This is a genomic window from Brucella pseudogrignonensis (genome assembly GCF_002252525.1).
Classification (GTDB): Bacteria; Pseudomonadota; Alphaproteobacteria; order Rhizobiales; family Rhizobiaceae; genus Brucella; species Brucella pseudogrignonensis.
In genome coordinates, this window is sequence record NZ_NNRM01000011.1 from 1 (window position 1) to 57671 (window position 57671).

Sequence of the window (57671 nt, forward strand, 5' to 3'; positions counted from 1 at the left end):
TCTATCGGAAAAGGCAGATGGACTTGGTTTGATCGAAGCTGCAGCAATTGCCGTCAAAGATGGCAAAATCGCTTATGTCGGCGCAGAAATTGATCTTCCTGCTGAATATGCCTCGCTTGAGAAGATTGACTGCGAAAACCGCCTGATCACGCCCGGTCTGATCGACTGTCACACGCATCTGGTCCATGCAGGCAATCGCGCGCATGAATTTGAGCTGCGCCTGAATGGCGCCACTTACGAAGAAGTTGCGCGGGCGGGCGGCGGAATTGTTTCCTCTGTTAAAAACCTGCGTGCAGCCAGCGAAGATGATCTGGTCCGTGAAACCCTGCCACGCCTTGATGCGCTGATTGCTGAAGGCGTGACGACGGTTGAAGTCAAATCGGGTTATGGTCTCGATACAGACAGCGAAGCAAAGTCATTGCGTGCGGCTCGCCGTCTTGGGCATGAACGCGACGTTGCTATTCGCACCACATTTCTGGGCGCTCATGCTTTGCCGCCGGAAATGAAGGGCGATAAAACGGCTTTCATCGACAAGATCGTCAACGAAATGCTGCCTGCTATTGCGAGCGAAAATCTCGCCGATGCAGTGGACGGGTTCTGCGAAGGCATCGCCTTCCTGCCGGATGAAATCGCACGCGTTTTCGATGCCGCAAAGGCGCACCGCCTTCAGGTCAAACTCCACGCAGACCAGCTTTCCAATCTGCATGGCGCAGCACTTGCTGCTTCATATGATGCGCTTTCTGCCGATCATCTCGAATATACCGATGCCGAAGGTGCGGCTGCCATGGCAAAGGCCGGAACCGTCGCGGTTCTGCTTCCCGGCGCTTATTATTTCATCCGCGAAACGCAAAAGCCGCCGGTCGATCTTTTCCGTGCGGCGGGCACCAAAATGGCGCTTGCAACCGACAACAATCCCGGCACTTCGCCGATGACCTCGCTTCTGCTCACCATGAATATGGGTGCAACTCTGTTCCGCATGACAGTCGATGAATGCATTGCAGGTATCACTCGCGAAGCAGCCCGTGCCCTTGGCGTGCTCGACAAAACCGGCACGCTGGAGGTCGGCAAGGACGCGGATCTCGCCATCTGGAGTGTCGAGCGTCCGGCAGAGCTTGTTTACCGCATTGGCTTCAACCCGCTCTGGAAGCGGGTTTTCAAAGGCCGCTATCAGTAATTTTCAATGGAGTTTTCCATGTCCCTCGTTCTTCATCCCGGCAACGTTTCACTTGGCGTGCTTGAACAAATCTATCGCGGCAATCTCGCCGCCCGCATTGATCCGTCCTTTCATAAGGGCGTTGAAAAGGCAGCGGCACGCATCGCCGAAATCGCCGCGGGCGATGCACCGGTTTATGGCATCAATACTGGCTTTGGTAAGCTTGCCTCTATCCGCATCGCGCCCGAAGATGTGGCAACACTTCAGCGCAATCTGATCCTGTCGCATTGCTGTGGCGTGGGTGAACCGCTGAGCGAAGACATCGTGCGCCTCATCATGGCGCTCAAGCTTATTTCGCTTGGCCGTGGTGCATCAGGCGTGCGGCTCGAACTCATCACCCTCATCGAAGCCATGCTTGAAAAAGGCGTGATCCCGATGATCCCGGCCAAGGGTTCAGTCGGCGCATCCGGCGATCTTGCACCGCTCGCTCATATGGCAGCGGCCATGATCGGCGAAGGTGAAGCCTTCTATCAGGGCGAACGCCTGCCATCTGCTGATGCGCTTAAGAAGGCTGGCCTCAAGCCCGTCGTTCTGGCTGCGAAGGAAGGTCTCGCCCTCATCAACGGCACACAGACCTCGACTGCACTGGCATTGGCCGGCCTGTTCCGCGCGCATCGTGCATTGCAGGCAGCCCTCATCACCGGCGCACTGTCGACCGATGCGGCGATGGGTTCAACTGCCCCATTCCATCCGGATATTCACACCCTGCGCGGCCATCAGGGCCAGATCGATACGGCCGCAGCACTGCGCAATCTGCTGTCTGGTTCGGTTATTCGCGAGAGTCACCTTGAAGGCGACCAGCGCGTGCAGGACCCTTATTGCATCCGCTGTCAGCCACAGGTCGATGGTGCCTGTCTCGACATTCTGCGTCAGGCAGCGCGCACACTTGAAATCGAAGCCAATGCCGTCACCGACAACCCGCTTGTCCTTTCCGATGACAGCGTGGTTTCAGGTGGCAACTTCCACGCCGAACCAGTTGCCTTTGCCGCAGACCAGATCGCGCTTGCCGTCTGCGAAATCGGTGCAATTGCACAGCGCCGCATCGCGCTTCTGGTCGATCCTGCGCTTTCCTTCGGCCTGCCAGCCTTCCTTGCTAAGAAACCGGGCCTCAATTCGGGTCTGATGATTGCGGAAGTCACTTCGGCAGCACTGATGAGCGAAAATAAGCAGATGGCGCATCCGGCATCGGTTGATTCAACACCAACCTCCGCCAATCAGGAAGATCATGTTTCCATGGCCTGCCACGGTGCCCGCCGCCTGTTGCAGATGACCGAAAACCTCAACGCTATCATTGGCATTGAAGCATTGACCGGCGCGCTCGGCGCTGAGCTGCGCGGCCCGCTTGAAACCAGCCCTGAACTGAAAAGCGCCATAGCCGTTCTGCGCGCCAAAGTGCCAACGCTGGAAGTTGATCGCTACATGGCAAACGACCTCGCAGCTGCAAGCACCATCATTGCCGATGGCTCGTTCACCGGCAGCATCAGCGCAAACATCCTGCCTGCACTGGAGGTCTGATATGAGCGCTTTTGAAGTGCATCAGGGTACGTCACCCGTCATTCTCGGCCTGCCCCACACCGGAACAGATGTGCCGCAAGACATCTGGGCACGGCTCAATGAAAATGGCCGCATTCTTGCCGATACCGACTGGCATATCCACAAGCTCTATGACGGGCTTCTAGACAATGTCACGACCGTCCGCGCCACCTTTCATCGCTATTGCATCGATGCCAATCGCGATCCGGCAGGCGTCAGCCTCTATCCGGGCCAGAATACGACGACGCTGATCCCGGAAACCGATTTCGACGGCCTTGCCATCTGGAAAGACGGCGAAGCACCGAAAGAAACCAATATTGCCGATCGTATTGCCCGCTTTCACAAGCCCTATCACGATGCTTTGGCCTCCGAGATTGAACGCGTGAAAGCAATCCACGGCGTTGCGATCCTGTATGATTGCCACTCGATCCGCTCGCATATCCCGTTCCTGTTTGAAGGCAAACTGCCGGATTTCAATATCGGTACAGACCTCGGTAAGACCTGCGCACCGGAAATTGAAGCCGCAGCCGTGGAAGTGACCCAGAACGCCACCGGCTACACATCCATTCTCAATGGCCGTTTCAAGGGCGGTTGGACGACGCGCCACTATGGCAAGCCCGAAACCGGCGTCCACGCCATCCAAATGGAACTAGCGCAATCCACGCATCTGGCGACCGAGGCCGTGCCTTTCGCATACGACGAAGCCAAAGCCGAGCCACTCCGCGCCCATCTCAAAAACCTATTGCAGCGTCTCGAACAGATCGCTGCCAAGATCTAAGTCCGAAAAGGGGAAATCATGTCCAACCCACGTCATAACGAACGCGACGTTCGCGCTCCACGCGGCACCGAGCTCAACGCCAAGAGCTGGCTCACCGAAGCCCCCCTGCGCATGTTGATGAACAACCTCGACCCGGATGTTGCCGAACGCCCGCATGAGCTGGTTGTCTATGGCGGCATTGGTCGCGCAGCCCGCACATGGGACGATTTCGACCGCATCGTTGCAACGCTCAAGACGCTCAACGACGACGAAACCCTGCTGGTGCAGTCGGGCAAGCCGGTCGGTGTGTTCCGCACCCACAAGGATGCGCCACGTGTTCTGATCGCCAATTCCAATCTCGTGCCGCATTGGGCAACCTGGGATCATTTCAACGAACTGGATAAGAAGGGTCTCGCCATGTATGGCCAGATGACCGCCGGTTCGTGGATTTACATCGGCGCACAGGGCATTGTTCAGGGCACCTATGAAACCTTTGTTGAAGCCGGTCGCCAGCATTACGACGGCAACCTCAAGGGCAAATGGATTCTGACCGGTGGTCTGGGCGGCATGGGCGGCGCACAGCCTCTCGCAGCCGTTATGGCCGGTGCAAGCTGCCTCGCAGTCGAGTGTGACGAAACCCGCGCCGATTTCCGCCTGCGAACCCGCTATGTCGATGAAAAGACCCACAGCCTTGATGAAGCTCTGGCCAAGATCGACGAATGGACCAAGGCAGGTGAAGCCAAATCCATTGCACTCATCGGCAATGCCGCTGAAATATTCCCGGAACTCGTCAAGCGTGGCGTGCGCCCTGACATCGTCACAGACCAGACTTCGGCACATGATCCGGTGCATGGCTATCTGCCAATCGGCTGGAGCGTTGCTGAATGGCGCGCTAAGCAGGAGAGCGATCCGAAGGGCGTTGCAAAAGCCGCCCGCGCTTCGATGAAGGTACAGGTTCAGGCCATGCTCGACTTCTGGAATGCTGGCATTCCAACGGTCGATTACGGCAACAACATCCGCCAGATGGCGCTTGAAGAAGGTCTGGAAGACGCATTTGCCTTCCCGGGCTTCGTGCCTGCCTATATCCGTCCGCTGTTCTGCCGCGGCGTTGGACCTTTCCGTTGGGCTGCTCTCTCCGGCGATCCGGAAGATATCGCAAAGACAGATGCCAAGGTGAAGGAACTGCTGCCAGACAACAAACATCTGCACAACTGGCTCGACATGGCGAAGGAACGCATCGCGTTTCAGGGTCTGCCAGCACGCATCTGCTGGGTCGGCCTCGGTGATCGTCACCGCCTCGGCCTCGCCTTCAACGAAATGGTCCGCAATGGCGAACTGAAAGCTCCTATCGTCATTGGCCGCGATCACCTCGATAGCGGCTCGGTTGCTTCGCCAAACCGGGAAACCGAATCCATGAAGGACGGCTCGGACGCCGTGTCCGATTGGCCGCTGCTCAATGCGCTACTCAACACAGCATCGGGCGCAACATGGGTATCGCTCCATCACGGCGGCGGCGTCGGCATGGGCTTTAGCCAGCATTCGGGCATGGTCATCTGCTGTGACGGTTCGGAAGATGCCGACCAGCGCATCGGTCGTGTGTTGTGGAATGATCCGGCAACCGGCGTCATGCGCCATGCCGATGCGGGCTATGAAGAAGCGCTCGACTGGGCAAAGCAGCAAGGCCTTCGCCTCCCGGCAATCCTTGGCAATTAAGAACTTGATGAAAGGCGGCTCCTTTGGAGGCCGCCTTTTTCATAGCTACATAAAACATGCAAATACTGGGGAATAACGATGACAGACGTAACGCTTGGCCGAAATGAGCCCTCTCGTGGATCGGCGGCACTGAAACTGGTCATATACAGCTTTATAGGCATCTTTTTCTTTTTCGTGCCCGTCACTATCGGCGGCAAATCGACCATCCTGCTCGATCATGCAGCAACCGCGATAGCCACGCAGCTCCGTCCTGCCGCTCTCGTTTTTGTCTGCCTGCTGATCGCTTACGGTGCCTTTGCCCCCTTCGTAACAGGTACGTGGAAAAAGAACCTGACCGAAAGAATTTTCTCGGTCTTGCGTCTGTTCGGCCTTATCGCAACCGCCATGTATCTCGCCGATGTCGGTCCGGCGCCACTTTTCACACCAGACATGCTTCCGTTCCTTTTCGACAAGCTCGTTCTATCAGTTGGTCTAATCGTTCCGATTGGCGCTTTGGCGCTCGCATTCTTGATCGGTTATGGCCTGCTCGAATTCACCGGAGTTATTGTGCAGCCCGTTATGCGTCCGATCTGGCGCACACCCGGTTGGTCGGCTATCGACGCTGTGGCTTCTTTTGTCGGTAGCTATTCACTGGCCCTTCTCATCACCGACCGTGTCTATAAGGAAGGCAAGTACACAGCCCGCGAAGCAGCAATCGTTGCTACCGGGTTCTCAACTGTTTCCGCCACTTTCATGATTATCGTCGCAAAAACTCTGGGTTTGATGGATTCATGGAATCTTTATTTCTGGACCACTTTTTTCGTCACATTCATTGTATCGGCAATAACTGCGCGCCTTTGGCCGCTGAGCCGCATGGATCATCCGGGAGACCGTGATACACCACTGCCCGAGGGCAAAGGCCGTATCGAAACAGCAATTGACGCAGGTATCACGCAGGCTCAAAGTGCCCCGCGAATTCTGCCCCTGCTCTGGGCCACTTTCCTTGATGGCTTGCGTATGGCAGCCATGATTCTACCGAGCATTATGGCCGTGGGTCTTCTTGGTCTTCTTGCCTCCAAATATACGCCGATTTTCGATGTTCTTGGTCTTGCACTCTATCCATTCACTTGGATCGCTCAGTTCTCAGATCCTATGCTTGCAGCCAAATCGATGGCCGCCGGTCTTGCTGAGATGTTCCTGCCTGCTATTCTTCTGAAGGACGCAGACGTGGCCCTCAAATTTTTAGCCGCTGTTGTGTCAGTCAGTCAGGTTCTGTTCCTTTCGGCCTCGATCCCTTGCGTACTGGCAACGTCAATTCCGCTCAAATTCCGTGATCTGATTATCGTCTGGTATATTCGCACAGCGCTCAGCATCCTGCTGACAGCGCCAGTCGCATTCTGGGCAGCGTCCAACGGATGGCTCGGCTGATGATTACGGTTCTCAAAGCCAAAGAACACCGCCGCATGCCATGGAAAAACGGTGGCGGTGTTACGGTTGAAATTGCGATCCATCCTGAAAATGCGTCAGTCGATAATTTCGACTGGCGCATTTCCACAGCAACCGTTGCCAATGACGGCCCCTTCTCGGTTTTCACTGGCATTGATCGCACATTGTCGGTGCTGGAAGGCAACGGCATTGTTCTCGATGTTGAAGGTGTGGAAACCACCCTCACCCGCGAGACAGCACCCTTTGCTTTTGCCGCCGATGCCAGCTCTGGTGCCCGCCTCATCGACGGAACAATCACTGATCTCAACGTCATGACGCGACGCGGGCGCTTCACGCATCACGTCGAACGCATCGCCATTGATGATTCGAGAATTGTTGCATCCAATTGTGGCGCCATGCTTATTTTCTGTGCAGAAGGCAATTTCGATCTAAAAACAGACAGCAGAATCGCGCATCTGAGCCTGCATGATTGCTTGGTCATGTCGGGAGAGGCTCAGTTTTCTCTAGAACTTATTGGTAAGGGGATCGTCTATCGGATTGCGATTATCGAAGTATAATCAACAATCTACGGGAAATTTGAACAGTTTGGCGGCCAAAGGATTCTTTATATGCCTCTCTGGACAGAAATTTCCCCCCTGCTAATTTGTCTGCCAGAATATGTATATGCTTAAAACAAAAAAGGGGTTCACATATGAGAAAATCTTGGTTGGCAGGCGCAGCCCTCGCAGCGCTCACCTTCGCTTCGAGCGCACAGGCAGAAACAAAAGTCGCAATCGGCTTTTCCGGCTGGACCGGCTTTGGTCCGCTGACGCTTGCGAAAGAAGCAGGTATCTTCAAAAAGAACGGCCTCGACGTCACGCTCAATAAAATTCCGCAGGCAAGCCGCCACCTGGCGCTCGCATCGGGCGATATCCAGTGCGCGGCAACCACCGTTGAAACATGGATTATCTGGAACGCGGCTGGCGTGAAGTCCAAGCAGATTTTCCAGATGGACAAATCCTATGGCGCTGACGGCATCGCCGTGCGCGCCGATGTCAATTCCTTTGCCGACCTGAAGGGCAAGACCATTGCCGCTTCCGCTCCCGGCACGTCGCCATACTTCTTCCTTGCCTTCATGCTGGCCAAGAACGGCATGACCACCAAGGACGTGAAGATCGTTAACATGGAACCGGGACCAGCAGCACAGGCTTTCGTTGCAGGCCAGAACGACGCTGCCCTGACCTACGAACCATATCTGTCGACGGTACGTGCAGCACCCGACAAAGGCAAAATTCTCGCCACAACACTCGAATATCCGGCTGTCATGGACACCGTTGGCTGCACCCCGGATTTCCTTGAAAAGAACCCGGAAGCCGCAAAGGCACTTGCCAACAGCTATTTCGAAGCGCTTGAAATGATTGCAGCCGATCAGGCCAAGTCCTACGAAATCATGGGCAAGGATGTGAAGCAGTCAGGCGAAGAATTTGGTAAGTCCGCCGCCTATCTGCGCTGGCAGGACAAAGCCGCCAACCAGAAGTTCTTTGAAGGCGAGTTCAAGGAGTTTTCGGAAGAAGCCACCAAGCTCCTGCTTGACGCTGGCGTGATAAAGAACAAGCCGAACCTCGACGATATTGTCGACACAAGCTTCATCAAGTAATCACATCGAAAAAGCAGGCTCGGAGTTCGCTCCGGGTCTGTTTCATTTCAGCCTCATGTAGTGCCTGACTAAACGGATATATCTATGCAGCCTATGCAACCGATTGGAAACGGAGCCCGAATTCTTCTGGGAATTCTGTTCTTCGTGCTTTTCTTTGCTTTCTGGGGCGTTGCAACGCTCGGAGGCTTTGTTTCGCCCACCTTCCTCGCCGATCCGATCACGATGGTGAAGGATGGATATGATCTCATCGCCAATCAGGGTTTCCTTTCGGATATCGGCATGACTGTCTGGCGCGTGCTGGGCGGCTTCATCATGGCCAGCATCGTTGCCATTCCGCTTGGCATTGCGATGGGTGCATATAAACCCATTGAAGCGCTGCTCGAACCGTTCGTCTCCTTCGCACGCTATTTGCCTGCCTCGGCTTTCGTACCGCTTCTCATTCTGTGGTCGGGCATTGGCGAAACGCAGAAGCTGCTCGTCATCTTCATCGGCGCAGTCTTCCAGCTCATTCTGATGATCGCTGTCATTGTTTCCAACACGCGCCGCGATCTGGTTGAAGCAGCCTATACACTCGGCGCCAAGGATCGCGGCGTTATTCGCCGTGTGCTTGTGCCGTCAAGCGCTCCCGATATTGCCGAAACGCTGCGCCTCGTGCTGGGCTGGGCATGGACTTATGTGATCGTCGCTGAGCTGATCGGCGCATCGTCGGGCATCGGCTATATGATCATCAATTCGCAGGCGCTTATGGCGACCGGACAGATCATTTTCGGCATCATTGTAATCGGCGTTATCGGCCTGATTTCTGATCTGGCGTTCAAATACATCAACCGCTGGCTCTTTGCGTGGAGGTTTGCGTAATGGTTACGACAACCGAACAGGAACTCGTCGTTAAAGGCGTGAGCCGTACCTTTCCGGGTGTTCACGGCGGCAAACCAACACTCGCTCTGCAATCAACTGATCTCATCATTCCGAAGAATGATTTCGTCACCATTCTTGGTCCATCAGGTTGTGGCAAGTCCACGCTTCTGCGCATCATTGCTGGTCTCGACAAGCCGACCACTGGTACGGTGACACTCGAAGGTCAGCCGGTCAAAGGACCGGGTGCTGATCGCGGCATGGTGTTCCAGTCTTATACGCTGTTTCCATGGCTAACCGTTCGGCAGAATGTCGGTTTCGGTCTGCGCGAAAAAGGTATGCCGGAAAAGCAGGCTCGCGAAATCATCGATAGCTATATCGATAAAGTTGGTCTGCGCGGATTTGAAAACCACTGGCCGAAGCAGCTTTCGGGCGGTATGCAGCAGCGCACGGCAATCGCCCGTGCACTTGCCAATGACCCAAAGATCCTGCTCCTTGATGAGCCTTTCGGTGCGCTCGACAACCAGACGCGTGGACTGATGCAGGAACTCCTGCTCGGCATCTGGGAACGTGAGCAGAAAACCGTGATCTTCGTCACCCACGATATTGAAGAGTCGATCTTTATGGCGACCCGTGTGGTTACGATGACAGCCCGTCCCGGCAAGATCAAATCGATCACGCCGGTCAATATTGAGCATCCGCGTTCCTATCAGGTCAAAGCCAGCCCGGAATTTTCCGAACTGCGCCTGAAGCTGACCGAAGAAATCCGCAGCGAAGCAATTACAGCGGCAAAGCAGGCTGCCTGAAAATTATTGTTCCTTCCGATGAGATGGTATCTTAAGAAAAGGCTGCGATGTTCTTCGCAGCCTTTTCTTTTTAGCGTTTGCGCGCATCTGTTCCGAAAATCGCTTCACACTTTTCGGGATGCGCTATTTTCAGGACCGTTCCAACATGGCCGTTTCAGCAGAACTTGAAGACCGCATCGTTTATGTGAATGGCGATTATGTCGCCGCGCGCGATGCAAAAATCTCGATCTTTGATCGTGGTTTTCTCTTTGGTGACGGAATTTACGAAGTAACCGCAGTCCTTGACGGCAAGCTGGTCGATAGCGACCCGCATATGAAGCGTCTGCGTCGTTCGACAGGTGAAATCGGCATTCCTATGCCGATGAGCGAAGATGAGATTGTCGAGATCGAGCGCGAACTGATCCGCCGCAACAATCTCACCGAGGGTCTGGTCTATCTTCAAGTAACGCGCGGCGATGGTCGCGACCGTGATTTTGTCGCTAAAGGTTTGAAGCCATCAGTGGTTCTGTTCACCCAAGTTAAAGCCCTTGCGGTCCGGCCGGAAGTCGGAACAGGCATCCGCGTGCTTTCACTGGATGATCTGCGCTGGAAGCGTCGCGACATCAAAACCGTCTGCCTTCTGCCACAGGCTCTCGCCAAGGAAATCGCCCAGAATGCCGGTTGCAGCGAGGCCTGGATGTTAGAGGACGGCTACGTCACCGAAGGCGCATCTTCGACCGGCTATATCGTCACTCAGGATGATGTAATCGTCACCCGCCCGAACAGCAATGCGGTCCTGCCGGGTTGCACACGTTTGTCGCTGTTGCAGCTCATTGCTGAAACCGGCATGAAGCTTGAAGAGCGTCTTTTCACGATTGATGAAGCCTATGCTGCGAAAGAAGCTTTCATGACCAGCGCGGGTACTTTTGTAACGCCGATTTCGTTTATCGACGACAAGCCTATCGGTGGCGGCAAGCCCGGTCCGGTCGCTCTCAAGCTCCGCGAGATTTATCTCGACCACGCGCGCCGTACGGCGATCTAAAAACACAAATCGGGCCGGAACAATGTTCCGGCCCGAATGGCTTCTGCCTCCTTCTCCCAAAAGGCGAAGCACCAGCGCGATAACGCGCCGATTGTGAGCTTTTTTCCGCAAAAGCGGCCTCTGAAACACGTTAAATCGTGTCAAACCCGTGTCAGGAATATGGCCATTTCATGGCCAAAGCCCATTTAGCGGCGCTGGTTATAGACGTCGATGCAGACGGCACCCAGCAGCACGATGCCCTTAATGACCTGCTGATAATCGATACCAATACCCAAGATCGACATGCCATTATTCATCACGCCCATGATGAGCGCGCCAATCACCGCACCCGTAACACGCCCCACACCACCGTATGCCGATGCACCACCGATGAAGCAGGCGGCAATCACGTCAAGCTCAAAACCAAGGCCAGCCTTTGGTGTCGCCGTGTTGAGACGAGCCGCGAAAACCAGACCCGCAAGCGCTGCCAGCACGCCCATATTCACGAAGACGAGGAAGGTCAGCCGCTCGGTTTTAACACCCGAAAGCTTGGCCGCATGGCGATTGCCACCCACCGCATAAATCTGACGACCGATCACTGTTCGGTTGGTCAGGAATGCATAGGCAGCGATCAAAACAGCCATGATAATCAGGACGTTAGGCATACCGCGATGCGACGAAATCAGCAGCGCGAGATAAGCAATACCTGCAAAGAATAGAATATTCTTGGCCACGAACAGGCCGAACGGTTCTGTCTCCACCTCATGCGCGATATGGCGCGCGCGCGATCTTGTGTTCTGCCAGACGATGAAGCCCGCAATGACCACGCCGAGGATCAGCGATGTGAGATAGATACCGCCTGATGTTGTGCCAATAAACTCCGGAATGAAGCCGGACGAAAGCTTCTGGAAAACCTGCGGGAATGGCCCGACCGACTGCCCACCAAGAACGGCAAGCATCAGCCCCTTGAAAACCAGCATCCCCGCGAGCGTCACGATGAAAGATGGAATGTTGAAATAAGCGACCCAGAAGCCCTGCATCGCGCCGATAATCCCTCCTACCAGCAAGCACAGAATGGCTGCGATCGGAAATGGAATTCCCCACCGCACCATCATGACAGCTGCCAGTGCGCCGATGAAACCGCAGACCGATCCGACCGAAAGATCGATGTGCCCGGTCACGATAACCAGCAGCATTCCGAGCGCCATAATGACGATATAGCTGTTCTGCAGTACGAGATTGGTGAGGTTCAGCGGCTTCATCAGCACGCCGCCGGTCACGATCTGGAAAAAGATCATGATCGCGATGAGCGAGAGCAACATTCCCGATTCACGCAGATTGTTTTTGAGATAACGCCCCACACCGCTCGGCGCTTTCGGGCCGCTCTGAATTACGTTCTCGCTCATTATTGTTTTCCCTTGTTCCGCATGATGGCGCGCATGATGTTCTCCTGCGTCGCTCCTTCGCCAGCCACTTCGCCGACGAAAGCTCCCTCATGCATGACGACAATGCGGTCGCAGATACCGATCAGTTCAGGCATTTCGGATGAAATGACGACCACGCCCTTGCCGCTGTCAGCCAGTGAATTGATGATTGTGTAAATGTCGTATTTCGCGCCCACATCGATGCCGCGCGTCGGTTCATCGAGGATCAGCACATCCGGCCCGGTGAACAGCCATTTCGACAGCACCACCTTCTGCTGGTTGCCGCCTGAAAGCGTGCCCGTTTCCTGATAGACGTTGTGGCAGCGGATGCTCATCTGATCGCGATAGCTGTTCGCAACCTTCATTTCGCGAATACTGTCGATCACACCCTTGGGGCTGACACCGCGCAAATGTGCAAGCGATATGTTGCGCGATATATTCTCGCCAAGAACAAGGCCCAGCTTTTTGCGGTCCTCAGTCACATAGGCGAGCCCCGATTTGATGGCGCGGGCGACCGTAGAAATATCAACCGGAGTGCCGTTCATACGAGCTTCACCGGAAATATTCGTACCCCATGAACGCCCGAAGAGGCTCATGGCAAACTCGGTACGACCAGCGCCCATCAGGCCGGCAATACCGACGATCTCACCGGCTCGCACCTTAAACGAAACGTTCTTGACGGAGTGGCGCTCCGGATGAAGCGGATGATAAACGGACCAGTTGTCGACCTCGAAAATCACATCGCCAATGTTCGGATCGCGCTTTGGATAGCGGCTTTCCAGATCACGATCGACCATCTTGCGGATGATATCGTCTTCCTCGACCTCGCCAGCATTGCAATCAAGCGTTGCTACAGCGCGACCATCGCGCAGCACCGTGATCTTGTCGGCTACTTCACGAATTTCATTGAGCTTGTGCGAAATAAGGATCGAAGTGATGCCCTGCGCGCGAAACTCGCGCAGCAATGCCAACAAGGCCGCACTATCGGTTTCGTTGAGGCTTGCCGTTGGCTCATCAAGGATCAGAAGGCGCACACGTTTGGAAAGCGCTTTGGCAATTTCGACGAGCTGCTGTTTGCCGACGCCAATATCCGTCACCAGCGTATCCGGCGATTCCGTCAGGCCAACCTTCTTCAAAAGCGCCTTTGTGCGGCTATGCACCTCGCTGCGGTCAATAACACCATAGCTTGCAGGCGGATTGACGAGAAAAATATTCTCAGCAATCGTCATGAGCGGCACCAGCGCCAGCTCCTGATGGATGATGACAATGCCAAGCGCTTCGGAATCATTGATATCGCGGAAGTGTCGCTCTTCTCCGTCAAAAAAGATCGAACCTTCATAGCTGCCGGAGGGATAAACACCCGACAGCACTTTCATCAGCGTTGATTTGCCCGCGCCGTTTTCGCCGACAAATGCGTGAATCTCTCCCGGCATCACGGTAAAATTGACATCGCTCAACGCCTTCACGACACCGAAGGATTTGCTGATGCCGCGCATCTCAAGCAGGGGTTTACCGGCAATATCCGGCTGACCGCTGTTCTGCTCAAGCGGGACAGGATTGGCTACGTTCATCGCTCGCTCCCATTACTAGAGCGCCACGCGCCCTCTGGGGCGCACAAATCTCGCTCTAAATATCTGTATTTACAGCATAATTTTACCTTAACTTACTCAAGTTGAAGGAATTAAGCTGTAGCCTGCCATGCCATCATTCTGCGAACCCTCAGCCCTCAAAAAGACAACGCTGTCAATCTGTTAGCCTAACCCAGTTCGAAAACTGGGTGGCGGGGATGGTGGCAATGAGCAGGCATTCCGGACGCGTTTATCAGCACGCGTCCGGGCACAAATTTACTGGATCTGGTCTTCTTTGTAATAACCGCTATCGACCAGAACCTGCTTCCAGTTCGACTTGTCGACAATAACCGGCTTGAGCAGATAAGACGGCACAACCTTGACGCCATTGTCATAGGTCTTTGTGTCGTTCACTTCTGGTTCCTTGCCGCTCATCAGCGCGTCAACCATATCGACAGTCACCTTGGCGAGTTCGCGCGTATCCTTGAAGATGGTCGAGTTCTGCTCGCCAGCAAGGATCGACTTGACCGAAGGCACTTCCGCATCCTGACCGGATACGATCGGCATTGGCATATCACCGCTGCCATAGCCTACACCCTTGAGCGAGGACAGGATACCGATGGAAATACCATCATAAGGCGACAGCACTGCATTGAGCTTCTTGTCGGAATAGAAAGCCGAAAGGATCGAATCCATACGGGCCTGAGCGGTCGCACCATCCCAGCGCAGCGTTGCTACCTTGTCCATGCCGGTCTGGCCGCTGGCAACAACGAGCTTACCGCTGTCGATATATGGCTGGAGAACCGACATTGCGCCGTTGTAGAAGAAGTAGGCATTGTTATCGTCAGGCGAACCACCGAAAAGCTCGATATTGAACGGGCCTTCCTTATTCTTGAGATCAAGAGCAGTCTCAATGGACTGTGCCTGAAGTACGCCGACCTGGAAGTTATCGAAGGTCGCGTAATACGACACATTCGGCGTATCGCGGATCAAACGGTCATAAGCGATGACCTTGATGCCTGCTTCATTGGCCTTGGCCAGCACATCTGAAAGCGTTGTGCCGTCGATCGATGCCACAACAAGAACCTTGGCGCCCTTGGTGACCATGTTTTCGATCTGGGCCAGCTGGTTTGGAACATCGTCTTCAGCATACTGAAGATCGGTCTGATAACCGCGCTCTTTGAGCACCTTTACCATGTTGTCGCCGTCTGCAATCCAGCGCGCCGACGACTTGGTTGGCATTGCTACACCCACAAGACCTTTGTCCTCTGCGTGTGCAAAGCCGGTAAAGGCAAAGGCGGCCATAGCCACTGCCAGTGTTAATGATTTTATGCCTGCCATTGTCTCACTCCCAAATTGGGACAGGCTCTATAAGCCTGCCGTTCTCCCAAAATTTCCGCCCCCGCCGTTAGGCCCTGCGGAATTCCTCCAAAACAAGATGCTTTAAGCTTTCGTTTTTACGCATGTCTTTGTCCCAAAACCGGTTCCCACTTTTGGGAGACATGCTCTAGCCCACGATCTTGTCCCATGCCTCAACCGCACGCTGCGCGCGTTCACGCACGTCAGCGACCGTCAAACCAGCCTTGTAAAGACTGGAACCAAGTCCGAAACAGCTCACTCCCGCTGCCCGATAAGTCGCAAAATCATTTTCCGATACACCACCCACGGCGCCCACCGGAATATCCTTCGGCAAGACCGCGCAAATGGCCTTGATACCGTCAGCACCCAGCACGCTTGCCGGGAAAAATTTCAGCGCTGATGCGCCAGCATGAATGGCGCTAAAAGCCTCGGTCGGCGTAAACACGCCAGGCATCGTCACCATGCCATGTCTGCTCGCGCGGCGAATGACATCAGGCTCGACATTGGGGCTGACCAGAAGTCGACCACCAACATCATTGAGCCGATCCACATTCTCGACCGAAAGCACTGTGCCAGCACCAATCAGCACATTGTCTGGCGCGAGCTTGGCAGCCTTTTCAATGGATACAAACGGCTCCGGCGAATTGAGCGGAATTTCAATCGCCTCAAAACCCACCTCGATCAGAGCGGTGACAACGCCTTCCGTTTCTTCTGGTCGAATGCCGCGCAGGATAGCCACCAGCGGATAACGAAGCTTCGGCCATACGATACGTTCGCTCATTGCGCGCCTCCCGCAAATGCGTGTTTTGCCGCCATAAACAGCCCATCGCGCACCAGCTCATCGGCCTCGATGCGGTTCACTTTCACACCGGAAATCTCAAGTGCAGAAGCATAAAGCGCACCCATCATGCCGTCGGAAAGCAGCAGAACCTCGCTTGGTTTACCAAACAATGTGCGGCCACCGGCAACTTCCAGCCCGATCAACAGACCCGACAGACGTGCAAGCTGATCTGTCGGCTTATAGTCATGCACCAGCCAGCCAGCGCGCACCGTAAAGAGCGCATTGGCGATAAGCTCAGGTGTCTCAAGCGAGGCTTTGACACCCGCAGCAAAGGCTGCACTCTTTGGATCAACCGGCCCAGCTCCTTCAAGCGCACCGGCCAGAACCGACTTGTCTTTCAGGAGTGCGAACAATTCGCCGGTCATGAAAGAGCGGTAATCGTTAAGCTTGCCGTCTGCGATATGCACCCACTTCGCATGAGTGCCGGGCATCACCACCACGGCATCACGCGTGCCGCGATGCACCAGCCCAAGCAGCTTGGTTTCTTCGCCGCGCATTACGTCGGGCGCATCCTCGCTACGTCGCGCAACACCCGGCAGCATGATGACATGCCGCTTTGCAGGCACGCGCACCGCAGCAGCGACCACTCCTTCAAGCCCGGCAGGCAAATTCATATAGGGTGCTTCGATCCAGCCGGTCCGCGAACCGGCCATACCGCAGATCACCACCGGCAGATCATCCGGCGCATCCACGGAGGCAAGATGCCGTTCGAGCAGCGTCTCAAAACCCGTTTCTTTTGCTGAGATCAACCCGTCGTCGCCGCGGCTTTCCTTGAGCACATTGCCATCAAAATCCAGCGTCCAGAGGCGGAACCGGGTTGTCCCCCAATCCGCCACTGCCGCAAATGGTGTTTTTGCGCCGGACATTTAGTGGTTATCTCGCGGCAGGCCACGCGTATGCGCAATGTCCTGATATTTGACTGCGTTTTCGAGAACGGCACCTGTTTCCATCTGGCCAACAACCGCGCGCTGAATTTCCTGCCACGGCGTCTGGCTTTCCGGATATTTGTAACCACCAGCAGCTTCGAGAGCCTTGCGGCGTTCTGCCAGTTCTTCATCAGAAATCAGAATATCGGCAGTGCCGCGACCAAGATCGATACGCACACGATCACCCATTCTGAGCAGCGCCAGACCACCACCAGCAGCTGCTTCTGGTGATGCATTGAGGATTGATGGCGAACCAGATGTGCCCGACTGACGGCCGTCGCCAATGCATGGCAGCGAGCTTATGCCCTTCTTCAAGAGATAGTCTGGCGCGCGCATATTCACGACTTCTGCCGCGCCCGGATAGCCGATTGGCCCTGCCCCACGCATGAACAGCACGGTATGCTCATCGATTTCCAGCGACGGGTCGTCGATGCGGTGATGATAATCTTCCGGGCCGTCAAACACGACAGCCTTGCCTTCAAAGGCATTCGGATCTTTCTCGTCAGTGAGATAGCGATTGCGGAATTCTTCCGAAATAACGCTGAGCTTCATAATCGCCGACGAGAACAGATTACCGCGCAACACGCGGAACCCGGCATGGCTCTTCAATGGATCATCATAAGTCTTGATGACATTGCTGTCTTCAATCGTGGCGTTCTTGCAGTTTTCACCGATGGTCTTGCCGTTAACAGTCAGCGCATTCTCATGAATGAGGCCCTGCCCCATCAGCTGATTGACGACTGCTGGCACACCACCCGCATGGTAATAATCTTCACCGAGATACTCACCCGCTGGCTGAAGATTGACCAGCAGCGGAATTTCCTCACCATATTTCTGCCAGTCGTCAATCGTCAGATCGACGCCAACGTGACGCGCCAGCGCATTCAAATGGATCGGCGCATTGGTCGAACCACCAATTGCCGAATTCACGCGAATTGCATTGATGAATGCTTCCTTGGTCATGATGTCTGTTGGCTTCAGATCTTCATAGACCATCTCAACAATACGGCGGCCCGTCAGATAGGACACTTCCTGACGATCACGATAAGGCGCTGGAATTGCCGCCGAACCCGGCAGCTGCATACCAAGCGCTTCGGCAAGCGAATTCATCGTCGTTGCTGTGCCCATCGTGTTGCAATAGCCGGTCGATGGTGCCGACGAAGCAACCAGCTTGATAAAGCCCGCATAGTCGATCTCGCCTTTGGCGAGCAACTCGCGCGCCTTCCAGACGATGGTGCCCGAACCCGTGCGTTCGCCACGGAACCAGCCATTGAGCATCGGACCAACCGACAGCGCAATCGCAGGAATATTGACGGTTGCAGCAGCCATCAGGCAGGCAGGCGTGGTCTTGTCACAACCAATCGTCAGCACAACACCATCGAGCGGATAGCCATAAAGCACTTCGACAAGGCCGAGATATGCGAGGTTGCGATCAAGGCCCGCAGTCGGACGTTTGCCAGTTTCCTGGATCGGATGAACCGGAAATTCGATCACGATACCGCCCGCTTCACGCACACCTTCACGCACGCGATTGGCCAGCTCCAGATGATGACGGTTGCACGGTGAAAGGTCAGAGCCCGTCTGCGCAATGCCGATGATCGGTCGACCGGATTGCAGCTCTTCCTGACTGAGACCGTAATTCATGTAGCGCTCAAGATAGAGCGCGGTCATATCGACATTGTCCGGATTATCGAACCATGCGCGTGAACGGAACTTTGGCGTTTGAGGAGTAACGGGCTTATTCATATCACTGTCCTGCGTGGGTAAGAGACCGCCGGGCGGTCCCATTTCCTAATCTTCAAAAGCTTCAACCACATGCCGCTGTCCCAGAAGGAAGGCATCGGCAACATGGGTCAGAGGCGCCAGATCAACATCGCTCTGCCCTTCGCCAACCAGCTTCACAAAGTTCTGGTAAAGACGCTGATATTCACGATCAGGCTCGGCCATTTTCTCCGTGCCTGCGATGGTCAGGCGGCTACCGCCATGGCTCAACAGCAGCGTGCCTTTATCGGCCTCGACACGAATATCCCATGTCTGCGGACCCGTCTGGCGCCAGTCGAGTTCAAAGGAAACCGGAACACCGCTTTCCGTCTCAAACGCGAGATCAGCTGCAATCGGTGCCGCACGATTTTCAGGGAAATAAAGATCGGACTTTGTCAGGAAAAACCGTTCCGGCAAAATATGCGTGACAATCGACAGCGCATTGATGCCCGGATCGAATACACCAAGACCACCCGGCTCCCAGATCCATTGCTGGCCGGGATGCCAATGACGCACATCCTCTTTCCACGACACTGCAACAGATTTGATTACAGCGCCTTTCAGAAATTCGCGGGCAGGTTCAACGGCTGCGGCTTCGCGTGAATGCCAGGTCGCATAAAGCGTAACACCCTGCTTTTCAGCAAAACGCGTCAGCGCCTGCACTTCCGAAATCGTCGCACCCGGAGGCTTCTCCAGCATCACATGCTTGCGCGCGCTCAGTGCTGCATAGGCTTGCTGAAATCGGCCCTGCGGTGGCGTGCAAAGCGACACCGCGTCAATGGCGACATCACTCTCCAGCAGCTGGTCGATATCGTGAAAGGATGGCAAACCATCAAGACCAGCATTGCGGCTGGCAATGGCTTTGAGCTCAATGCCATCAATGGCTTCGATGGATGGCAGATGCTGATCGCGGGCAATCTTGCCAAGACCAACGATTGCCAGACTTATATTGGATGCGGTCGCCATTTCAGAGCGCCTTCACGGCAATGTCTGCGGCTTTCGCCTGTGCCAGCCTGTTGACCAGCGGATAACGGAAAGGCTTTGCCGAAATTTCGAACTGGTCGCCATTTTCGGTCTTCACACCTTCCGAGAAAGACAGTGTCGCCGTGCCGAAGAAATGCACATGAATGTCGCCCGGGCGACGGAACAGTTCATACTTGAAATGATGATGCTCCAGATTGGCAATCGTGTGCGACATGTTCGCTTCGCCCGAAAGGAACGGCTTTTCAAAGATCACCTGATCGCCACGGCGGATCCGCGAAACGCCTTCAACATGATCAGGCAGATCGCCCACATAAAGCTCTGGCCCCAGCGACGCCTGACGCAGCTTGGAATGCGCGAGCCAGAGATAATTCTGCTTTTCCGTCACATGATCGGAAAATTCATTGGCAAGGCAGAAGCCGAGGCGGAACGGCGTACCGTCCGGGCCGATCAGATAGATGCCTGCGAGTTCCGGTTCTTCACCACCATCTTCGGCAAAAGATGGCGAGACCAGCTCACCGCCCGTTCCAACCAGCGCCGAACCATCGCCCTTATAGAACCATTCCGGCTGCACGCCGGTTTGACCGGGCTTTGGCTTGCCACCTTCAACACCCATCAGGAACATACGCATGGAGTCGGTCGGCTTTTCAGCAGCCTGTGCTGCCTTGTGCATCTTGTCGCGACCATCCGCAGAACCAAGATGTGTGAGACCCGTACCTGCAACAATCAGATGTGCTGGATCTTCATGGGTAATCGGCAGGCCAACCTGACCACCTGCAAGTGCTGCATGAATATCGACAGCCTCGCCTTTGCCATTCTGCTCTACCTGTTCGGCGAGACTGATGCCTGCGGAAATTGCAGCCCATGCCAGTTCGTAAGTCGTAGTCACGCCATTGACGACATGTGCAGCGCCTTCATCATCACAAGCAGCCACACGCGTTTCTCCGCGCATGTCGCGGAACTGTACCAGACGTAACATTGAACCTCCCATTTTCCGCAAAACTCTTGCGGAACATTCTTCCCGACCGTTCAAAAACACAGATGTGCCAATCGACGGCTCCTTCTTATTAATATGACTATTTTGTCCAACACCCACTTGTCAAGCAAGCGAAACACGGTGCAGACCACCCTTCGAGATACACCACCCCCAAAAGCCTATTAACACCATGATTTAGCTATATAATTGCATCATATGCACGTTTGTCGCACCCCCAATTTCCAGCGAACACACGAAATGCGCTTGCCATAAAGTAATATTATATGCTTCATAAACGAGAAGGCTGGGAGAGCCTTTTATTGGGAGGAACTAATATGAAACGCAGTCTGAAGGCTCTGACGGCCGCCCTGATTACAGCATCGTCTCTTGCTCTTATTTCGAGCGCATCCGCTGCTTCACTCACAGTCGGCTTTTCGCAGATCGGCTCAGAATCGGGCTGGCGCGCTGCCGAAACAAGCGTAACCAAGCAGGAAGCTGAAAAGCGCGGCCACACGCTGAAATTTGCCGACGCACAGCAGAAACAGGAAAACCAGATCAAGGCCGTTCGCGGCTTCATTGCACAGGGCGTTGACGCGATCCTGATCGCGCCGGTTGTTGCAACCGGTTGGGATGCGGTTCTGAAGGAAGCCAAGGAAGCAGAAATTCCTGTCGTGCTTCTCGACCGCCAGATCGATGCACCGGAAGACCTTTATCTCACCGCTGTCACTTCCGATCAGGTCCATGAAGGCAAGGTCGCGGGCGACTGGCTGGTCAAGGAGGTAGGCGACAAGCCTTGCTCGGTTGTCGAGCTTCAGGGCACCACCGGCTCTTCTCCCGCAATCAACCGCAAGAAGGGCTTTGAAGAAGCGCTTGCAGGCCATGACAATATCAAGATTTCCCGCTCGCAGACCGGCGACTTCACCCGCACCAAGGGCAAGGAAGTAATGGAAAGCTTCATCAAGGCCGAAGGTGGCGGCAAGGATATCTGCGCAGTTTACGCCCATAATGACGACATGGCGGTAGGCGCTATTCAGGCGATCAAGGAAGCTGGTCTCAAGCCAGGCACCGACATCAAGATCGTGTCCATCGACTCCGTGCCGGATATTTTCCAGGCAATGGCCAATGGTGAAGCCAATGCTACCGTTGAGCTTACGCCAAATATGGCTGGTCCGGCTTTCGACGCGATTGAAGCTTTCAAGGACAAGGGCACCGTTCCGCCGAAGTGGATCCAGACCGAATCCAAGCTTTACACACAGGCTGATGATCCAAAGGCCGTTTATGAAGCTAAAAAGGGCCTCGGCTACTGATCTTCACATTTAACCTTCGGGCCATGTTGCATCATGGCCCGAGGCAAGTTTTGCAATTCGCAAGCGGAAGACTGCCATGGCTCGCCCCGACATCGCTGCGCGAGAGACGCCAGCAACGCCGCTTCTTGAAGCGCGCTCAATAACCAAATCCTTTCTGGGAGTGACTGCGCTTGATCACGTTGATTTCGTGCTCAATCGTGGTGAAATCCATGCCCTGCTCGGCGAAAACGGTGCAGGAAAATCAACGCTCATCAAGATATTGACCGGCGCCTATCATGGCTTTGACGGCTCAATCTTACTTGAGGGGCAAGCAATTGCTCCGGCATCAGTCGCGGAAGCGCAGACGCTCGGCATCGGCACGGTCTATCAGGAGGTCAATCTTCTTGAAAATCTGACGGTCGCCGAAAATCTGTTCCTCGGTCGCCAGCCGCGACGCCTCGGTTTCATTGACCGTCGCCGCATGGAAAAAGATGCAACCACCCTGCTCGCCCGATACGGCCTCACAATTGACGTCGGCGCCCCCTTGTCGGCCTATTCGGTGGCCATCCGGCAGATCATCGCAATCGCCCGCGCCGTCGATGTTTCCGGCAAGGTTCTGGTGCTTGATGAGCCGACCGCCAGTCTTGATGCGCGCGAAGTCGAAATGCTGTTTGGCGTGCTGCGTCAGCTGAAAGCTGAAGGCCTTGGCATCATCGTCATCACGCATTTTTTGGATCAGGTCTATGCCATAGCCGATTGCGCCACCGTGCTGCGCAATGGCCGGCTGGTCGGCAGTCGCACCCTTTCAGACCTGCCACGCACCGATCTGATTTCAATGATGCTCGGGCATCAGTTGCAGGAGACTGTGCGCCGACAACTGACAGAGGAAGTAAGCGACAACACAGCTGCCCCCATCCGCTTTTCAGGCTTTGGCAAGAAAGGCAGTGTCGCGCCGTTTGATCTCGCCATCAAGCCGGGCGAAGCTGTCGGCATTGCGGGGCTGCTCGGCTCTGGCCGAACCGAAACCGCATTGCTCATGTTCGGCGTCGAGCAGGCAGACAGCGGCGCGCTTACGGTCGACAGTAAGGAAACAAAGCTGCCATCGCCTGTTGCAGCCATTGCCGAACGTTTTGCCTTCTGCCCCGAAGAACGTAAATCCGATGGCATCATCGGCGATTTTTCGGTGGCCGAGAATATTGCGCTCGCCATACAGGCAAAGCGTGGCTGGTCTAAGCCGATTTCGTCGCGCGAAAAAGCGGCCCTCGCCCAGCGCTATATCAAAGCGCTTGATATCCGCCCGCCTGACCCTGACAAGCCGATCAAGTTTTTATCGGGCGGCAACCAGCAGAAGGCCATTCTGGCACGCTGGCTGGCCACCGATCCGCGCCTGCTGATCCTTGATGAGCCGACGCGCGGCATCGACATCGGTGCACATGCAGAAATCCTCAAGCTTATCGGCGAACTCTGCACCGAAGGCATGTCTCTGGTCATCATCTCTTCGGAATTCGAGGAACTTGCAGCCGTGGCAAACCGCGTTGTCGTGCTCTCCGACCGCCGCCATGTGGCGGAACTCAAGGGCGAAGAAATCACCGCCGACAATATCGTGCGTGCGATTGCTGAGACCGGAAGCGAAAAGGAAGCCGCAGCATGATCGCTCGCATGGCCAAGAAACTTAAAAGACTGAGCCCCCAGCTGGCAGCCCTCGCGCTTATTCTGGCGGCGAACACCATCATCGCGCCGGGTTTTCTCGGCATTTCCTTTCAGAACGGACGCCTCTACGGAAGCCTGATCGATATTCTGGTGCGCGCTGCACCTGTCGCCATTCTCGCGGTGGGCATGACATTGGTGATCGCAACCCGCGGCATCGATCTGTCGGTTGGCGCGGTCATGGCAATCAGCGGCGCAACGGCTGCATCGCTCATCGTTGCAGGCTATCCGCTGGCGATCGTCATTCCTGTTGCACTCGGCGTTGGCCTGGTCTGCGGTTTGTGGAACGGCTTTCTTGTGGCCGTTTTCGATATCCAGCCCATCATCGCAACGCTGATATTGATGGTCGCGGGGCGTGGTATCGCCCAGCTTATCACCGAAGGCGCAATCCTCACCTTCAACAATGATTCCTTTGCAACCCTTGGCTCCGGCTCGTTCCTTGGCATACCCGTGCCGGTGCTGATCTGGATACTTGCGGGTCTTGCGGTCGGACTTGCCGTACGCTCGACAGCGCTCGGCTTCCTGATTGAAGCAACCGGCATCAACCGCCGCGCTGCCATGCTGGCAGGCGTTAAAGCCCGCTTTCTCCTGTTCAGTGTCTATGCAGTTTCAGGCGTTTGTGCAGCGCTTGCCGGGCTGATCGCCACCGCTGATATTCGCGGCGCAGATTCCAACAATGCCGGTCTCTGGCTCGAACTTGACGCCATTCTGGCGGTCGTCATCGGCGGCACATCGTTGAATGGCGGGCGTTTCTCGATCATGGCATCGCTGCTTGGCGCGCTGATCATTCAGTCGATCAATACCGGCATTCTGATGGCTGGGTTTCCGCCGGAGTTCAACCTCATAATCAAAGCGGGCATTATCGTGATCGTGCTGACATTCCAGTCGCCCGCAATCGTCAGCTTTTTCACCTTTCTGCGTGCTGAACGCAAAAACAACGTCGCAAAGCCAACGCACCAAGGAGCACGGCAATGAGAGTGCTTCGCAATCTGCCTTTCGTCACAACGGTCGCGATTTTCCTGCTCGCCTATGCGATCTGCGTCATCCAGTTTCCGAACATGCTTTCAACACGGGTGATCGGCAATCTTCTGACGGACAATGCCTTTTTAGGCATCGCAGCCGTTGGCATGACCTTTGTGATTATCTCTGGCGGCATCGATCTTTCGGTCGGATCGGTCATCGCCTTCACCAGCGTTTTTGTGGCGGTCCTTGTCGGACAGCTCGGCGTGCATCCGCTGATCGCCTTCGCGCTCATTCTGGTGATTGCTGCCCTGTTTGGCGCGTGGATGGGGATGATGATCCATTATCTCGGCATCCCGCCCTTTGTGGCAACACTTGCGGGCATGTTTCTCGCACGTGGTGCTGCATTCCTGATCTCGACGCAGTCTGTGCCGATTTCACATCCGTTCATCGATACGCTGCAAGGGCTCTATTTCCGGCTTCCGGGCGGCGGCAGACTGACTTTTGTCGCTATGCTGATGCTGGCGGTCTTCATCATCGGCGGCATCATTGCGCATCGCACGCGCTTTGGTGCAAACATCTATGCGCTCGGCGGCAATGCGCAATCGGCAGAGCTGATGGGCGTTCCCATTGGCCGCACGACTATCGGCATCTATACGATGTCGGGCGTGCTTTCCGGCTTAGCTGGCATCGTCTATACGCTCTACACATCATCGGGCTATTCGCTGGCAACTGTTGGGGTGGAACTTGATGCCATTGCATCGGTGGTTATCGGTGGCACACTTCTTACCGGCGGGGCCGGTCTGGTGGCAGGAACTTTCGTCGGCATTCTGATACAGGGTCTGATACAGACCTATATTGTTTTCGATGGAACCCTGTCTTCGTGGTGGACAAAAATAGCAATCGGTATCTTGCTGTTCCTGTTCATTGCGCTACAGCGAGGACTTGTATGGTTTTCCGATATAAGACTCGCGCGTCAACGCATGAAGGAGGCCTGAATTGGGATTACTGGAAACGGCCATAACCGGACGCAAGCGCCATAACAGCCACGCCGTTGTCGTGGGTGAACTGGGTCGCGGCATTGTTGCAGGCACCATTCCCGAAGGCTCCATACTTCCGGGCGATAACGAATTATCGTTGCGCTTTGGCGTTTCCCGTACCGTTCTGCGCGAAGCCATGAAAACGCTCGCAGCAAAGCGGCTGGTCGAACCCAAGGCCAAGGTCGGAACCCGTGTGCTGGGTGCCAGCTCCTGGAATTTCTTCGATCCCGATGTGCTGACATGGCGTTTTGAAGCAGGCTTCGACGAAGTGTTCGTCGACCATCTGGCCGAAATGCGCATGGCGCTTGAGCCCGCTGCCGCCGCTGCCGCAGCACAAAACGCGACCAGCGACGAACTCATTGAACTCTATGCTTTGGCTGCAAAATTTGATGATCCCAAGCATACGCCGGAATCCATCGCCAAGGTCGATCTGGATTTTCACCTGGCAATCGCCCGCATGTCTGGAAATCCGTTCATGCGCTCGGTCAGCGGTTTGATTGAAGCAGCACTGGCTATTTCATTCCAGCTGTCTTCGCCTGCCGCATCACCGGAAGGCATTGCGGAGTGTGCTGCCAATCATCTGCGCATCGCCCATGCAATTGCATCGCGTGATCGCCTCAAAGCGCGTGCCGCAATGGAAAGCGTCATCACTCTCGGCGTGGAACGCATCCGCGACGCGATATAATCGCTCTACGACTGCCTCTCTCCCCAAGAGAAACCAATTTTGGGAGACCGATGAACAACCAGAAGATCGAGCGTTTCGACTGATTCAGTTTGAATGCGAATGCTCTAAGAGACCTTGAGATCGAACTTCGGATCACCACGCAGCGTATTGCTGACGGTGCAGATTTCCTCGGCCATCTCTGCAAGACGATGCTTTTCATCTGCCGTGAGATCGCCGTCGAAATGGAATGTTATATCGAATCGTTCGATGCGTGACGGGCCTTCATGTGCCTTATCGCCTTTTACTTCCACCCGAACATCGGTGAGTTTTTCACGCAACTCGAGCTTGGTGGCAGCAATGCGCGCACTTAACGCCATGCAGGCTGCAACCGATGCATAGATCAGATCGAGCGGATTAAAACCCGGCTGACTGACACTGGTGACAATCTCCACCGAGCCGCCTGTCGGTGTTGTGATGATCGGCAGCTTACCATGCGGCATCTCCGCGACCGCTCCGGTTTCACGGGTTCTGACTTTCAGTTCACTCATGGCTGAATTCTCCTGTATTCAACTCCGCGTGCAAGCCAGCAGCCGACGCTCAAATCTGTTATCGCACCCTTGTCGTCACGGCGGAAAACAAGCTTCCACTCGCCGGGCGATGGTGCGTCCATCGAACGCTGAACAGGCATCAGCCAGACATCAGCACCGACACTATAAAGCGGATACATGTCGCTCTTGCCAAGGAACCCCTCAAAAGCGCCATAGATCGCACCTCCTTCGGAAACCAACAGCAGATCGGCATCAAGCTCATCGCTGTGATAACGACCGATGATATCCTGCCGGGCTTCACCTTTGATGCGGCTCATCGTCAGGCAGAGATTTTCATCCTCGCGAGAAAGCTCGATCATATCGCCATCGCGCCGGATCGTCGTCATAGACGAACGCGCTTCATTCGCGCTCACCACATCCATCATTTCCGGCCCGGTGCCAAAGCGCGCTTTCATGCGGCCACGACCGGCATCCTCAAGGCTCAGAACCAGCCCTGTTTCAACATCCAGCCACGAGCCAAACCATGCCGCATCAGCCTCCACCCGCGACACTTCGGATGACGAGGCGCCCAAAGCAATATTCATCAGCTTGAAGGCAACGTCTGAAGCCCCGCCTTCAAAATTGAACATGGCGATTGTCGAGAGGCGTTCATCCGCACAATGCCAGCGCTGGCAACGCCAGCCGCGCAATGCACCACCATGGCCTGTCAGGCGCTTTCCGCCTGCTTCTTCAAATTTGAGGCCAAAGCCATAAGGCGCCAAGGCACCGTCATTGAATGTTTGCGGCCCGCTCAGCCGGCGATAGAGACCCTGTTCTTCATCGAGCGTTGCATCGATGAACTGCTCCCATGCAATCATATCATTGAGCGATGCACAAATGCCTGCATCGCCCATCCAGTGAATGCGATTGGTTGCAGGCAGAAAGCCCCGAACCGTATCGCCTTCATAACCCGTACATTCGTCAAACAGCGCCGTGTCGGGAATAAGCTCGGCACGCTTCATGCCAGCAGGCTTGAATATCCGCTCAGACAGAAGATCGACCAGCCTGCGCCCGGTATGCGCTTCGATGAGGTCTGCAAGAATACGGAAATTGCCGTTGCAATAAGAGTAATGTGAACCCGGTTCAAAATGTGTGGTCTTCAGGCGGCGCAACAGACTTTGTGCCTGTTCAGGCAGAAACACACCTTCCGGATCGGCACCACACAGAACTGTCAGCGCCCAATAATCGCGCAGACCGGACTGGTTGTTGCAGAGATCGCGAACAGCGGGGCGCTCCCCTTCGAACTTGTCGAGATAGGCTTTAAGCGCATCATCGAGCAGTTCCGGCTCGCCTACCGCATCAAGTAACACACCACAGGTAAACTGCTTGCTGACCGAACAGATCGGCATCCGCGTTTCTACCGTCATCGGCTTGCGCGTGCGAAGATCTGCAAAACCCCAGGCGTGCTGCAACACGACCTCGCCGTCCTTCAAAACGGCAACAACGCCGCCCGGACCTTTGTAATTTTGGGGAATGTGACGAACAAAGGCTTCAAGGGCGGACGTATCAAATTTCGACATGATCGACTCAGGGCTCACATAATTCAACGCATGGTAAGAGCCATCATTTCAAACGATCAATCAAGGCCATGGCAGCGTGCGGGTTATGCGCCTTATGGCCGCTGATAACGTAAAGATAGACATCACGCGCCACATTGTCGGCAAGCGGTGGTGTGATGGTTTTAAGACTATCCGGCACATGACCAACCGCTATTGCTTTGGCCCGCTCTGCCCAATGGTCGAGCTCGCCCTCACTGTAACCGAGCTTCTTGTCTTCCTGTGTGCCCATGATGCGCAGATAGGCAAAAGGCGCAGTCATGTCGGCAATTTCCACGAATTTGCTGTCGCCCGCAATCACCACCGCAACGCCATATTCCCGCAGCAACGCGATGAAATCCGGTGAATTGAAACTGTCGTGACGCACTTCCACAGCATGGCGCAGATCGCGCCCATCAACGCGTTTTGGCAGAAGTTTGAGGAAAGCTTCAAAGTCGACTGGATCGAATTTTTTCGTGCCCATGAACTGCCAGTTGATGACGCCGAGCTTGTCTTTCAGCTCAAGAAGGCCACCGGTCACGAATTTCTCGATACCCTCGCCTGCTTCAGCCAAAACACGTTTGTTGGTCGAAAAGCGCGGTGCTTTGAGCGAAAAAACGAAGTCATCCGGCGTTTCGTCATGCCATTTGGCGAAAGTCGCAGGCTTTTGCGGACCATAATAGGTACTGTTGATTTCGATGGAGGTTAGCTTGCTCGAAGCATATTCGAGCTGACGCTTTTTGGAGAGCTTTTCCGGATAGAAACTCTTGTCCCACTCCTCAAAAGCCCAGCCGCCAATACCCACACGGATTTTGCCTGAATTGTTCTGGCTCATTTTATCCATACCTCCACGACATGAGTTCATGAGTGTTGCTCATGATGTTTAAGCTGTTTTCACAGCCTCCGCTATGCTGTTATCACTGTGCTTTACTGGAGGAGTAAACAAATGTCGGAAACAAAAGATCCGATCGTTATCGCCAGTGCGGTACGAACACCGATCGGAAGTTTTCAAGGCGCGCTCAAGGGGGAGAGTGCAACAGCACTGGGCGCTGTCACAATCAAGGAAGCGGTCCACAGGGCTAAGCTTAGCCCTGATCAGATCGACGAAGTGCTTATGGGCTGTGTGTTGCCCGCAGGGCTGGGACAGGCACCCGGACGTCAGGCCGCAATTCATGCCGGTCTCCCGCAGACAGTGCCCTGCTCGACCATCAACAAGGTTTGCGGATCGGGTATGAAGACCGTCATGCTGGGCGCCGATCTCATTTCCGCAGGAAGTGCGGACATTGTGGTTGCTGGCGGCATGGAAAGCATGACGAATGCACCTTATCTGCTTGAAAAGGCGCGCGGCGGCTATCGCATGGGCCACGGCAAAATCTACGATCACATGTTCCTCGACGGCCTCGAAGACGCCTATGACAAAGGCCGCGCCATGGGAACATTCGCGGAAGAAACCGCCGACCAATACCAGTTCACGCGTCAGCAGCAGGACGAATTTGCCCTCCGCTCACTTTCGCGTTCACTCAAAGCCACCGAAGCGGGTTCTTTCGCAAAAGAGCTGGTCAATGTTGCAGAGCTTGACCGCGATGAGCAGCCAACCCGCGCAAAGCCTGAAAAAATACCAAACCTCAAGCCTGCTTTCCGCGAAGGCGGCACAATTACAGCCGCCAATTCCTCATCGATTTCAGATGGTGCGGCATCCCTCACCCTGATGCGCCGGTCCAAAGCTGAAAAGCTTGGTATAGAACCGCTTGCCATTATTCGCGGTCATGCAAGCCAGGCACAACAGCCTGCCCTTTTCACCACGGCCCCGATTTTTGCGATGAGGAAACTCTTCGACAAAACCGGCTGGAATGTACGCGACGTTGATTTGTTTGAAATCAATGAAGCTTTCGCAGTTGTTGTTATGGCTGCAATGCAGGAACTCGACCTCCCCGCCGACAAGGTGAATATCCATGGCGGTGCCTGCGCTATGGGCCATCCGATTGGCTGCTCTGGCGCACGCATCATCGTCACGCTGCTTCATGCCATGAAGCAGAACGATCTTAAGCGTGGAATGGCTTCAGTCTGTATCGGTGGCGGCGAAGCAACTGCCATTGCACTGGAAGCGCTTTAAGCGGGGGAACAAATGGATATTGAAGGAAAAATCGCCATCGTCAGTGGTGGTGCATCAGGTCTTGGTGCTGCAACTGCACAGGCTCTAGCGGCCAAGGGCGCGAAAGTTGCAATCCTCGACTTCAACATTGATGGTGCAAATACGGTGGCAGCCGCGATTGGCGGCATCGCTATTCAATGCAACGTATCGGACGCAGCGAGTGCTGAAGCAGCCTTCAAGGCAATCGGCGAAAAGCTCGGATCACCGCATATTCTGGTAAATTGCGCAGGCGTGGCACCAGCGAAGAAAATGCTGGCGCGTGATGGCAGCGTCATGCCGCTTGATGATTTCCGTCGCGCTGTTGAAATCAACCTGATCGGTTCGTTCAATCTGCTGCGGCTTTTTGCCGATATCGCATCCAAAAGCGAAGCCCTGCCAACGGGCGAGCGCGGCGTTGTCATCAATACGGCATCGGTTGCAGCCTTTGACGGACAGATCGGCCAGACGGCCTATGCAGCGTCTAAAGGCGGTATCGTTGGCCTGACCCTGCCTGCTGCGCGTGAATTAGCCCCGCTTGGCATTCGGGTATGCGCCATCGCGCCCGGTATTTTTGAAACACCCATGCTCAAAGGCCTGCCGCAACCTGCACAGGATGCGCTGGGCCAGATGGTTCCTTTCCCCCCGCGTCTGGGTCGGCCAGACGAATATGCGGCACTCGCGCTGCATATTATCGAAAACAGCATGCTCAACGGCGAAACCATTCGGCTCGATGGTGCGCTGCGTATGCCTCCGAAATAGAGCGCATACGCGCCAAAGTCGTTCAGACATTTTGAGGGTTAGGAAATGCACAAATCCACGACCAACTCCAACACACGCAATGGCGGTCAGATATTGGTGGATGCACTCGGCATTCATGGCGTCGACCGCGTTTTCTGCGTGCCCGGCGAAAGTTACCTTGCAGCGCTGGATGCGTTTCATGACGTAAGCGAACAGATTGATTTGATTGTCTGCCGTCAGGAAGGCGGTGCTGCTTACATGGCGGAAGCCTATGGCAAGCTGACCGGCAAGCCCGGCATCTGCTTTGTCACGCGCGGCCCGGGTGCGACGAATGCCTCCGTCGGCGTTCATACCGCCTTTCAGGATTCCACACCGATGCTTCTGTTCATCGGACAGGTTGCAAGCGATCAGGTGGAACGTGAGGCATTTCAGGAAGTTGATTATCGCCGCATGTTCGGCCAGATGGCCAAATGGGTGGTGCAGATCGATGATCCCGCCCGCATCCCGGAACTGGTCAGTCAAGCCTTCCATCGTGCAGTCAACGGGCGCCCCGGCCCTGTGGTCATCGCCCTGCCCGAAGATATGCTGACATCACACGCAACCGTCAGTGATGCACCGGCTTACAAGCATGTCGAGATGCATCCGGGAAGCGATCAGTTACAGGACATGAAATCGCTTATCGAAAAGGCCGAGCGGCCACTGATGATCGTCGGTGGCGGCGGCTGGAATGCGCAAGCGGTTCGCGACCTTCAAACATTCGCTGAAAACATGTCGCTGCCTGTTGCAGCATCCTTCCGCTGTCAGGATATGTTCGACAATCATCATCCGCTTTATGCCGGTGAAATGGGAACATCTATCAGCCCGAAACTTGCAGCGCGGGTTAAAGACTCAGACCTTTTGCTGGTCGTGGGTGCGCGCCTTGGTGAAATGACCACGCAGGGCTACGAGCTTATCAATATCCCTGTGCCAAAGCAGAAGCTCATCCATGTACATCCGGGTGCGGAAGAACTTGGCCGTGTCTATCATGCTGATATCCCGATCAATGCCAGCATGGCGGCCTTCACCAAAGCGGCTTCAAAGCTTGAGCCTATCGCCAATCCCGGCTTCAAAGCGTGGGCTGAAAGCGCCAATGCCGACTATCGCGACAATCTGAAAACGCCGACAATTCCCGGTGACGTTCAGATGGGCGAGATCATGGAATGGCTGCGCGCGCATCTCACTGATGATGCCATCATCACCAATGGCGCTGGCAATTATTCGGCATGGCCGCACCGCTTCTATCAGTATCGCACCTATCGCAGCCAATTGGCGCCAACCAACGGTTCCATGGGCTATGGCGTGCCTGCAGCGGTTTCTGCCAAGTTGACGGCACCAGAGCGAACCGTCGTCTGTTTCGCTGGTGACGGCTGCTTCCTGATGAACGGTCAGGAACTTGCAACGGCTGCCCAATATGGCGCCAATGCGATTTTCATCGTCGTCAATAACGGCATGTATGGCACGATCCGTATGCATCAGGAACGCACCTATCCGGGTCGCGTTTCCGGTACTGGCCTTGCAAATCCTGACTTTGCAGCGCTCGCCCGCGCCTATGGCCTGCATGGAGAAACGGTGGAAAAAACCGCAGATTTTGCCGAAGCTTTCCAGCGGTGCGAGCAATCGGGCAAGCCGGGTCTCATTGAAATCCGCATCGATCCGGAAGCGCTTTCGCCCAAGATGACGCTGAGCCAGATGCGCGAACAGGGACTGGCGAAGCAGCGCTAACAGTGTTCAATTATCGAATCTTTAGGCCGGGTTTTCGTCTTGACGAACGCCCGGTCTAACTTCCCTGACACCAATTCAATCCATTTAAATGCGGAGAATACCCCTAAAATTTACAGGTATCGCCGTGATGTCACTTATGAACAGGCTGCAATGTAGGAAATACAACTTTAGTTTGGATCGATACAATTTAGAGTAGACATTCCCGTCCAAGTCGCACATAAACCGCCCGGGTTGCAATGGGAGGGGAAATTGCGAACACTTAATCTATTCATTATTGGCTTTGGCTTTAGCGCACTTATCATCACCTGCATTTACGCAATTGGTGGCGGATTACTTTAAGATCGAAGAAGGCTCTCGCCTAAAAAGTTTGCCGATGCTTCACGCACCGCACCAAGCATAAAATCACTGATCACTCTGATACGCGGCGCGGCCATGACATCCACATGGCAATTCATCCAATATTCGCGTTCAAGATGCATTTCACGCGGCAGAACGGGCACCAGCTCGGAATGCATATCGGCTATGTAATATGGAAGCACGCAAAGCCCATAACCCGTTTGTGTGGCGGTCAGTTGTGCGTGAATACTTGAACTTTGATAGTTACAGCGCTGTCCGGGCAATATCTCGCGCATATAGTCCAGACCGGGCGTGAACACCATGTCGTCGATATAGCCGATAAAGGGATGTCGAGACAGATCCTCTCGCGACCTTATCGGCGGATGACAGTTCAGATAATCCCGATGACCATAGATAAACAGACGATAAGACGTCAGCTTTTCACTGTGATACGGCCCGGTGCGCGGCATATGCAGCGTGATCGATAATTCGGCCTCGCGACGCGACAACGACATGATCTGCTGAATTGTCACAACCTCTACGGAAAGGCTGGGATAGGATTGCGCCAGCACCGGCAGGCGATCGGCCAGAAAGAAATTACCGAAGCCTTCAAGGGTTGAAAGCCGCACCACACCTGACAGTGCCGAGAAACTTCCCGTGGCTTCTGTCTGGAACTTCAGCGCCTCGCGTTCCATCACTTCCGCAGGTTCAACCAGTCTTTCGCCCATCGGCGTCAGCAGATAGCCGCGCGGATTGCGCTCAAACAACTTGGTTGCAAGCGCCTGCTCCAGACGATCAATCCGCCGCAGCACCGTGACGTGACTGGTGCGCAATTGTCTTGCTGCGGTAGAAAGCTGGCCGGTCCGTGCAACCGCCAGAAAATACTGCAGATCATCCCATGTAAACTGCCGCATCTCATCCTCCCAAAAGATAGCCATCGCCCGTTAGCCGAGTTCTGTACGTTTTTGAACAGACGATGTTCAAAAATTGTTATTCTTGTACGCATTTGTCAATGCTACCGTTCTTAAGAACAGCCCGACCGGAGGAACAAAATCGGGCAGAAGCAGAGGGATGTGCAATCAAGAGGAAGATTGCCAACCCGGTCTGAGAAGACTGCTTCAGAGGGCATCCCGAAAAGTGTGAACGGTTTTCGGAAAAAGATGCACGTTAGAACAAACAATGAGAGCGCCAGTCTGATCCTGTCAGATCGAAACGCGCTCTAACGGAGGATACCGTTCGATTCTATCGCGACGGACACAAGCTTTTTGGGAGGAGCACTGAATGAAACTTTTTGCACTTGCTACGGCTGCACTTTTGGCTGCAACCGCAATTTCATCTGCAGCAGAAGTATCCGACGGCAAAGTCAAGATCGGCATCCTGAACGACCAATCGGGTGTTTATGCGGACTTCGGCGGCAAGTGGTCGTTTGAAGCTGCAAAAATGGCTGCCGAAGATTTCGGTGGCAAGGTGCTGGATGCGCCGATTGAAATCATCACTGCCGACCATCAGAACAAGCCGGATGTTGCAGCCAATATCGCTCGTCAGTGGTACGATACCGAACAGGTCGACGCCATTATGGAGCTGACCAGCTCTTCCGTGGGTCTCGCCGTTCAGGCGCTCTCCAAAGACAAAAAGAAAATCACAATCAATACGGGTGCGGCGACATCGGAACTCACAGGCAAGCAATGCACGCCATATGGTTTCCATTGGGCCTATGACACGCACGCGCTGGCTGTTGGCACCGGCGGATCGCTCGTCGAACAGGGCGGCGATACCTGGTACTTCCTGACAGCCGACTATGCTTTCGGTTATTCGCTCGAAGAACAGACGTCGAAATTCGTTGAATCCAAAGGCGGTAAAGTTCTTGGCTCGGTTCGCCATCCATTGAGCACCACCGACTATTCCTCGTTCCTGTTACAGGCCCAGTCATCAGGCGCAAAGGTCGTTGGCCTTGCCAATGCCGGCCTTGATACATCCAATGCGATCAAACAGGCTGCGGAATTCGGCATTGTGGCCGGAGGCCAGCGCCTTGCGGCATTGTTGTTCACGTTAGCTGAAGTTCACGGACTTGGCCTTGAAGCCGCACAAGGCCTGACGCTCACCGAAGGTTTCTATTGGGATCGCGACGATGAATCGCGCGAGTTCAGCAAGCGCTTTTTCGACCGTACCGGCCGTATGCCGAACATGATCCAGGCAGGCACTTATTCGGCTGTGCTTCAGTATTTGAAAGCCATCAAGGAAGCAGGCACAGACGAGACAGAAGCTGTCGCTAAGAAGCTTCATGAAATGCCGGTCAATGATGTCTTCGCCCGCAACGGTAAGGTCGGCGCCAATGGCCGCATGATCTACGACATGTATCTCATGGAAGTGAAAAAGCCTGACGAAAGCAAGGCACCATGGGACTATTATAAGGTGCTGGCCACCATCCCCGGCGATCAGGCCTATTTGAAGCCTGAAGAAAGCGGCTGTCCTCTGGTCACGCAGTAAGAGGCTGATGGCATGAACACAGCAACTCAAAATACTACGGCTCTGCGAGAAGCAGAGCCGTCGAGGATTGTTCTTTCTGCACGTGGGCTGGGCAAGTCGTTTGGCGGCTTTCATGCGGTGAAGAATGTCGATCTTGATGTAGAGCACGCCCGCGTTCATGCCCTGATCGGGCCAAATGGTGCAGGCAAGACGACCGTTTTCAACCTGCTCACCAAATTCCTCCAGCCGACAAGCGGCGAGATTACGCTTCTTGGCGAAAACATCACCAAAACCAACCCTGCCAAGGTAGCAAGGATGGGTCTGGTGCGCTCGTTTCAGATTTCCGCAACCTTCCCGCATCTGACGGTGCTGGAAAACGTGAAGGTCGCGCTTCAACGCCCAAATGGTCTGGCAACGCAGTTCTGGCGTTCGCTGTCTGCACTGGATCAGCTCGACGCAAAAGCAATTGATCTTCTTGAGCGCGTCGGTCTTAGCGATGCGCGTCATGCGCTGGCCGCCGATCTTTCCTATGGCCGTAAGCGCGCGCTTGAAATCGCCACCACACTGGCACTCGATCCGAAAGTGCTGCTGCTTGATGAGCCAATGGCAGGCATGGGGCACGAAGACGTGCACATCATTGCCGCCCTCATCACCGATGTAGCAAAAGATCGTGCGGTACTGATGGTAGAACACAATCTCAAAGTGGTGGCCGACATCGCCCACCACGTCACGGTGCTGCAACGCGGCGAAATCCTCGCATCGGGCAATTATGCCACCGTCGCACAAGACGAGCGCGTCCGCACCGCTTATATGGGAACCGAACATGAATAGAGGCCACCCCCTGCTCTCAGTGCGCGGGCTTAATGCCTGGTATGGCGAAAGCCATGCGTTGCACGGCGTCGATCTCGATATCTGGCCCGGTGAAACCATCACGCTTCTGGGTCGCAATGGCGTCGGCAAAACCACAACGCTGCGCGCGATCATGGGCATCATCCGCAAGCGCACCGGCACCATCACGCTTGATGGCAAGGACATACTGCGCGTGCCGCTGCATCGCATAGCGCGTACTGGCCTTGGCTTTGTGCCGGAAGAACGCGGAATCTTTGCAACGCTCAACGTGCATGAAAATCTGCTGCTGCCGCCCGTAGTCGGCAAGGGTAGCGGAGCCATGTCACTCGACGAGATTTACGAGCTCTTCCCCAATCTCTATGAGCGCCGCAACAGCCCCGGCACCAAGCTTTCGGGTGGCGAACAGCAGATGTTGGCGATTGCCCGCATCCTACGGACCGGCGTGAAGGTGATGCTGCTCGATGAGCCGACCGAAGGGCTTGCGCCCGTCATCATCCAGCGCATCGGCGATGTACTGGTAGAACTCAAAAAGCGCGGCATGACCGTGTTGCTGGTCGAGCAGAACTTCCGCTTTGCAGCAAAAGTCGCCGACCGCTTTTATCTGATGGATCATGGCGTGGTGACGGAAAACTTCCCAACCGCCGAGCTGCCAGAACGGATGGCATCGCTCACGCAAGCTTTGGGGGTTTAAACCAATGACAATGATTTTTGGAATACCTTTGCAAGCGCTTCTCGGGCAATTGCTCGTGGGCCTCATCAATGGCTCTTTCTACGCCATGCTGAGCCTCGGCCTCGCCATCATCTTCGGGCTTTTGCGCATCATCAATTTTGCCCATGGCGCGCAATATATGCTCGGCGCATTTGTTGGCTACCTGCTGTTAAGCGGCCTTGGCATCGGCTATTGGCCAGCGCTTATGCTCGCTCCACTGATCGTGGGTCTGGGCGGCGCCATCATCGAGCGCGTTGCGCTCTCGAGGCTCTATAATCTTGATCCGCTCTATGGCCTGCTGTTCACTTTTGGTCTGGCGCTCGTGATCGAAGGCACTTTCCGCTATTATTATGGTGCTGCCGGTCAACCCTATGCCGTCCCGCCATCACTTGCAGGCGGCAATAATCTCGGCTTCATGTTCCTGCCCAACTATCGCGCATGGGTGGTGGTGGCTTCACTCGTCATCTGTATCGGCACATGGCTTCTGATCGAGAAGACCAAGCTTGGCGCTTACTTACGCGCCGCAACCGAAAACCCCACACTGGTCAAAGCCTTCGGCATCAATGTGCCACTGCTGCTCACCTTCACCTATGCGTTGGGTGCTGCCCTTGCTGGCTTTGCCGGAATTCTGGCGGCTCCCATCTATCAGGTCAGCCCGCTGATGGGGTCCAACATCATCATCGTGGTCTTTGCCGTGGTCGTGGTCGGCGGAATGGGGTCGATCCTTGGCGCCATCATCACCGGCTATGTGCTGGGGCTGGCAGAAGGTTTGACCAAGGTGTTCTATCCCGAAGCTTCCAGCATCGTCATCTTCGTTATCATGGCTATCGTCCTTCTGGTGCGACCCGCCGGACTGTTCGGGAGGGAGGCCTGATATGACTGATACTGTTCTCAAAGCAACGGCGACAAACCATCAGGCAAAAGCGCCGGCCCTCAACAGCCTTTCGGCGGTCGTTCTGGCGATTGCCATTGCTGGATTGATCGTAGCACCCTTCATGGTCTATCCGATCTTCCTGATGAAGATGCTGTGCTTTGCGCTCTTTGCCTCCGCATTCAATCTGCTGCTCGGCTATACCGGCATTCTATCATTTGGCCATGCAGCCTTCTTCGGCGGTGCTGCGTATGTCACAGCACATGCCGTCAAAGTATGGGGTGTAACACCCGAAATTGGCATCCTGCTTGGCGTCGTGGCTGCGGCCGTTCTCGGCCTCATCATCGGCTATCTCGCTATTCGCCGCCAGGGCATCTATTCAACGATGATCACGCTGGCGCTGGCGCAGATGTTCTTCTTCTTCTGTCTGCAAGCGGCCTTTACACACGGCGAAGACGGTCTTCAGGGTGTGCCACGCGGCTATCTCTTTGGCTTTATCGACCTTAATCAGCCGATGAATATGTATTATTTTGTACTGGCTGTGTTTGTGATCGGGGTCTTTGCGATCTGGCGCATCATCAATTCGCCTTTCGGCATGATCCTCAAATCAGTCCGCGAAAACGAAAACCGCGCCGTGTCGCTGGGCTATTCCGTCAATCACTACAAGCTTGCAGCCTTTGTCATGTCGGCAGCACTTGCAGGACTTGCAGGCGGCATGAAGGCACTTGTCTTCCAGTTTGCCACACTCACCGATGTGGGCTGGCAGATGTCGGGCGAAGTGATCCTGATGACGCTGCTTGGCGGAATCGGAACGCTGATCGGCCCAATCGTCGGCGCAGCCTTCGTGGTCGCTCTTCAGAACTATCTCGCAACCTCCGACTTCCCCGTGACAATCGTCACTGGTGTCATCTTCATGGCCTGCGTTCTGCTCTTCCGTAGAGGCATCGTGGGCGAGTTCTATGCATCGCGGCTTGGAAAGAAATTGTTCGGATAACCGGCACTTCCGGAGCCGCATGTTCATAAGATAGCGGCTCCACCTTTTTACTGGATATGAAATCATGACCGACACCTACGATTACATCGTGGTTGGCGCGGGCACGGCTGGCTGCGCCCTTGCGAACCGCCTTTCCGCAGATAAGAACCGTTCCGTGCTGCTGCTTGAAGCAGGTGGCAAAGACAATTACGCGTGGATTCATATCCCCGTCGGCTATCTTTACTGCATCGGCAATCCGCGCACCGACTGGTGTTTCACCACAGAAGCGGAAGCAGGCCTGAATGGGCGCTCGCTCGGCTATCCGCGGGGCAAAGTGCTTGGTGGCTGCTCCTCCATCAATGGCATGATCTATATGCGCGGACAGGCACGCGATTATGATCTGTGGCGACAGGCCGGTTGCGACGGCTGGGGCTGGGACGACGTGTTGCCCTTCTTCAAAAAGTCAGAAGACAATTTCGCAGGCGCAGATGATCTGCATGGCACAGGTGGCGAATGGCGTGTCGAAAGTGCCCGCCTGCATTGGGATATTCTGGATGCTTTTCGTGATGCAGCGGTTGCTGCCGGAATTCCAGCAACCGACGATTTCAATCGCGGTGACAATGAAGGCGTGTCCTATTTCAAGGTCAACCAGAAGCGCGGAATTCGCTGGAATACGGCCAAAGCCTTTCTGCGCCCGGCTCTTGATCGCCCGAACCTGCGCGTTGAAACCGGCGCCCATGTTCGCCGCATCGAGATCGAAGAGCTGCGGGCAACCGGCGTCACTTTCGATCAGAATGGGACAACCCGGACCGTCAAAGCAAAACGCGAGATTATTTTGGCAGCAGGTGCCGTCGGCTCGCCGCAGATATTGGAGCTTTCAGGCGTAGGACGTGGTGATGTGCTGCAAAAGGCAGGCATTCCGGTAAAACTCGAACGCAGACAGCTGGGCGAAAATCTGCAGGATCATCTGCAACTGCGCTGCGCTTATAAAGTTACCGGCATTCCAACGCTCAATGAAAAGGCGAGCAAGCTCTTCGGTAAAGCCATGATCGGGCTTGAGTATTTCCTGCGTCGCTCTGGCCCCATGTCGATGGCACCCAGCCAGCTCGGTGTTTTCACCCGTTCGGACCCATCCTATGAAACAGCCAATCTGCAATATCATGTGCAGCCATTGAGCCTTGAGAAATTCGGTGAAGCCGTCCACCCCTTCCCGGCCTTTACCGCATCCGTCTGTAATCTGCGCCCTGACAGCCGTGGTTCGATCCACATCAAGTCGCCTGATCACCGGACCCAACCGGCAATCCAGCCGAACTATCTTTCCGCAGAAAGCGACCGCCGTGTTGCAGCCGATTCGATCCGCCTCACCCGCCATATCGTGGCGCAGGCGCCTTTGCAGAAATATCGCCCGGAAGAATTCAAGCCCGGACCAAGCTATGAAACGCAGGAGCAGCTGGAAAAAGCAGCGGGCGATATCGGCACCACGATTTTCCATCCGGTCGGCACCTGCCGAATGGGTGTAGATGCTGAAGCGATTGTCGATCCGCGTCTGCGACTTAACGGCATTCAGGGACTGCGCGTGGCCGATGCCTCGGTCATGCCCGGAATCACCTCCGGCAACACAAACTCACCCACTTTGATGATTGCCGAGAAGGCCGCCCAGATGATTATTTCGGATAATTATTAGAACCAGATTCCGGTCAGCCCCGTGAGCGGAAATGGCAATCCGCTCACGGGGCTGTGAACGCAATTTCACAATCGCTGAATCTCGTGAAGCTGAAATAATTTTCCTTGTTTATTGCCGTGCAAACGGGAATTATCGGCATCAAGGTGGGCAGGGGGAGAAAGATCATCTAACATGATCACTTTCCGGGACCGGCTCTCCAAAAAACTTTAGACAAGGAAAATAAGAATGTCGTCAGTCCTTTCCCGCTATTCGCTGACCCGCCGCGCGGGTCTGAAAGCTGCCCTCTTCACCGCTGCAGCTCTAACAGTTGGTTTTGCGAGCGCGCCAAGCCACGCAGAAGACAAGACCATCAAGGTCGGCATCATGGGCGGCGAAGACGAAGACGTCTGGAAAGTCGTTGCCGAAGAAGGCAAGAAGCACGGCCTCAACATCGAGCGCGTGACCTTCAACGACTACAACCAGCCAAATGAAGCGCTGGAACGCAAGGAAATCGACGCGAACGCTTTCCAGCACAAGCCTTACCTTGACGAACAGATCAAGCAGCACGGCTACAAGATCAGCGTTGCAGGTTACACCGCTGTCTGGCCAATCGGCATCTATTCGCGCAAGATCAAGAGCCTTGATGAACTGAAAGAAGGCGCAGTTGTCGGTGTGCCGAACGACCCATCGAATGAAGGTCGTGCGCTCCGCGTTCTCGAAGCAAGCGGCCTTATCAAGCTGAAGCCGGAAGCAGGCATCCTCGCAACGCCAATCGATGTGATTGAAAATCCAAAGAAGATCGAAATCAAGGAACTCGACGCCGGTGTCGTCGGTCGCTCGATTGATGATCTCGATGTCGCAATCGTGAACAACGACTGGGCAGCTAAAGCTGGCCTGAAGAAGGAAGAAGCGATCGGTTGGGAATCCAAGGAAAACAACCCATACAACAACTTCATCGCGGTCCGCACCGAAGATGAAAATGCTGAATGGGTAAAGAACCTTGTTGCCTCCTTCCAGAACGACGCCGTCAAGGCCGAGCTGGACCGCGTTTACAAGGGCACAGGCATTCCAGCCTGGAACTAATTGCTATGAGTGACTGAAAGACCGCGCCGGAAAAAGCTTTTCCGGCGCGGCTTTTATTGACGTAAGCAAAAAAATTGCCCAAAAGCATCGGCGGTGAGCATTAGCTCCATGGCTTAGCCAGGCCTCATCTTTCCTTGAAGCCTTATCCGATTGCAGTTTGCCGCTGTTTTACAGCGGTGCATCTAACTATAGAAGAAACGACCGTGACCATTGAACAGCCACCTGCCGCATTAGCGCCCATCGTCGAAATGAAAGACGTGCGCCGAATGTTCGGCGAAACGGCTGCGATCAGCGGCGTCTCTCTTTCCGTCGCACGCGGCGAAATTCTCGGCATCATCGGTCGTAGCGGCGCGGGCAAATCCACGCTGATCCGCTGCGTCAATGGCCTTGAGAAGCCCGACAGCGGTTCAATCCTGATTGAAGGTCGTGAGATCACCGGCCTTGGTGAAGACGCGCTTCGCCCTGTGCGCCGCCGCATCGGCATGGTGTTTCAGCACTTCAATCTCATGTCGGCCAAAACCGTGGCGCAGAACGTAGCTTTACCGCTCAAGATTGCGGGTATGCCAAAAGCTCAGCGCATCAAGCGCGTGGCAGAACTGCTGGATCTCGTCGGTCTCTCCGACAAGGCGAAGCAATATCCGGCACAGCTTTCCGGTGGCCAGAAGCAGCGCGTCGGCATTGCGCGCGCACTTGCTGCCGAACCCGCCGTTCTGCTCTCTGACGAAGCCACCTCGGCGCTCGATCCTGAGACAACCCAGTCAATTCTGGCGCTGCTCAAAGATATCAACACCAAGCTTGGCCTTACCATCCTGCTCATTACCCATGAAATGGACGTTATCCGCCGCATCGCCGACCGGGTGATCGTGCTGGATCACGGCGCAATCGCCGAAGAAGGTCCTGTCTGGAAAGTCTTCGCCAATCCGCAGTCGCCCATCACGCAAAGCATGTTGCAAGTGCTGGAGCCGGAACTGCCTGCCGTGTGGCGCGAGCGCCTCGACAAGACCGGCGATCTTGCCATTCTCAAGGTCAAGCTTTCAGGAACCGCCGCCAAGGGCGCATTCTTCAGCGAAGCGACACTTGCGACCGGCATTGCGCTTCAACTGATCCATGGCGGTATGGATACCATTCAGGGCGAGCCGGTTGGAACCATGTTCATTGGCCTGCCCACGCAGGACAAGGCAAAACTAGACGCCACACTCGCCTATTTCAACACCCATGCAGACGCCACGGAGGTTCTCGGCTATGTCTCAGGCAATGCTTGATCTTCTCTGGCGCTCCTTCTGGGAGACCATGATCATGACCGGCTTTTCGAGCCTGATTTCGCTCGTCGTCGGTCTGCCGCTGGCACTCATTATGATTCTGACCGAACGTGGTGGCCTTGCGCAAAACCTGACAATCAACGCCATTCTCGGTGCCATCATCAATGGCTTCCGTTCAGTGCCTTTCATCATTTTGCTTGTGGCACTTATCCCGGTGACGCGCTTTGTTGTCGGCACATCGATCGGCACATGGGCATCCATCGTGCCATTGTCGATTGCCGCCATTCCCTATTACGCGCGTATCGCTGAAGTCTCGCTGCGCGAAGTGGATAACGGCCTCGTGGAAGCTGCACGATCGATGGGCGCAAACCGCTGGACGATCGTGCGTGAAGTGCTGGTGCCGGAGGCCCTTCCCGGCATCATCGCAGGCTTCACCGTGACCATCATCACACTCATTGGCGCGTCTGCAATGGCTGGTGCCATCGGTGCAGGCGGTCTAGGTGATCTGGCTATCCGTTACGGATATCAGCGCTTTGAAACGCAGATCATGATTGCTGTGGTGATTATTCTGATCATCATGGTGTGCGGAATTCAGCTCATCGGCGATTATCTCGTCAATCGTCTCGACAAGCGCAACCTGCGTTCACGCAGCTAAACTACAGACTGAGGGTGTTTATCGCACCCTCCGTCTAAAACCTGCTTCCAGCGTATTGCCATCAGGGTCGAAGACGAGAGCCGCATAATAGCCCATCTCTTCCGGCCCCTGATAGGCCGGTGAGCCGCTCTCCCTGCCGCCACCCTGAACTGCTGCCCGGAAAAAAGCCTCCACATCTTCACGACTGCTCGCATTGAACATCAGATGAAGATGGTTGCCCGGCTTGCCTTCAGGCACGCCTGCGTCTGCTTTCTGCCCTTTGTGTATCCATAGAAAGGGCACAGGTGCCCTCTCGCCTCCACTCACAAAGAAACCGCTATCCGAATGTGGAATAACAGCGAGCCCAAGTTTAGGCATGCAGCTTTCATAGAAAGAAAGGCTGCGGCGAAGGTCTTTGCTTTGAAAGCCGATATGATCGAAGAGCGACATAACAATGATTATATGTCGGCTTTTAATAAAGAAAAGCGGCGCCCCCTATTTTGGAGAGCACCGCTGTAATTATTCTTGTAAAAGATGGATTAGTGTCTGTGGGGATTTTTCGAATTTGACGTTTGAAACAGCATTAATGTCAGCCGGGATTCAAACGTCCAATCCAATCCACTAGCCGCGTGTGCGTGCCAATCCAGCCTTGGCAGGCTGATAGTTTGCATCAAGCTGAATAGCGCGCGAATAAGAATTCGCAGCCTTGGCCTTGTCGCCGCGCTGTTCATAGACCAGCGCCTGATTGGACCAGCTTTCAGCAACATTGCCATCAAGGGTGATCGCCGTGTTGAAATCGTCAAATGCGTTGTCGTAATCGCCCAGCGCCACATAAGAAATGCCGCGACCATTATAAGGTTCAGGTGCTGTTGAATTAAGCGAAATCGCTTTCGAGAAATCTTCAATCGCCTGCTTGTGCTGGCCCTTGGCCTGATAGATCAGACCACGGTTATGGTAGGCGCGGCCATCGGTCGTCTGCAACGAGATTGCCTGGTTAAAATCGCTAAGCGCCTGATCGAGACGTCCAGCCAGACGATAGACATTACCACGTCCGACATAAGCTGCATCATATTGCGGGTTGATCTGGATCGCGCGGCTGTAATCCTGCGCTGCCTTGCCGCTGTCACCCATATAACGATAAATCAGCGCGCGGTTTGCATAGGCCTGGTAGAAATTCGGGTTCAGCGCAATTGCCTGATCGAAATCACGCAGCGCTTCCTTATAACGGCGGGCCTTGCCATAAGCCGATCCGCGCACGTTGTAAGCTTCGGGATCGCGCGGGTTGCTCTGAATAACGCTGGTGAGCGAGCTGATGTTTTCGCTCGAACCTTGAGCACGATCAACCGTGCTCAATGCGCTATGCGTGTTGGAGCTTTGGCAACCAGCAACCGCAAGAGCCAGAACTGCCGTGACCGCCAATAGGCTGTTTCGTGCAAAATGAGAGCCTGTTGATTTTCCGGCCTTCTCAACAAAGTTCCCGGACGAATGCATCACCTTAAAGCGTGTTGGCAACGACAGCGTTCCTTTCTGCTTGATCGGAGCGAGGGACCTGAAACCCTGAACTTCCGTCAACTTTGTCCCCGGCTGATACAACAGCCACAATACTATATTTGTCTCTATAGCACAGCAAAAGGCCGCAGGAAAAACTGCGCCTTGAAATGCACCCGAAAAACGAAACCGGCTTTCGGATAAGATAGGCGTAAACTCAACTCTTGGAAGCCCGGATCTGATACTATCGGATCTTTGCTCCAGATGGATCAACGCCACAATAAAGGTCAGTATATGGCGGCCCGCTGACACTTCAAATCGGCATGTCTTATCTCGTGAAGCAAACCGAGATCATGCTCTGACCTTCAGACATGCAAAAACCGGCGCGAGCCATAAGCTGCACCGGTAAGCAAAAGGCGCCACAAAGGCGGCGCCAATCTCAGGTCACTTAGCGAGCTGCGGTACGACCGCCGCCGATAAGACCTTCACGCTGTGCGCGCTTACGAGCCAGCTTGCGAGCGCGACGAACGGCTTCTGCCTTTTCGCGGGCGCGCTTTTCAGATGGCTTTTCATAATGGCCACGCATCTTCATTTCGCGGAAGATACCTTCGCGCTGCATCTTTTTCTTCAGAGCGCGGAGAGCCTGATCAACATTGTTATCGCGGACGAGTACCTGCACGTGTAATCCCGTATCGGTTAGAATTTCGGTTGAGCCTGAGGCTTTAAGGGCGTCTCTTAACGATGTTCAGTCGACAGAGTCAACTGTCTAAACGCCGAAAGGCTCCCAAGCTTCGCAACATAAACGCTGCAAATTGGGGCTGGCATTACCAGATGGCCCGGCTTTTGTCCACCTCAAGATAAGACTTTGCCCGGCCCTGGGTACAAATAATGGCTTCACGTCGAATTATAATGACCAAATCAGCCTTTATAGGCTAGAGAGCACGCGCTTTTCGCACAATTCAGCCTCATTGCTCCGTCATGAGCTACAGGCTGGTGAAATGTACCGCCCATCCCCATTCATTGATTCCTTCTGTCGAGATTTATGTCTTTCCACAAACGACTCGTTATTCAATTCACAGGCTATGAAGGCCTGCACCCGAAAGCCGTCCGCGTGCGTCATGCGCAAGCGTTGAAGGACTTCGACCGTTTGTGGCACGCAAAGACCAAATTGCCTCCGATGAAAGACGAGTCGGATGACTGCGGCAGTCTGACAGCGACGACCAATGGCAATGGCTGGCAAACGGAAACCGAATTCTGTCAGTTTGGCACCGCAGACATCTTTGACGACTACGCAGCCCGCTCTACACCCATGCGTATGCTGACGGGCTTCCGCGCCTTCATGAACATTTTCTTCACAGGCACCCTGCTCCGCTATCTGCTGACCAGCTGGCGCTTCGTGATGTTCTTCATGTGGCCGTTTCTGTTATCCATCGTCATTATCGCAATCGCGGCCATGATCGCTTCTGCGCCAATGCTTGCCGGTTTCCCATCCTGGAACCTTGTCTGGTCCCTGCCGCTTGCCGCAGTTATCGCCACATTGCTCGTGCGCTGGCCCGGCGACCGATTCTTCATGTCCTATCTGCTCGATGACTGGTCGGCTGCCTATGACCGTATCTATAGCCGCAACGACAAGCTCAAAGCACGTCGTCGCGCCTTTGCGGAAGCACTCAAAAAGAAGATTAAGGAAAGCAACGCCGACGAAGTGATTATCGTCGCCCATAGCCTCGGCACGGTTCCAGCCGTGGAAGCGCTGGCAGATGTTCAGCGTGAGCGCCCCGACCTGCTCACAAAGCAGCCTGTGTCTATGCTGGCCATTGGCTCATGCCTGCTGATGATCGCTCTTCATCCAAAGGCACGCGGCTTGCGCGAAGACGTGCGCGTGGTGATGAACGACAGCCCTGTGCTCTGGTCGGAGTTTCAGGTTCTCACCGACATCATCCACTTCTACGGCTCAGATCCGGCGAATGCGCTGAAGATAAAAGCTGAGAACCCGCCGCTCATCCATCGTATCCGCTTCAAAAACGTACACAGTGAAAACCGCTATAAGCGTTCAAAGGGCAATTTCTTCCTGATGCACCTGCTTTATATGCGCGGTGCCGAGAAGAAGAACTTCTACGACTTTGGCATGTTTCTGCATGGCCCGTTCTTCTTCCGTGAGCTGATGACAACCCACAAAGACAAAGCCGCCCCACTTGATGAAGAGGGACGGCTTCAAAACTCTTAAAGAGCAGCATTTACGCCTCTGGTGGCTCCACCACGGCGATGGTAAGCCATGTCGCCGTGAGCGCTGGCTTGATGGTGTTCTCAACTTCCAGCGTCACTTCGTAATGATTGACCACCCGGCCCGATGGGCGAATATCGGCATCGGCAAGCTTGAAACGGGCGCGTACGCGTGCGCCTGTCTTGACCGGTGACATGAAGCGCACTTTATCGAAGCCGTAATTAATACCCATGGTGGCACCTTGCAGCATCGGCAGCGCTTCAAAAGCCAGCGTTGAAAGCAGCGATAAAGTCAGAAACCCATGCGCAATCGTGCCGCCAAATGGCGTTTCCTTGGCTGCGCGCTCTGGATCAACATGAATGAACTGATGATCATCCGTTGCATCGGCAAACTGATTGATCATTTCCTGCGTGACTTCACGCCACTCGGAACATCCGATTTCCGTGCCGATCGCCTCGCGCAACTGATCGAGCGTAATTGCGTCCTTCATTCCCTCAAACTTTCTGCTGAACTGATAACGCCTTCTTTAACCTATAAAAAAGGCCCGGCAAATCATAACCTCACGCGGCAACCAGTATTTCACGGGCGATATCATCCCAATGGCCGAAAACGTGGCTCGCACCCTTGGAAGACAAGCGTTCTGCATGACCTTCATAGGTATGACCACCACCCGTATAGCCAAAGGCCGTCATACCGGCTGCAATCGCGCCTTCAACGCCAAACGGCGAATCTTCGATCACCACGCAGCGCGCCGGATCAACGCCCATCTTGTCGGCTGCAAAAAGGAAAAGATCAGGTGCGGGCTTGCCGCGCTTGACCATGCTCGATGAATAGACCGCATCACCGAAGTAATGGTTGATACCCGTCTTCTCCAAGCTGAATGCAATGCGCTCCGGCTGCGAGGAGGATGCAACGCAACGCTTGTGCGGCAGGATTTTCAGAAAATCGGCAATACCGACTGCCGGCTGCAAATGTTCGGCAAACAGAACCTTCGTTTCCGGCCAGAACTGACTCAAAGCTTCTTCTGGCAAACGATGGCCCGTCAGCCCGGCAATCATTTCAAGAATATCTGCCTGCTTCATGCCGATGCCTTTTGCAACCGTACCCTCCGGCAGCATCATGCCGTGATTGGCATAAACCTGCTCAAACGCGCGGCAGGAAAGCGGCTCGCTATCGACGAGAACACCGTCGCAATCGAAGATAACGAGGTCGAAGGGGGATGCGTTGCTCATAAAGGCTCCGATGGAATGCATATGGGGAATGCGTATTTTGTCGCGCCGATTTGAGATGCGCGCTTTTCACTGTTGATATAGAGACTGTTCGTCCATTGCGCATCTATAACAATATAAGCGTGACAAAATTATCGCGAAATAGATGGTTAGAGCATAAGTCCTGTCGGCGTGAAACGAGGATCGATAAGATTATGCTTCAAATAAAAACGGTTAGAGCGCCAATCTGGTTTTTTCAGATCGAAACGCACTAAGTAATTTGCGGAGACTCTCATGACGACGAATGTGGCACTGGTTGGGCTGGCGCGAGACTTGCAATTGCGCGCTGAAACCGGAAAACCAATCCGCATCGGTCTTATCGGTGCTGGTGAAATGGGCACGGATATTGTCACACAAGTCGCCCGTATGCCCGGCATCGAAGTGGGCGCCCTTTCTGCCCGCCGTCTGCCGAACACCTTCAAGGCTGTCCGCACTGCCTATGGCGACGATGACAATGCGCGCGAAGCCAATAGCGAAAGCGCTATGATCAGTGCCATCGAAAGTGGAAAGATCGCAGTCACCGGCGATAATGATCTGATCCTCTCCAATCCGCTGATCGACGTCATCATCGATGCAACCGGCATTCCGGAAGTCGGCGCTGAAACCGGCATCAAGGCCATCGAGCATGGCAAGCATCTTGTGATGATGAATGTCGAAGCCGATGTCACCATCGGGCCTTACCTCAAGGCACAGGCCGACAAACAGGGCGTCATTTATTCGCTGGGCGCTGGTGACGAGCCTTCCTCCTGCATGGAGTTGATCGAGTTCGTTTCAGCCCTTGGCTATGAAGTGGTCTCTGCTGGCAAGGGCAAGAACAACCCGCTCAATTTTGATGCCATCCCTGACGACTATCAGGAAGAAGCCGACCGCCGGAACATGAATGTCCGCCTGCTGGTCGAATTCATCGATGGCTCAAAAACCATGGTCGAGATGGCAGCCATTGCCAATGCAACTGGCCTTGTTCCTGATATTGCCGGGATGCACGGCCCGCGCGCCAGCATCGACCAGTTGAGCCAAACCCTTATCCCTCAGGCGGATGGCGGCGTTCTCAGCAAAAGCGGCGTCGTCGATTATTCCATCGGCAAAGGCGTTTCGCCCGGCGTATTCGTTGTGGCCAAGATGGACCACCCTCGCCTTAATGAGCGCCTTGAAGATCTGAAGATCGGCAAAGGCCCTTATTTCACCTTCCACCGCCCATACCACCTTACATCGCTGGAAGTACCGCTGACGGTTGCACGCGCCGTTCTGCATGGCAAATCCGATATGGTGCCGCTGCCAAAGCCGGTGGCGGAAGTCTGCGCGGTCGCAAAGAAAGACTTGCAGCCGGGCGATCATCTCGATGCGATTGGCCAATATTGCTATCGTTCATGGATCATGACGACACCGGAAGCACGCAGTGCCAAGGCCATTCCTTGCGGCTTGCTACAAAACGGCACCGTCACTGCACCAATCAAAAAGGGTGAACTCATCACCTATGCCAACGCAGCACCACAGCCCGGCTCTAAGATCGCCGAGCTGCGCGCATTGCAGGACAAGATGATCTACGGCTGATCGAATATTACCAGCACAAACAAAAACGGCGGCTCGAAGCCGCCGTTTTTGTTTCTTGCCAGAGCACCCAGGCCTTATGAGATTCGGGGAAATGGCGCGCCGAAAATGGTGGGGGTCGAGCACCGGAGCGGAGTGTACTTAAAGTACATGAGCACCGGAGCGCAGAACCCCGCCATTTGCAGGCCGCCAGAACCCGAATATCGAAGGCCTAGTGGTCGAGAGCTTTGACGATACTTTCTACCATTTTCTTCGCGTCGGCAAAGAGCATCATGGTGTTGTCGCGGAAGAACAGTTCGTTTTCCACGCCAGCATAGCCTGAGCCCATGCCACGCTTGATGAAGAGCACTGTACCGGCCTTGTCGACATCGAGGATCGGCATACCGAAAATCGGCGATTGCGGGTCGGTCTTCGCTGCCGGATTGGTCACGTCATTCGCACCAATCACGAAGGCAACATCAGCCGTCGCAAATTCCGAATTAATGTCTTCAAGTTCGAACACTTCATCATAAGGCACATTGGCCTCGGCCAGTAGCACGTTCATATGGCCAGGCATACGACCGGCAACAGGGTGGATTGCGTATTTCACTTCCACGCCTTCGGCCTTCAGCTTGTCAGCCATTTCACGCAGCGCGTGCTGTGCCTGTGCCACCGCCATACCGTAACCCGGCACGATGATGACCTTGGAAGCGTTCTTCATGATGAAGGCCGCATCGTCAGCCGAACCCTGCTTGACCGGACGCTGTTCCACTTCACCGCTGCCCGAAGCTGCCACGTCACCGCCGAAGCCACCAAGAATAACCGAGATGAACGAGCGGTTCATGCCTTTACACATGATGTAGGACAGGATCGCACCGGATGAACCAACCAGCGCACCGGTAATAATCAGCGCCAGATTGCCGAGCGTGAAACCAATGCCTGCCGCAGCCCAGCCCGAATAGGAATTGAGCATGGAAACGACAACCGGCATATCCGCGCCGCCAATCGGGATGATGATCAGTACACCGAATACCAGTGCCAGAATGACGATCAGCCAGAACACGAAATGGCTTTCGGTGTTGGTCAGAACGGCAATCAGGATCACGATTGCAGCCGCAAGGGCCGCATTGATGACATGACGCCCCGGCAGCATGATCGGCTTGCCCGACATACGGCCATCAAGCTTCAGGAACGCAATGATCGAACCGGTGAAGGTGATTGCACCAATCGCAACACCCAGCGACATTTCGATCAGCGCCTGACCGTGGATCTGACCCACTTCGCCAATGCCGAAAGAATGCGGTGAGTAAAGGGCTGCGGCGGCAACGAGCACGGCTGCAAGACCAATCAGCGAGTGGAAGGCTGCCACAAGCTGCGGCATGGCCGTCATCGCGATGCGGCGTGCAATCACTGCACCAATACCGCCACCAATGGCGATACCGAGGATAATCAGCACCAGACCGCCAAAGCTTGGACGTGCCAGCAACAGTGTGGTGACGATGGAGATACCCATACCGATCATACCATAGGTATTACCCTGACGGCTGGTGGTTGGGTGCGAAAGGCCGCGCAGTGCCAGAATGAACAGGACACCGGAGACCAGATAAAGGAAGGCTGCGAGATTAACGCTCATGATGGCTCAGCCCTCACTTTTCTTTTTTCTTGTACATGGCAAGCATACGCTGGGTAACCAGAAAGCCGCCAAAGATGTTTACGCTTGCAAGGATGAGCGCGATGAAGCCGAAGCCAGTTGCCCAGCCCGAAAGCGAAAGACCGACTGCAAGAAGTGCGCCGACCACTATCACCGATGAAATAGCGTTGGTAACAGCCATAAGCGGCGTATGCAGTGCAGGTGTCACCTGCCAGACAACGTAATAGCCGACGAAAATCGACAGAACGAAAATCGCGAGGCGGAAGACAAACGGATCAACCACGCCACCGGATGCAGCATGGGCGGCAGCCGCAGCTGCATCGCCTAAACCACCTGCATTTTCTGCTGCCTGCCTTACGGCATCTGCCGCCTGATTGAGGCTCTCAAGAGCTTTTTCGAGTGCTGTATCGGACATTATGCCTCTCCTCCATCAGCGGAAGTTTTTGCAGCTTTTGCCGGAGCTTTTCGGGTTGTCTTGGCGACAGGCTTAGCCGTGGCAGACGCCGCTTCCTTTGCAGCCTCTGCATTGACAGCAGGCGCCTTTGCCTTCGGCGCGGCTTTCGGCTTAGCGACCTTCTCAGCCACAACCGCTGGCGCTGCTTCGACTTCGGCCTTGGCAAACGCCGGATGCACGACTTTGCCCTCGTGGGTCAGAAGCGTTGCCTTTACCAGTTCTTCCTGCGGATCAAGCTTGAGAAGCTTTGCTTCCTTATCGACCAGCGTTTCGAGGAATGCATAAAGGTTGCGTGCGTAAAGCTGCGAAGCAGTCGCCGCGATCCGGCCCGGCACATTGAGATGGCCGACGATCTTCACGCCGTTCACATCTGCAACCTGACCGGCAACAGCACCTTCAACATTGCCGCCGCGCTCAACTGCCAGATCAACCAGCACTGAACCCGGACGCATGGCTGCAACCATTTCCTTTGAAACAAGACGCGGAGCTGCACGACCCGGGATAAGCGCCGTGGTAATGACGATATCCTGCTTGGCAATATGGTCAGCAACAAGTGCCGCCTGCTTCGCCTGATATTCCTTCGACATTTCCTTGGCATAACCGCCGGAGGTTTCCGCCGCCTTGAACTCCTCATCCTCGACAGCGATGAACTTCGCGCCAAGCGAGGCCACCTGCTCCTTTGCAGCCGGACGAACGTCGGTTGCAGTCACGACCGCACCCAGACGACGTGCGGTCGCAATCGCCTGAAGTCCGGCAACACCTGCACCCATGACGAAGACGCGGGCTGCAGGCACCGTGCCAGCAGCTGTCATCATCATTGGCATAGCACGGTCATAGACGTCGGCTGCATCAATGACGGCCTGATAACCGGCAAGGTTGGCCTGCGACGAGAGAACATCCATCACCTGCGCGCGCGTTATACGCGGCATGAATTCCATCGTGAAAGCGGAAATACCGGCCTTCGCAAGAGCTGCAACCGCTGCTTCCTGACCGTAAGGATCAAGCATCGCGAAAAGTGCTGCGCCCGGTTTATACCCTTTGAGTTCCGCATCGTTCGGACGGCGCACTTTCAGGATAACGTCTGCCGCTTTGGCGTCAGCCGTAGTTCCTATGCGCGCGCCTGCGCCTGAAAACTCGGTATCGATGATACGCGATTTTTCGCCTGCGCCTTTTTCCACCACGACATCAAAACCAAGCGCGATGAATTTCTTCACCGTCTCGGCAGATGCCGCAACGCGGGTCTCGTTGGGATCACTCTCTTTCGGAATGAATATAGTCTGGGCCAACTGGTTTCCCTTTCGTGGCTTAATCCGACCTCGCAGCCGGGCACAATCCGGGCTTCCGGGAAGAAGCCCCCTTAAAATGATGAAACAGACGACATGCATAAAGCCCCGGCAAGGTGCGAGCTGCACCCATACCAAGGCATTCGATCAAATCATGCGGATTATTGCTGGTTTAGATCCTTAGAGGAGGAACCAGGCAGCGGCGCAGATCAGAACAAACAGAACGGTCGCGGAGAAAAAACCACCCGCGAAAAAGCCGAACGCCATGGCAACAAGGAGGGCAACAACTGCCACTGTGCCCCATTTAAACACACCCATGAAACCAGCATAAGTTTTATCATGCTCTGGATAATCCATCGGCGCGCCGAGTTCAGCCGGAGCTGTAGTGTGATGTTCTGCCATTTTGTAGTTCCACCCATTCAGATAGTTTGACTATTCTTAGTCAGACTATCTGTGATCTTTAACGCGCATGCAACCTCAACCGGACCTTGCCTCAGGCTTTGGTCCCCGGCTGTTTGTCGCAGCGCCCCTCCACTCCGTCTGTGACCGCATATGCGGCTACGGCAGCTAACTAACCAGAATTTTCAGAAATTTCTATACTAAAATATTTAGAGCAACTTTCAAAAAGATTTAAATTATCAAAGGTAAGGATCATGCGTATAAATCGCATAGGCTCACCAAAAGATTTTATATGCCAAGGCCGGTATATTTCGCTGTTGGCAGGATCGTCAGCGGACCGACACCATTGCTCAGATTGCCAAACATCGCACGCCGCTCATGCGGCTGTGACTTGAAGAACGGGAAGCGGACAGCAACCGCGTCGCGAATATTGCGAATGGGTGCAGCGCCCAGTCCGACCTTGATGCCATAGCCCAGATGCTCACGCGCTTCGGCCATGACGGTGGTGCCGAAAATACGCTTATAGAATGCCATATGCTCTGGCTTCACCGATGCAAGACATTGATCCGCTTCAAAAAATTCCGAAGCCATCGCAGCAATGCGCAAGGTGACATAGGGAATAGCAGGATATTCGCTCAGCAGATCCGGGTCCGCTGCAAAGCGTGTCGGGTCAACAAAAGCCATGCCGCTATTGAGGAGAGGATCAAGAATATCGGGAAAGAGCGCATAGCTCGTGCCACGACGATGGTCAGGCGTGATGTAATGAATACGCAATGTACTCACCAATTGCCCGTCAATATGGATGCCAAAGACAAACGCATGACTGTCACGATCAATGTCATCAACAATCGATGGCACTTCCGCTTCATGCATCACGTTCGCACTTCGGTAAGACCGGTAACGCAGGCGTCCAATCTCTTCGAGATCTTCCGCGTGTACGATGCGTCGATATTCCACCCGATCCAGAAACTGCAATAGCTGCCGCGCGAAATTGGATAGCGGTGGTTGCCCACCAGAGACAGCTTCATTCGTCATTCAAATAGCATCCGCACCCCGTCAAATCAGTGCGCAGAATAAGGTGCTTTATAAGCGTGTAAAGGTGTAACTTTGAGTTTTTGTCACTTGCCAGTGACAGAAACTCTCATTCACCCTGGATCGCCCGACACGCAGCCGCCAATGCACCTTAATGAGAATTGGAATGGCCGCTGAAACGGCCACTCCCTCTTTGTGCCGATCACTGAATAGAGTTAGCCAGAGACTGGAACACCTCGATTGTTTCAGCTTTCACCTGCTGACCATCAATATTGTAATTGGCGTAGGCCGATGTTTTGACGATTACCACGCGTTTGGCCGGATTGACGTAAATAAACTGGCCGTAAATACCGACAGCAGCGAAATCACCTTGGGGCTCAACCGGAATCCACCATTGATAACCATAGCCAAACGGTATCTTGCCTGACGCATCTTTGCGTCCGGGCATCAAATACGGCTCGTCTGGCGTTACAGAATCGTGAACCCATTGCGCCGGCACGAGCTGCTCGCCAAGATAGTTCCGGCCTTCATTCATATAGAGCAATCCAAAGCGGGCATAATCACGCAGCACAGCATTAAGGCCACCCGCAGCGACAACTTCACCCTTTTGATCAGCAAGCCAATACGAATCATCCTCCACGCCAAGTTTCGACCAGAGCTTGTCCTCAAAGTATTTTTGTATTGGCACACCAGTCGCACCTTCCAGCACCAAGGCGAGAACTTGCGTATCTGCTGAGACATAACGATTGACTGTGCCTGGCTTGATTTCGTTCTTCAGATGCGCGGTGAAATCGATGACCGACCCGGTAACCATTTGCACAATGTAGCGCACGATATCCGAATTGAGATCGCCGTAATTTTCGTTGAAACCAATGCCAGACGACATCTGCAGAACGTTTTTGACTGTCACGCCCTTATAGCCACCCTCCGCGAGTACCGGCGCATAATGATCGACTGTCTCATCGAGTTTGATCTGACCATCACGCACCGCATTGCCGATCAGAAACGAAACGAACGATTTCGATACAGACATCGCGATGGACTGCGTTTTCTCGGTGTTACCGCGTGCATATTCTTCATGCACTATCTCACCATCCTTCAGAACAATGAAACCTGTTGTTTCCGTCCGTTTGAGAAAATCGGCAAGATTGTGTGTCTCGCCTTTATATGAATAGATTTCAGGCAATGGCCGCTCGGCCTTCGGCAGCGGACTGACATCACCCGCGCGCGCAACCCGGATCGACGGATAGATTTTATAGAGGGTGCGGAAATTTTCATCGATCACATCAGGCTTGAAAACCTGAGAATACTGATAAACCGCCCAATATTCGTGTAATTTCTTCCTAAAAATCGCAGCGCTGACAGCCGCGATAATAATGATTAATATTATTAAATATAAGAAAAAACGGAAAAGCCGTTTCATTTCCCCTCCTTGTTATTTTACTTATAAAGTAATAACTGAATTACTTACGCCGCTTAAAGACATAGCACTATCTTCACCTTTATTACAAGGAGGAAAATAGCTAAAGTTTGCTATGATAAAATAGGGGAATTATCGGTACTGATATGGTTTCACAGAATTGAAACCGCCAGACTTATCCAAAACTCCATCAGTATGCCTCATGGAGTTTTGGATAAGCCCGAGTGGCGATTGAACTTTTTCAAGGCGTGGATAGCGTCAGCATCTTCGCGCCTTGGTATTACTGCGCAAATGTGCGTCCGCCGTCGTGCGGCACGACAGCTTTGGCCGATGAAGTCCGGATTTCTGTTGCCGGAACAGGCTTACCCAACAGATAGCCCTGCACGAGGTCAGCGCCCGCCGCAACGCGAACTAGCGCCAGCTGCTCTTCTGTCTCGACACCTTCAACAGTTACGGCAAGGCCTAACTCGTGCGACAGCTGGGTAACACCGCGCAGCAGCATCAGAGAACGTCGGTCATTGGTGATATCCTGGACAAAGGAACGATCGACTTTGACCTTGGTCAGCGGCAAGCTGTTGAGATAGCTCAAGCTGGAATAGCCCGTACCAAAATCGTCCAGCGCAATGTTGATCCCGGAATTCTTCAGTCGCTGCAAGACCAACGAAGTCTGATTGCGATCAGCGATGATCGCACTTTCGGTCACTTCCACCTCAAGCTGCCTCGCCGGAAGGCCGGATTTCTGCAAGGCATTGGCGATATCGCGGGTAATATCGCTGTTTTTCAAATCAATCGCTGACAGATTGACCGAAACGCCAATCCGATCCCCCCATGTCATGCAATCGCGGCAGGCCTGCTCAAGCATGAAACGGGTGATTTGCGAGATAATGCCGATTTCTTCGGCC

The 57671-nt window shown here is 54.6% G+C and carries 53 protein-coding genes (1 of these 53 running past the window's edge); 29 read left to right on the forward strand and 24 right to left on the reverse strand.

The features are described 5' to 3' along the window. From hutI to CEV34_RS03335, 10 genes are all read left to right on the forward strand, one after another. A partial coding sequence (gene hutI / locus CEV34_RS03290; RefSeq protein ID WP_143853302.1) for an imidazolonepropionase occupies nt 1-1174 on the forward strand: 1174 nt, incomplete at its 5' end. A gap of 18 nt (nt 1175-1192) precedes the next feature. After that, nucleotides 1193-2728, forward strand: coding sequence for a histidine ammonia-lyase (gene hutH / locus CEV34_RS03295; protein ID WP_094543206.1), 1536 nt, complete (start codon nt 1193-1195; stop codon nt 2726-2728). Between the two features lies 1 nt (nt 2729). Then, a complete protein-coding gene (gene hutG, locus CEV34_RS03300) occupies nt 2730-3524 on the forward strand; it encodes an N-formylglutamate deformylase (RefSeq protein ID WP_007876234.1) in 795 nt (264 codons plus the stop codon). An 18-nt stretch (nt 3525-3542) separates the two neighbouring features. Continuing rightward, a complete protein-coding gene (gene hutU, locus CEV34_RS03305; protein WP_007876236.1) occupies nt 3543-5216 on the forward strand; it encodes a urocanate hydratase in 1674 nt (557 codons plus the stop codon). 78 nt (nt 5217-5294) lie between these two features. Next, entirely contained in the window at nt 5295-6623 is a 1329-nt protein-coding gene (locus tag CEV34_RS03310; RefSeq protein WP_094543209.1) for a YjiH family protein, read from the forward strand. After that, complete coding sequence (locus CEV34_RS03315; RefSeq protein WP_039860069.1) at nt 6620-7198, forward strand: HutD/Ves family protein; 579 nt, start codon at nt 6620-6622, stop codon at nt 7196-7198. Before CEV34_RS03310 ends, CEV34_RS03315 begins: the two co-directional genes overlap by 4 nt. Nucleotides 7199-7332: 134 nt before the next feature. Next, entirely contained in the window at nt 7333-8277 is a 945-nt protein-coding gene (locus CEV34_RS03320) for an ABC transporter substrate-binding protein (protein ID WP_039860058.1), read from the forward strand. Nucleotides 8278-8361: 84 nt separating this feature from the next. Continuing rightward, nucleotides 8362-9135 carry an ABC transporter permease gene (locus CEV34_RS03325; RefSeq protein WP_007876244.1) on the forward strand — a complete coding sequence of 258 codons (774 nt, stop codon included), beginning with the start codon at nt 8362-8364 and terminating at the stop codon, nt 9133-9135. Further along, nucleotides 9135-9938, forward strand: a complete 804-nt coding sequence (locus tag CEV34_RS03330) for an ABC transporter ATP-binding protein (RefSeq protein ID WP_007876245.1) — start codon at nt 9135-9137, stop codon at nt 9936-9938. The genes CEV34_RS03325 and CEV34_RS03330 overlap by 1 nt, the downstream gene beginning before the upstream one ends. Nucleotides 9939-10083: 145 nt before the next feature. Then, nucleotides 10084-10959 carry a D-amino-acid transaminase gene (locus tag CEV34_RS03335; protein ID WP_039860071.1) on the forward strand — a complete coding sequence of 292 codons (876 nt, stop codon included), beginning with the start codon at nt 10084-10086 and terminating at the stop codon, nt 10957-10959. Between the two features lie 185 nt (nt 10960-11144). Here the strand turns inward: CEV34_RS03335 and mmsB are convergent, their stop codons facing one another. The 8 genes from mmsB to araD1 form a co-directional block, all read right to left on the reverse strand. Then, nucleotides 11145-12344, reverse strand: coding sequence for a multiple monosaccharide ABC transporter permease (gene mmsB, locus CEV34_RS03340; protein WP_007876249.1), 1200 nt, complete (start codon nt 12342-12344; stop codon nt 11145-11147). Then, nucleotides 12344-13933 (reverse strand): multiple monosaccharide ABC transporter ATP-binding protein, encoded by a 1590-nt coding sequence (gene mmsA / locus CEV34_RS03345; RefSeq protein WP_094543212.1) that lies wholly within the window; start codon nt 13931-13933, stop codon nt 12344-12346. Before mmsA ends, mmsB begins: the two co-directional genes overlap by 1 nt. Before the next feature lie 273 nt (nt 13934-14206). Next, nucleotides 14207-15271 (reverse strand): multiple monosaccharide ABC transporter substrate-binding protein, encoded by a 1065-nt coding sequence (chvE, locus tag CEV34_RS03350; RefSeq protein WP_094543214.1) that lies wholly within the window; start codon nt 15269-15271, stop codon nt 14207-14209. Nucleotides 15272-15437: 166 nt separating this feature from the next. Then, nucleotides 15438-16070, reverse strand: a complete 633-nt coding sequence (locus tag CEV34_RS03355; protein ID WP_007876256.1) for a 2-dehydro-3-deoxy-6-phosphogalactonate aldolase — start codon at nt 16068-16070, stop codon at nt 15438-15440. Next, nucleotides 16067-16996 carry a 2-dehydro-3-deoxygalactonokinase gene (locus tag CEV34_RS03360; protein ID WP_007876257.1) on the reverse strand — a complete coding sequence of 310 codons (930 nt, stop codon included), beginning with the start codon at nt 16994-16996 and terminating at the stop codon, nt 16067-16069. The genes CEV34_RS03355 and CEV34_RS03360 overlap by 4 nt, the downstream gene beginning before the upstream one ends. Next, nucleotides 16997-18802, reverse strand: a complete 1806-nt coding sequence (locus CEV34_RS03365; protein ID WP_007876258.1) for an IlvD/Edd family dehydratase — start codon at nt 18800-18802, stop codon at nt 16997-16999. Nucleotides 18803-18847: 45 nt separating this feature from the next. After that, nucleotides 18848-19783: a Gfo/Idh/MocA family protein gene (locus CEV34_RS03370; protein ID WP_007876259.1), complete on the reverse strand. Its 936-nt coding sequence runs from the start codon at nt 19781-19783 to the stop codon at nt 18848-18850. A gap of 1 nt (nt 19784) precedes the next feature. Then, a complete protein-coding gene (araD1, locus tag CEV34_RS03375; protein ID WP_007876261.1) occupies nt 19785-20777 on the reverse strand; it encodes an AraD1 family protein in 993 nt (330 codons plus the stop codon). 332 nt (nt 20778-21109) lie between these two features. Between araD1 and ytfQ the strand changes: the two genes are divergently transcribed. From ytfQ to CEV34_RS03400, 5 genes are all read left to right on the forward strand, one after another. Further along, nucleotides 21110-22081, forward strand: a complete 972-nt coding sequence (gene ytfQ / locus CEV34_RS03380; RefSeq protein ID WP_007876262.1) for a galactofuranose ABC transporter, galactofuranose-binding protein YtfQ — start codon at nt 21110-21112, stop codon at nt 22079-22081. 76 nt (nt 22082-22157) lie between these two features. Further along, nucleotides 22158-23711, forward strand: coding sequence for a sugar ABC transporter ATP-binding protein (locus CEV34_RS03385; protein ID WP_007876264.1), 1554 nt, complete (start codon nt 22158-22160; stop codon nt 23709-23711). After that, entirely contained in the window at nt 23708-24742 is a 1035-nt protein-coding gene (locus tag CEV34_RS03390; protein WP_094543216.1) for an ABC transporter permease, read from the forward strand. Before CEV34_RS03385 ends, CEV34_RS03390 begins: the two co-directional genes overlap by 4 nt. Beyond that, on the forward strand, nt 24739-25725 hold the full coding sequence (yjfF, locus tag CEV34_RS03395) for a galactofuranose ABC transporter, permease protein YjfF (protein ID WP_007876267.1): 987 nt from the start codon (nt 24739-24741) through the stop codon (nt 25723-25725). Before CEV34_RS03390 ends, yjfF begins: the two co-directional genes overlap by 4 nt. 1 nt (nt 25726) lies before the next feature. Continuing rightward, nucleotides 25727-26452 (forward strand): FadR/GntR family transcriptional regulator, encoded by a 726-nt coding sequence (locus tag CEV34_RS03400; protein WP_007876268.1) that lies wholly within the window; start codon nt 25727-25729, stop codon nt 26450-26452. 104 nt (nt 26453-26556) lie between these two features. Here CEV34_RS03400 and CEV34_RS03405 read toward each other — a convergent pair whose 3' ends face one another. The 3 genes from CEV34_RS03405 to CEV34_RS03415 are packed head-to-tail and all read right to left on the reverse strand — an operon-like array spanning nt 26557 to nt 29388. After that, nucleotides 26557-26979, reverse strand: a complete 423-nt coding sequence (locus CEV34_RS03405) for an OsmC family protein (RefSeq protein ID WP_007876269.1) — start codon at nt 26977-26979, stop codon at nt 26557-26559. Then, nucleotides 26976-28538: a D-aminopeptidase gene (locus tag CEV34_RS03410; protein WP_007876270.1), complete on the reverse strand. Its 1563-nt coding sequence runs from the start codon at nt 28536-28538 to the stop codon at nt 26976-26978. Before CEV34_RS03410 ends, CEV34_RS03405 begins: the two co-directional genes overlap by 4 nt. A 43-nt stretch (nt 28539-28581) precedes the next feature. Next, a complete protein-coding gene (locus CEV34_RS03415) occupies nt 28582-29388 on the reverse strand; it encodes a DUF72 domain-containing protein (RefSeq protein WP_007876273.1) in 807 nt (268 codons plus the stop codon). A 111-nt stretch (nt 29389-29499) separates the two neighbouring features. Between CEV34_RS03415 and CEV34_RS03420 the strand changes: the two genes are divergently transcribed. From CEV34_RS03420 to CEV34_RS03430, 3 genes are read left to right on the forward strand one after another with little or no spacing between them, the layout of a single operon-like run. Beyond that, nucleotides 29500-30666: an acetyl-CoA C-acyltransferase gene (locus CEV34_RS03420; protein ID WP_007876274.1), complete on the forward strand. Its 1167-nt coding sequence runs from the start codon at nt 29500-29502 to the stop codon at nt 30664-30666. A gap of 12 nt (nt 30667-30678) precedes the next feature. After that, nucleotides 30679-31443, forward strand: a complete 765-nt coding sequence (locus CEV34_RS03425) for an SDR family oxidoreductase (RefSeq protein ID WP_007876275.1) — start codon at nt 30679-30681, stop codon at nt 31441-31443. Between the two features lie 45 nt (nt 31444-31488). After that, on the forward strand, nt 31489-33183 hold the full coding sequence (locus CEV34_RS03430) for a thiamine pyrophosphate-binding protein (protein WP_007876276.1): 1695 nt from the start codon (nt 31489-31491) through the stop codon (nt 33181-33183). A 335-nt stretch (nt 33184-33518) separates the two neighbouring features. Here the strand turns inward: CEV34_RS03430 and CEV34_RS03435 are convergent, their stop codons facing one another. Next, complete coding sequence (locus CEV34_RS03435) at nt 33519-34433, reverse strand: LysR family transcriptional regulator (protein WP_007876286.1); 915 nt, start codon at nt 34431-34433, stop codon at nt 33519-33521. A gap of 367 nt (nt 34434-34800) precedes the next feature. On the opposite strand from CEV34_RS03435, the gene CEV34_RS03440 reads away from it, so the two are divergent. From CEV34_RS03440 to CEV34_RS03480, 9 genes are all read left to right on the forward strand, one after another. After that, on the forward strand, nt 34801-36006 hold the full coding sequence (locus CEV34_RS03440) for an ABC transporter substrate-binding protein (RefSeq protein WP_007876288.1): 1206 nt from the start codon (nt 34801-34803) through the stop codon (nt 36004-36006). Nucleotides 36007-36018: 12 nt separating this feature from the next. Continuing rightward, nucleotides 36019-36816, forward strand: a complete 798-nt coding sequence (locus CEV34_RS03445) for an ABC transporter ATP-binding protein (protein WP_007876290.1) — start codon at nt 36019-36021, stop codon at nt 36814-36816. Next, nucleotides 36809-37525 carry an ABC transporter ATP-binding protein gene (locus CEV34_RS03450; protein WP_007876292.1) on the forward strand — a complete coding sequence of 239 codons (717 nt, stop codon included), beginning with the start codon at nt 36809-36811 and terminating at the stop codon, nt 37523-37525. The genes CEV34_RS03445 and CEV34_RS03450 overlap by 8 nt, the downstream gene beginning before the upstream one ends. A 4-nt stretch (nt 37526-37529) precedes the next feature. After that, nucleotides 37530-38417, forward strand: a complete 888-nt coding sequence (locus CEV34_RS03455; RefSeq protein WP_007876295.1) for a branched-chain amino acid ABC transporter permease — start codon at nt 37530-37532, stop codon at nt 38415-38417. A 1-nt stretch (nt 38418) separates the two neighbouring features. Further along, complete coding sequence (locus CEV34_RS03460; RefSeq protein ID WP_007876297.1) at nt 38419-39408, forward strand: branched-chain amino acid ABC transporter permease; 990 nt, start codon at nt 38419-38421, stop codon at nt 39406-39408. 64 nt (nt 39409-39472) lie between these two features. After that, complete coding sequence (locus CEV34_RS03465; protein WP_007876299.1) at nt 39473-41071, forward strand: GMC family oxidoreductase; 1599 nt, start codon at nt 39473-39475, stop codon at nt 41069-41071. Between the two features lie 225 nt (nt 41072-41296). Beyond that, a complete protein-coding gene (locus CEV34_RS03470; protein WP_007876306.1) occupies nt 41297-42133 on the forward strand; it encodes a MetQ/NlpA family ABC transporter substrate-binding protein in 837 nt (278 codons plus the stop codon). Nucleotides 42134-42336: 203 nt separating this feature from the next. After that, nucleotides 42337-43395 (forward strand): methionine ABC transporter ATP-binding protein, encoded by a 1059-nt coding sequence (locus CEV34_RS03475; RefSeq protein WP_007876308.1) that lies wholly within the window; start codon nt 42337-42339, stop codon nt 43393-43395. Then, nucleotides 43376-44047, forward strand: coding sequence for a methionine ABC transporter permease (locus tag CEV34_RS03480; protein ID WP_007876310.1), 672 nt, complete (start codon nt 43376-43378; stop codon nt 44045-44047). The genes CEV34_RS03475 and CEV34_RS03480 overlap by 20 nt, the downstream gene beginning before the upstream one ends. 18 nt (nt 44048-44065) lie before the next feature. On the opposite strand, the gene CEV34_RS03485 is transcribed toward CEV34_RS03480, so the two are convergent. The 3 genes from CEV34_RS03485 to rpsU form a co-directional block, all read right to left on the reverse strand. Beyond that, nucleotides 44066-44476: a VOC family protein gene (locus tag CEV34_RS03485; RefSeq protein WP_007876312.1), complete on the reverse strand. Its 411-nt coding sequence runs from the start codon at nt 44474-44476 to the stop codon at nt 44066-44068. 171 nt (nt 44477-44647) lie between these two features. After that, nucleotides 44648-45517 (reverse strand): tetratricopeptide repeat protein, encoded by an 870-nt coding sequence (locus CEV34_RS03490; RefSeq protein ID WP_039860084.1) that lies wholly within the window; start codon nt 45515-45517, stop codon nt 44648-44650. 445 nt (nt 45518-45962) lie between these two features. Then, nucleotides 45963-46193 carry a 30S ribosomal protein S21 gene (rpsU, locus tag CEV34_RS03495; protein WP_007876315.1) on the reverse strand — a complete coding sequence of 77 codons (231 nt, stop codon included), beginning with the start codon at nt 46191-46193 and terminating at the stop codon, nt 45963-45965. A gap of 363 nt (nt 46194-46556) precedes the next feature. Here rpsU and CEV34_RS03500 point away from each other — a divergent pair, with 363 nt between their 5' ends. Then, a complete protein-coding gene (locus CEV34_RS03500; protein WP_007876320.1) occupies nt 46557-47738 on the forward strand; it encodes a hypothetical protein in 1182 nt (393 codons plus the stop codon). A 10-nt stretch (nt 47739-47748) separates the two neighbouring features. Here CEV34_RS03500 and CEV34_RS03505 read toward each other — a convergent pair whose 3' ends face one another. Together CEV34_RS03505 and CEV34_RS03510 are read right to left on the reverse strand one after the other, a co-directional pair. After that, the gene (locus CEV34_RS03505) at nt 47749-48225 is read right to left on the reverse strand and encodes a MaoC family dehydratase (RefSeq protein WP_007876322.1); all 477 of its coding nucleotides are present in this window, start codon (nt 48223-48225) and stop codon (nt 47749-47751) included. Nucleotides 48226-48295: 70 nt separating this feature from the next. Continuing rightward, nucleotides 48296-48967, reverse strand: a complete 672-nt coding sequence (locus CEV34_RS03510) for an HAD family hydrolase (protein WP_007876324.1) — start codon at nt 48965-48967, stop codon at nt 48296-48298. 270 nt (nt 48968-49237) lie between these two features. On the opposite strand from CEV34_RS03510, the gene CEV34_RS03515 reads away from it, so the two are divergent. Further along, nucleotides 49238-50554, forward strand: a complete 1317-nt coding sequence (locus CEV34_RS03515; RefSeq protein WP_007876326.1) for a 1-deoxy-D-ribulose 5-phosphate reductoisomerase — start codon at nt 49238-49240, stop codon at nt 50552-50554. A gap of 208 nt (nt 50555-50762) precedes the next feature. On the opposite strand, the gene CEV34_RS03520 is transcribed toward CEV34_RS03515, so the two are convergent. The 7 genes from CEV34_RS03520 to CEV34_RS03550 all read right to left on the reverse strand — a co-directional run. Next, on the reverse strand, nt 50763-52163 hold the full coding sequence (locus tag CEV34_RS03520; RefSeq protein ID WP_007876328.1) for an NAD(P)(+) transhydrogenase (Re/Si-specific) subunit beta: 1401 nt from the start codon (nt 52161-52163) through the stop codon (nt 50763-50765). A 13-nt stretch (nt 52164-52176) separates the two neighbouring features. Then, nucleotides 52177-52596: an NAD(P) transhydrogenase subunit alpha part 2 gene (locus CEV34_RS03525; RefSeq protein ID WP_007876330.1), complete on the reverse strand. Its 420-nt coding sequence runs from the start codon at nt 52594-52596 to the stop codon at nt 52177-52179. Beyond that, a complete protein-coding gene (locus CEV34_RS03530) occupies nt 52596-53921 on the reverse strand; it encodes a Re/Si-specific NAD(P)(+) transhydrogenase subunit alpha (protein ID WP_007876332.1) in 1326 nt (441 codons plus the stop codon). The genes CEV34_RS03525 and CEV34_RS03530 overlap by 1 nt, the downstream gene beginning before the upstream one ends. Before the next feature lie 177 nt (nt 53922-54098). Beyond that, complete coding sequence (locus CEV34_RS03535; protein WP_007876334.1) at nt 54099-54320, reverse strand: aa3-type cytochrome c oxidase subunit IV; 222 nt, start codon at nt 54318-54320, stop codon at nt 54099-54101. 285 nt (nt 54321-54605) lie between these two features. Next, a complete protein-coding gene (locus CEV34_RS03540; RefSeq protein ID WP_007876336.1) occupies nt 54606-55352 on the reverse strand; it encodes an N-acyl amino acid synthase FeeM domain-containing protein in 747 nt (248 codons plus the stop codon). A 199-nt stretch (nt 55353-55551) separates the two neighbouring features. Next, nucleotides 55552-56772, reverse strand: a complete 1221-nt coding sequence (locus CEV34_RS03545) for a serine hydrolase domain-containing protein (RefSeq protein ID WP_094543219.1) — start codon at nt 56770-56772, stop codon at nt 55552-55554. Nucleotides 56773-57049: 277 nt separating this feature from the next. Beyond that, nucleotides 57050-57671, reverse strand: partial view of a putative bifunctional diguanylate cyclase/phosphodiesterase gene (locus CEV34_RS03550; RefSeq protein WP_094543222.1) — the 3' portion only. Its footprint extends 1679 nt past the window's final position; only the last 622 of its 2301 coding nucleotides appear in the window; the start codon falls outside the window, past its right edge; the stop codon is at nt 57050-57052.

Excerpts from the sequence above, each read along its gene's own strand:
- hutH (WP_094543206.1), top strand. The coding sequence starts at position 1,193 with ATGTCCCTCGTTCTTCATCCCGGCAACGTTTCACTTGGCGTGCTTGAA.
- hutG (WP_007876234.1), top strand. The coding sequence starts at position 2,730 with ATGAGCGCTTTTGAAGTGCATCAGGGTACGTCACCCGTCATTCTCGGC.
- hutU (WP_007876236.1), top strand. The coding sequence starts at position 3,543 with ATGTCCAACCCACGTCATAACGAACGCGACGTTCGCGCTCCACGCGGC.
- CEV34_RS03310 (WP_094543209.1), top strand. The coding sequence starts at position 5,295 with ATGACAGACGTAACGCTTGGCCGAAATGAGCCCTCTCGTGGATCGGCG.
- CEV34_RS03320 (WP_039860058.1), top strand. The coding sequence starts at position 7,333 with ATGAGAAAATCTTGGTTGGCAGGCGCAGCCCTCGCAGCGCTCACCTTC.
- CEV34_RS03325 (WP_007876244.1), top strand. The coding sequence starts at position 8,362 with ATGCAGCCTATGCAACCGATTGGAAACGGAGCCCGAATTCTTCTGGGA.
- CEV34_RS03330 (WP_007876245.1), top strand. The coding sequence starts at position 9,135 with ATGGTTACGACAACCGAACAGGAACTCGTCGTTAAAGGCGTGAGCCGT.
- CEV34_RS03335 (WP_039860071.1), top strand. The coding sequence starts at position 10,084 with ATGGCCGTTTCAGCAGAACTTGAAGACCGCATCGTTTATGTGAATGGC.
- mmsB (WP_007876249.1), bottom strand. The coding sequence starts at position 12,344 with ATGAGCGAGAACGTAATTCAGAGCGGCCCGAAAGCGCCGAGCGGTGTG.
- mmsA (WP_094543212.1), bottom strand. The coding sequence starts at position 13,933 with ATGAACGTAGCCAATCCTGTCCCGCTTGAGCAGAACAGCGGTCAGCCG.
- chvE (WP_094543214.1), bottom strand. The coding sequence starts at position 15,271 with ATGGCAGGCATAAAATCATTAACACTGGCAGTGGCTATGGCCGCCTTT.
- CEV34_RS03355 (WP_007876256.1), bottom strand. The coding sequence starts at position 16,070 with ATGAGCGAACGTATCGTATGGCCGAAGCTTCGTTATCCGCTGGTGGCT.
- CEV34_RS03360 (WP_007876257.1), bottom strand. The coding sequence starts at position 16,996 with ATGTCCGGCGCAAAAACACCATTTGCGGCAGTGGCGGATTGGGGGACA.
- CEV34_RS03365 (WP_007876258.1), bottom strand. The coding sequence starts at position 18,802 with ATGAATAAGCCCGTTACTCCTCAAACGCCAAAGTTCCGTTCACGCGCA.
- CEV34_RS03370 (WP_007876259.1), bottom strand. The coding sequence starts at position 19,783 with ATGGCGACCGCATCCAATATAAGTCTGGCAATCGTTGGTCTTGGCAAG.
- araD1 (WP_007876261.1), bottom strand. The coding sequence starts at position 20,777 with ATGTTACGTCTGGTACAGTTCCGCGACATGCGCGGAGAAACGCGTGTG.
- ytfQ (WP_007876262.1), top strand. The coding sequence starts at position 21,110 with ATGAAACGCAGTCTGAAGGCTCTGACGGCCGCCCTGATTACAGCATCG.
- CEV34_RS03385 (WP_007876264.1), top strand. The coding sequence starts at position 22,158 with ATGGCTCGCCCCGACATCGCTGCGCGAGAGACGCCAGCAACGCCGCTT.
- CEV34_RS03390 (WP_094543216.1), top strand. The coding sequence starts at position 23,708 with ATGATCGCTCGCATGGCCAAGAAACTTAAAAGACTGAGCCCCCAGCTG.
- yjfF (WP_007876267.1), top strand. The coding sequence starts at position 24,739 with ATGAGAGTGCTTCGCAATCTGCCTTTCGTCACAACGGTCGCGATTTTC.
- CEV34_RS03405 (WP_007876269.1), bottom strand. The coding sequence starts at position 26,979 with ATGAGTGAACTGAAAGTCAGAACCCGTGAAACCGGAGCGGTCGCGGAG.
- CEV34_RS03410 (WP_007876270.1), bottom strand. The coding sequence starts at position 28,538 with ATGTCGAAATTTGATACGTCCGCCCTTGAAGCCTTTGTTCGTCACATT.
- CEV34_RS03415 (WP_007876273.1), bottom strand. The coding sequence starts at position 29,388 with ATGAGCCAGAACAATTCAGGCAAAATCCGTGTGGGTATTGGCGGCTGG.
- CEV34_RS03420 (WP_007876274.1), top strand. The coding sequence starts at position 29,500 with ATGTCGGAAACAAAAGATCCGATCGTTATCGCCAGTGCGGTACGAACA.
- CEV34_RS03425 (WP_007876275.1), top strand. The coding sequence starts at position 30,679 with ATGGATATTGAAGGAAAAATCGCCATCGTCAGTGGTGGTGCATCAGGT.
- CEV34_RS03430 (WP_007876276.1), top strand. The coding sequence starts at position 31,489 with ATGCACAAATCCACGACCAACTCCAACACACGCAATGGCGGTCAGATA.
- CEV34_RS03435 (WP_007876286.1), bottom strand. The coding sequence starts at position 34,433 with ATGCGGCAGTTTACATGGGATGATCTGCAGTATTTTCTGGCGGTTGCA.
- CEV34_RS03440 (WP_007876288.1), top strand. The coding sequence starts at position 34,801 with ATGAAACTTTTTGCACTTGCTACGGCTGCACTTTTGGCTGCAACCGCA.
- CEV34_RS03445 (WP_007876290.1), top strand. The coding sequence starts at position 36,019 with ATGAACACAGCAACTCAAAATACTACGGCTCTGCGAGAAGCAGAGCCG.
- CEV34_RS03450 (WP_007876292.1), top strand. The coding sequence starts at position 36,809 with ATGAATAGAGGCCACCCCCTGCTCTCAGTGCGCGGGCTTAATGCCTGG.
- CEV34_RS03455 (WP_007876295.1), top strand. The coding sequence starts at position 37,530 with ATGACAATGATTTTTGGAATACCTTTGCAAGCGCTTCTCGGGCAATTG.
- CEV34_RS03460 (WP_007876297.1), top strand. The coding sequence starts at position 38,419 with ATGACTGATACTGTTCTCAAAGCAACGGCGACAAACCATCAGGCAAAA.
- CEV34_RS03465 (WP_007876299.1), top strand. The coding sequence starts at position 39,473 with ATGACCGACACCTACGATTACATCGTGGTTGGCGCGGGCACGGCTGGC.
- CEV34_RS03470 (WP_007876306.1), top strand. The coding sequence starts at position 41,297 with ATGTCGTCAGTCCTTTCCCGCTATTCGCTGACCCGCCGCGCGGGTCTG.
- CEV34_RS03480 (WP_007876310.1), top strand. The coding sequence starts at position 43,376 with ATGTCTCAGGCAATGCTTGATCTTCTCTGGCGCTCCTTCTGGGAGACC.
- CEV34_RS03485 (WP_007876312.1), bottom strand. The coding sequence starts at position 44,476 with ATGTCGCTCTTCGATCATATCGGCTTTCAAAGCAAAGACCTTCGCCGC.
- CEV34_RS03490 (WP_039860084.1), bottom strand. The coding sequence starts at position 45,517 with ATGCATTCGTCCGGGAACTTTGTTGAGAAGGCCGGAAAATCAACAGGC.
- CEV34_RS03500 (WP_007876320.1), top strand. The coding sequence starts at position 46,557 with ATGTCTTTCCACAAACGACTCGTTATTCAATTCACAGGCTATGAAGGC.
- CEV34_RS03505 (WP_007876322.1), bottom strand. The coding sequence starts at position 48,225 with ATGAAGGACGCAATTACGCTCGATCAGTTGCGCGAGGCGATCGGCACG.
- CEV34_RS03510 (WP_007876324.1), bottom strand. The coding sequence starts at position 48,967 with ATGAGCAACGCATCCCCCTTCGACCTCGTTATCTTCGATTGCGACGGT.
- CEV34_RS03515 (WP_007876326.1), top strand. The coding sequence starts at position 49,238 with ATGACGACGAATGTGGCACTGGTTGGGCTGGCGCGAGACTTGCAATTG.
- CEV34_RS03520 (WP_007876328.1), bottom strand. The coding sequence starts at position 52,163 with ATGAGCGTTAATCTCGCAGCCTTCCTTTATCTGGTCTCCGGTGTCCTG.
- CEV34_RS03525 (WP_007876330.1), bottom strand. The coding sequence starts at position 52,596 with ATGTCCGATACAGCACTCGAAAAAGCTCTTGAGAGCCTCAATCAGGCG.
- CEV34_RS03535 (WP_007876334.1), bottom strand. The coding sequence starts at position 54,320 with ATGGCAGAACATCACACTACAGCTCCGGCTGAACTCGGCGCGCCGATG.
- CEV34_RS03540 (WP_007876336.1), bottom strand. The coding sequence starts at position 55,352 with ATGACGAATGAAGCTGTCTCTGGTGGGCAACCACCGCTATCCAATTTC.
- CEV34_RS03545 (WP_094543219.1), bottom strand. The coding sequence starts at position 56,772 with ATGAAACGGCTTTTCCGTTTTTTCTTATATTTAATAATATTAATCATT.